We start from the raw sequence: 56057 nt of genomic DNA on the forward strand, positions 1-56057 counted from the left end.
ACGAATGGCGTATAGCCCAGTTCACCTGTCAGGCCCGCCTTCTTCGCCAGGCGCCCCAGTGTGCCGATCGGCACGCCGTCCGGCAGGAGGTTGTCTTGGCCAGCGCCACGCATGCTGCTGAAACGCCCGATCCGGCGCGCGACGGTACTGCTACTGCTTCGGGCTCCGGATCATCACCGGATTCGTGCGGCTTCGCGAAACGACGGATCTGACACATGAGCATCGCGTAGGCGCCGATCAACACAAGGAGGGCCATACCGCGATGACCCGGCCAATCAGAGACGGCTCAGCGGCAGCAACGTTGCGCTCAGACTCGCCAAGCTCGCAGCCACCGTACGCCGGTTCCAGCGGTCGGGACGCACCTCACAACCCCAACGTTCCGGCAAGTCAGGGTCCGTTGGGATGTGGTTGGTGTCGACCCTCGGACACACACCGCACGCACATTGTGGCGGTTCCGGTTCGATCCGGGCCTCCACATATTGCTGTCCGGGGTAGTACGTGAGCTTCAAACCGAGCTGCGTGTAGAGCGCGGCCTTGTCCTCCGCGCCCGCCTCCCCAACGAGCCGCACCAGATCGCCGACTTCTTCGAGCATCGATCGGATTTCCTCGGCGCTGATGCGCTGCGCGGCCGGAACGGCCTTCAACTCCCCTTCCAGGCGGGCTCGTTCGCTCTTGGTCTCGTTGATCCACGAGCTGATCTCGCTCGGGTCGCCTCCGGCGTCGAGCGCCGAGCGGTACTGGCTGAGTTTCCGATCACACTGCGACAGTCGCTTCCACAGACCGATCAGGCCCGCCTCGTTCGGGTCGATCGCCTGCTCGGCCCGAGCACGGTCCCCAGCCAGCTGTCCACCTCATCCAGAATCTCCGCCTCCCGCAGATAGACGACCTTCGGATGGTCGAGCTCGTTGACCACGGCGTACTGAGCGGGGAAGCGGCACCGGTAGTAGGCCTGCCGGTTCTTCCAGTCGCCCTGCATCCGACGCTCGCAGTAACCACAGAACAGCATGCCCCGGAAGGCGTACGGGCGCTGGGTCGGTTGCGGACGCTGACTGTACTGGCCGTTCGCCCACCTGGAGAGGATCTCCTGGACCCGCTAGTACTCCTCAACGCTCACGATCGCGTCGTGAACCGGATACTCGGACCAGATCCACTGATTCTTGGCGTTCCACCGCTGCTTGGTCGTCGTCCCCAACGCGACGTTCTCGATATCCAGCAGGACCTCATCCTTGCGCTGCTTGTTCCACACCTGGTGACCGGTGTAGCGCGGATTGGTGAGGATCACCCGGACGGCGTACTTCGACCACGCCTGCTGATCCCGGTGCTTGTTCCGTTCAGGATCACTGGCCGACGGAGAGAGAATGCCTTGCAGCGTCAGATCTTCGGCGATGTCCAGATAGCCCCGACCCTACAGGAACTCGCTGAAGATCCACCGCACCACACGCGAGGCGACCGGATCGGCCACCAGCCTCCGCAATCTCCGGCCGTCGGCCGCCTTACTCGGGTTCGGGTGCGGCCCCGCGTCCTGGAGCAGGTACCCATACGGCGGACGGCCGCCGAAGAACCTGCCCTCGGTCGCGGTGATGGCCGCCATCGCGGCCCGTACCCGGATCTTGATGCGGTTCCGCTCGCCCTTCGACAACCCGCCGAAGACACCCATGATCATGTCGTGGGCCTCATTCACCGGATCGATCGGCCCACCGACCTCGGGCATCCCACAGTGGCACCCCGAAGTGCTCTAAGAATGGGAATGTGAGGCTGTACTGGTTGCCGTAGAAGGCCCGCTGCGGCTCCCCGATCACCACCGCGTCGAAGCCCCGCCGCAGATCCTTCAACTCCTCGATCAACGCCGCCGCTTACGGCCGGAGCTGCCAGGGGATCGAGCGGGACTTGTCGACGTCGAAGAACTCCGCGACGATCTCGCCGCCCCGTGACTCGATCAGCGCCCGCGCCCGATGCAACTGCCAAGCCCTCGATGCTTCTGGGTCTTGGTTGCCCTCGATCGACACCTGGCCGTCGAAGCCGAACCTTATGGTCATTTCTGCTGCCCCTCTTCCGCGGTCTGCGGCTGCTTCACGCGGGCGACGGCCTTGAGCAGGCTCCGGAGCAGCACGCCGGCCGCGCCGGGGGTGAGCTTCAACTCCTCCCCCGGCACCACCAACCGCAGCCCGCCCCCTGCCCCGTTCACGACTCGCCCCGGCTCGGAACGAGTCCCCGCATCCCACCGGCGACCGGACCGGGCCCTACCGGCCCGCCCACCCCGGCGGACCCACATGACCGCTCGACTCGATGGCCGATGTCAATCACCACCTGGACGCGACCACTCGGCCCGTCCAGCCGCTGACGGCCGCACACAGCCTGTGGACAGAGAAGGCTAGCGCCCTCGTGCTTGGCCCCGCGGCCGGAGTAGGGGCGGCCCTCATCCCTGGGCCCCTCGCTTGCTCAGGATGAGGAGATCCTCATGCGCTGCCGCGTACACGGGCCGCCCCTTCTCCTGGCCCCTCCACGCCTCCAGCATCTGGAAGAACGACGCCCGATTCACCAGCTCACCGTCCCGCAGGCCGTACAACAACGCCGCCAGGCGGTGAGTGGGCACCAGGCCAGCCGCCTCCGCGGTCTCGATGACCTGACCGGGAAGATCCACGAGCCGCCCATTGACCCGAATCGGCCGAACCGTGATCGCGACCACTCCTCCGGGCCGCAGCAGCTCCTCGCAACCGGCGAGAATCTGCGAAGGCCTCCATCAGCTGCAGCAGCGGCCGCTGGGCAAGATTGCCCTTGTCGATGGAGTACCGGTGATTCGACTTCTTGACTGGTCCGCCGCCCTCCCGGCTTCCACAGCGGACATGCCCATGTGTCCGGACGCCGTACGGCGGCGAGGCCATGCCCCGTAGATCCGCGAGCACGGCCGCGATGTTCCGTGCGTCCCCACAGGTCACCCTGGCTTATCCATCAGCACCCTGAGAGCGGGCGTGCTGGACGTTCGCAGCGCTGAGGCCGGCGAAGTCCTCCTCGTAGTCCATCCCCGCCGCGTGCCGCCCCAGATGCACCGCCTCCACCAACGTGGTCCCGATCCCACACATCGGATCCACCACCAGATCCCACGGCTCGGTGAAGGCGGAGATCACCTGGGAGGCGATCGACGGGAGCATCTTGCCCGGATGCCTCATCGACTCCGCGATATACCGGCCGCGCCGCTGGACCCGCGACTGCAGCTGGCCCGTGGCCAGCACCGACGGCAGAACATTCTCGTTCATCGGAACGCCTCAGCCTGTCCGAGTGAACAGGAGAACGTCCGCGTGTACCGACGCAACCGGCGGCAACTCCGCAGACTGAACACGGCGCAGCTGCGCCAACTCCGCAGGCTCCGGCTGAACAACGAGCGCGTCCCCCTCGACCGGAACACGAACCGCGATGACGTGCTGGACATAGGCCAGCCCGGCCGCATCTGCGCGCCGGATAATCCCCGGCGCGAGGTCCACCAGCCGACCCCGCTCATGCCGCGCCGTCGTAATCACCGCCACGTGACCACCCGGCGCGAGAACATGCCGCGCATCCTCCAGAAACCGCCCCAGTTGCGGCGCACTGAGCGTCGGTCGCTCCGACCTGCACAACGGGCACGGGACCAACGCCGAATCGCCCGGCCATCCGATTCCGGATAAGGCGGAAGCGCCGCGATTAGCAACTCGACCCGACCCGCGAACCCGAGTAGAGCCTCGCGCAGTTCCTGCGGCCCGTACGGACGCACCCTCACCACCGCCCGCTGCTCCGCTGAGAGGACCTGCCGCAGCCGACCGACGAGATGCTGCGCGACCGGGAAACGCGGAACGCACCCGACCCCCAGCCGCCCCATCTCCGCCGCCGCCACGAGCACCGTCTCGCTCATCGTGAAGACATCCGTGACGACCCCACCCGGACGAGAACAGGCATCGATCAGATGCCGCGCCAACTCCCGCCCTACAGCCTGGTGATGCCGACCGCATACTGCTTCGGTAGTGCGCGGGCTGTCCCTCGGTCTTCGGCGTTCCGACCGTGGTGTCAGAACACAGCCACACCGAGAGCGGCACCAACCGCCTCTCAGCAGCACGCGAGCCTTTAGACCACGGTCCTTGGTTCTTGCTCATTTACGGTGACCCGTGACGGCCACCCGTTCCCATGCACTGAAATACCACTTGATCAGTGCCGATTGGAACCAAACTTCGTCACCATGGGCCAAGAGGCGCCACACGGGTCAGTGGGACTCCGCCCGACACTTGATCACGCCTTGGGAGTCGAGCGTTCTCTGAGGGCCAACACCGATGTCCGTGCCAAGGTACCGGTGCGTTTCCACCAGGGAGACGTGATCGCAGCCACGTGCTGCTCAACACTAGCAATGAACTTCTCCTCCGATGGCCCCAGGTCCGTGAGGTCGACGCGATCGGGGCCAATGTTCATGCCTTCGTCATTCTCAAGCCCGGGGACCTTCCATGCCTCGTGCATCGCACCGCCGGCAATCTTGCGCACTGCGGCAATCAACTCGCTATAGGCGGCGCCGGTCTCTGGTGACTCGGCACGGGTCCATGCCTGGTAGTAGGAGATCCGGGACTGCACCTTGCGGAGTTCCTCTGACAACCTGATTCGCTCAGCTTCCTTCTGGTCCGTACGACGGCGGCGGATAGCGTAGGGAAACTCCTTGTAGTCGGCGTATGCCTGGTATGCCTCCGCCAGGGTGCTGCGGACCCGTGCCCGTTCCTCGAGACGGGTGCTACGCCGGGCGAGAACTGAATTGATCATGGCGGTCACCACAGCGGCGACAACCGCGCCGGACAGCACTGCGGCGAGGAGGCCGTCACCCACGGCAGGGGCCACAGCGATGTTTACGGTTGACGGCTGAACAGTTGGCATCCCTGTGGTGGACATCGCAGGTGCAACAGCGTTGGACAGGTCGAGGGTAGGGCCGGTCATATTCTTAGTCTTGGCCTAGCCTGCGTGCCACGCGAGGGGTGATTGTGGACTGTGGGGCACCTCCTCTCCCACCCACTCCCCGGTCTGGTGCCACCAGGCCTCACGGATCAAGTGAGCACAGATGTGCCCGGCGAGGGCAACGCCACCGTCGTACCAGCGCCAGCGCTGAGAGAGCGGGTCGCCTGGATACCAGATGCAGAGGCTTCCGTCGTCGTAGCGGTGAGGCGAGCTGGGGCCGGGCACGTAGATCTGCGGGGTGTCTGGGCTGTTGACGGCGAACGCAACGGTCACCCGTTGTGCATCGAGGCCAGTGGGTGTGAGGGTGACTCGGACGGCGAACCCCTTTCGCCGTCCGGCCACCGATCTCGCCTTAACGGTCCTCACCACAGCGACGTCATCCCCCACAGCATGCAAGTCGGCGATGAGCCTCAGGCGATTCACCGGACGCTCGAACCAGGCGGGGTGCCGATAGGAATGAACTCGTCTCACGACGCCCTGCGCCCGCCGTATGCCCGAGTCGGCGGAATTACAACCGCCGGAGCGGAGAGCCCTAGCGCGACCGTGGTAATCGGCGTACGGGGCCGCATCTCCGCAACGACCGCCGCCAACTGATCGCTCGCCGGTGCCTCGACATAGTTTCGGAACACCTTGTGCAGGGCGGACTGTACAGCGGTCTCATCGTCGTCATGGGCCAAAGCGTCGGCTATTGCGTCGGCCGCGGCACGCAGTCGCTGAACCACGGCCTCGCGGGTAACGCCCTTCATCAGCTTCAGAGGATTGGAGACCCCAGCGGGGTCCGGGGTGTTGCAACCGGTGGCGAGGAAGGTCGCTCCCTCATCAAAAACGGCGTGCAGCCCGGTGGCGACGCTCATGCCCGGTGTGACATGTTCAAGAGCCAGCGCCGAAAGGTGGAACGAGGAAAGCCCCGGTAGGGTCCACTGCTTGTTCCATGCCTTCGCCAGCCGGATGACCCGGCGGCGGGTGCGGCGCAGCGCCACCGTGCCACCGTTGAGGAGCTCGACGTGCTTCTCCGGATCGGAGGCCTCCCAGCGATCCATGTGCAGATTGGGGATCCACAGCCCACTGCCCTCGCGGCGCGTGAGCGCGAGGACCAGGTCGACGGAAGGGTCTTGGCCGTTAACAGGCTCGCCGAAAGTGATCTTCGGCCCGCGCTTCGAGGTTCCGCATCGGGCATTCGGGTAGGTGTTCCGAATCTCGGGCCCAAGCAGAGCACACAGATCGGCGGCAACGCTGTTGGGCGCCTCCCCACCACCGTCCGGGCCGAGCTGAGGGTAGTAGCTCCGGTTCAGCACAACGCCTCCATCGCCGTCAGTAACCGGGTCGTTGATGGTGTGATGTGCCAGAGACCCAGAAGCGTACGTACGGTGCGCTCCCCGGAAGCCAATCGCGATCTTGCGGACAAGCGCGAGCCGTCCCCGGGTCTCGGTCAATGCGGCGTCGTCGGCAGCGATGTCGCTGCCGACGGATGTCAGATAGTCGTTGGTGTAACCCACGGTGAGGGTCCCTTCAGGTGTTAGAGGGGCCCGTTCGCCCCTGTCACACCTACTGACGCCGAACCTCACTGGTCCGTCCGGCTACTCCGCGCACTCCTTACACATCCGCGCCGTGGGGCTGGCGAACTGATTCGGATTCAGGGTGAGAAAACACCGCTCGCACTGGCGGTCGGCTGCGTAAGTGCAGGCACAATGCCCAGCCGGGCAGCGCGAGGTGCGGCACTTCGAGCAGTTCTCCGCCGGGAAGAACTGTTCCTCGCAGACCTCGCAGAGCTCCTGCCGAGAGACAAAGCCGCTGGAGCCGGTGCGCGGCAGAGCGAAGGACTTCCAGCCTGGCCGATCCAGGACGGCAACGGTGATCAGATAGTCGCCCGACCATGCGGCGTCACCGTAGAGCCGAACGCTGGTCGATCCGGATCTGTATTGCACGTAGGTGTCGTCGACCTGCACGTTGGTGTGGCGGTGCAGGGCCGCCCGGACCAACGGCGTGTCTGCCTGACTCCAGCCTCGGGCCGGAGGGTAGACCTCGCCATGGGTGGCGGCAAACGATACGGTCCCCGCGCTATCCAGTACCGCGACAATGCCGTCGGTGCCCAACTGTTCAGCGATCCGAACAGAGCAGGCGGCACGGGACGCCTGCGTCCGCTCAAACAACGAGACGACGTCGCCGGCGGATGGCGACCGGCCATCAAGACGGGGCTGAAGCGTGTCGTCCGGGATGAGCACCAGCGAGGCGAACACGTCACATGCAGCGTCCTCAAACGCTTCAGGGGCCGCCGACTGCCGGCGAACCGCAAGGGCCAGCCTGGCGTCCGTCTTTTGCAGGTGGTGCCCGAGTTCGTGGAGGGCAGTGAACTGTCGACGCCGGAGGCTCAGCGACTCGGTGACGGTGAGAGTAGGTGGGGTAGTGGAGTGTACGTACCCGCCCGCGACAGAGCATCGCGTCCCGATCATCTCGTCAGGGACCCTGCGGACTTGCACGTCGGGCCAAGCGTCGAGTTCATTGAGGGCGTCGGTATTCAGCCGCCCAGCTGCGCCCGGCCACCTCTTCTCGAGAAGTTGCAGCATGCGGTGCGCTTGTGCAACAGCCTCAACACGAAGAACGTTCATTCTGCGGCGTCCGGATCGAGCTGATGCGCTTCCGCCCATCGGCGAATCCGATCGGGCCAAGCAGGTTCTTGATCACCGGTCTGCCGCGCCGCCATCGCACTGACCTCATAGGCCATGGCGAGACGGGCCTCACTGTCGGTGAGCTCTTCCCGACGCCTACGCTGCCGGGCCAGACCTCGCCACCTAGGCTGGTTGAGCTCCCTGACGAGACCCAGCGGAGGCGGAGCAGCTGTAGGCGCGGCGCCGAGTATCTCACGCATGATGGCGGCCTCTTGACCCGTCGTCGCCCGCTTGCCGTCAATCAGGTCGAGAACGACTGGGAGCGGGACATTCAGCCGTGCAGCGACCTCATCAAGCACCTCTGGCTCGAGAGCGTCGATGTTGATACCGCTTGTGGTCTCCGTTTCGGTTGTTTCGGCCTCAGTCGCGGTCACCTCAGCCATCGCTGCCAGATCGTCTTCCAACGCGGCCTTGGCCTCGGACAACGCCGGATCGACCGACCATGAGCTGGCGGCCCCAGGTACCTCTCCTGGTCGCGTTACCCGGTCGACGATCCGTCCTAAGAGATCGGCGCCCACCATGTCGACGGGCCTGTCCAGCGTGCTGGACGGTAGCTGCCGGCGCAGCCCTGGCCATACGGTTACTGCACCTTGGAGAGAAGTGACCTCATCCTCGATCAGCATGGCTTCGGAATTGTCTGCGATGAGCTCGATCGTCACAGGAACGGCGGTCACCGAGTTGGTGTCTACGGCAAGGAGCAGTACCAACACACCGATGTCGTCACGGAGAGCACGCCAGATCTGCCCGCGCGCCGGCACCCAGGTTGAGCGGGGTCCGAATCGGCGTACGAGGGCCGCCTCCGTTAATTGGGGAGCGGCTGCTTTTTGCGCCAGAGCAACCAGACGCTCTGGCACTCGGCCGGTCTCACTGGATGTCACGACGGTCACCCTTCCATCGAGCGGGTTGACGGCCTACACCATGGCTGACGCCGAAACGGCCCCATTCGTCCGGGCTCCCTTACGGATTGACCAAACACAGCCGTAGTACCTCCAGCATCACGTTCTCGCGCAGGTCATCATCGGGCACCAGCTCACTCAATACAGCCTTGAGCTTCTTGGCCGCTTCGTATGCTTGGGTCCGGCCGACGCCTAAGACCTGCATCTGGTCACCCGCCGACTTGTTCAGATGCGGCAGCAGAGCCCGCTGCGACGGGGACAACTGGGCAAACACCTCCTGAGCTCGCTCTCCAACCTCGACGAGAACATCAGGTCGATCCTCGAACGGCGCGACAGCCAAGTCGAACGCCGTCTGATCAAGAGTTGCGTCGGCATACTCCGCGGCGGCTGCGAAACGCTGCAGAAAGATCCATGTGAGCGCTGCAACCTCAAGTGAGCCGGTGGCCGCCGAAAACACCGCTTCCAAGATGGCGACCAACGAATCGTCACTGGCCAGCGGCGCACGCCGCTCACCAGACCAACGGACGGCGTGTACTCCAGGTACCGAGTACGCCGCAGCGACTAATGGCCGTAACTCTCCCGCGTAAGGGGCGAACTGCGCCCCGACCAACTGCCAGCGACCGGCACCGGGAGTACCGGACGGCACCTGTTCGAACTTCGACGTCGCGGCCAGCAAATCCTCGATCTTGCGTCGCACCGACCCCACCGGGGTCTTGCGTGCCTCGCTCACAAGGAAGTTCCGTATCGACCTGCGCAGGTAGCGCTCCATCGAAGGAAGGTCCGCTGTCTGTGCCAAGACCGCAGCCGTAACCTGGAGCCCCTTCGCGACGAAAAACCTCTGCACCAAATCCCACACTGAGTCCTCGGTCCACCCCGAGCCGGGCTCCAGCACCGGAAACCGGCGTACCTCTTCCCGCATCAATTTGAAAAGCAGCTTCAACCCGAGTTGATCGAAGTGACCGAACTGTTGCAGCTCGCGGTACGCGTCCATGACGACTCCCGTATGCACAGGTCTGTCGGGCTTCACCTAACCCCTCGGCAATCAAGGAAGATCAGGCACGAGCCACATGTCTCGTCTCATCGCTCTGCGGCCGCAGGTGTTACAACCTCAACCGGTGAGGCATGCGCCACGAACCGCATCCACCGTCGTCAGGCGCAGCGCGACGGCTTGACGAGAACTTGGACGGCCCGCTCAGCCGAGCACATACCAGCAGGTCAGATGCGGGCTGGCGGCCTTGGGGCGCTACATGAGCGTCACTCCAAGATCTATTTATCGCCGCAGGTCAGCTAGCAGATGGGAGCGGCTTCGGCAGTTTCTTCGTCTCCGCGCTTCTCCCATCGACGCTCTGAGTCCCTCCCATCCGGTGGTCGAGACCTTGACGGACCGATCCGGCCCGACCTCACGAGGGAGACACCATGGCTATCGACCTGCAGGACAGCACTGCCTCGACGAAGTTCAGCCAGAACGCCTTGAGCACGGCGAACAGGGCGTTCCAGCTGCTGATCGCTGGCCCGAACCAGCTCTCGGTAGACGGCCGCTCCATCGCGCATGGAGTACCTTCGCGTCCGATCAATCTCGGTGAACTGAAGGATCTGATGCTCACGCCGCAGGCCAGCGACGAGCTGAAGGACGCCATCTGGGCGCACCTGGTGCCTGGGTGAGCTGACGCGCGCCGGTGTCGTCACCGTCCTCCAGGGATCACTGAAACTTGGGGAAGGAAGCCAGGTCCCCGTCCTCATGCCAAAGGATCTCCTGCTCAACCGGGTGCCCACCGGCCGAACCAGCGACTCCCCCGGCCTGGTCCTTATCGAGAAGGGCGACGTGATCGCCTCGACGCTTACGGCCAGCGGCTCAGTGCCGCGGGTGATGACTCAGGCGGGAGCCGTACTCGGGCCGCAGTTGCTGCTTTTCGGACAGACCCCGAGCGCCTCGATCCCTATTTCCTCGCCGGTTGCCTGCGTGCCGAGAGCCGGTCCGGCTCCACCGTACGGCTGGACCCGCGGCGGGCCTCACTGCCCAGGCTGGCGATCGAGGAGCAGCGCCGGTACGGCAAGACATTCGCTCAGTTTCTTACGCTTGAGGACACCACGAGATCACTGCGAGAGATCAGCGATAGCCTTGTCCCCGCTGGGATTAGCGGGCTCCCCGACGGGAGCCTGACACCCGAGTAACCCCTTTTGGAGCCAGCCGTGCACGACTTCCTCGGCCGCTATCGCCTTGATGCACTCCGCCTTGGCCGTGGTGGGATGGGTGAGGTGTGGGGTGCCGAGGACACCATGCTGTGCCGCCGCGTCGCGATCAAGTTCGTCCTGCTCCCGACCCCTGAACTCGTCGAGAGGTTCGGTAGGGAGGCCAAGGCGCTGTCCAGGCTGCTCATCCCGGTGTCCCCGCGCTCTACGACTTCGGTTCAGACAACGGCCGCCACTACATGATCATGCAGTTCATCGAGGGCAACGGTCTGCATGATGTCATCGCCGAGCACGCCCCACTCTCGATCGGCTGGGTCGCCTCCGTTCTGGACGCGGCCCATTCTCAGGGCATTCTGCACCGGGACCTGAAGCCCTCCAATCTCATGCTCTGCCGCGACGGCTCAATACGGGTCCTCGACTTCGGCCTGGCGTTCCTGCACGACGCGACCCTGACCACGCTGACCATGTCTGGTCAGCAGCTCGGGACCGCCGCCTACATGTCGCCTGAGCAGATCGAGGCCCAACCCGCCTCTGGGCGTACCGACGTCTACTCCCTCGGATGCGTCCTCTACGAAGCTGCCACCAGCCGCCCTCTGTTCACCGGCGCCAACGACCACAACATCAAGACACAGCACGTCACGTCACCGGCCGAACCGGCTGGCCAGTATCGGGCCGACATTCCGCGAGGACTCGACGAGCTGTTGCTGGCCATGGTGGAGAAGGACCCGGCCAACCGGCCCAAGGACATGCGCGAGGTCTACGAGCGGCTCATGCCGTACCTCTCGGGACCCGGTCCACTCGGTGACATGACGGCGGAGTCCCCGAGCCCGCTGATGCTCTACTCCCGCGCTCTGAGCCGCACGACCGTCGTGGGACAACCGGCGCCTAAGGTAAGCGCCCCGGCGACGCTACGCGATGACTTCAGCGAAGGTGACATCAGACGGGCACGGCGCGATGCGAGGTCTCTGATCAGAGACTCGCGCTACGGTGAAGCCGTCTCGCTGCTCAAAGAAGCCCTAACCCACGCCCCCAGCGTGCAGGGCCTGCGCGAGCAGCTCGCCGAGGCTTACCTGGCCGCTGAGGATTACGAGCAGGCCGCCTTCGAATACCGGCAGCTCGCGAAGTCCAGCGAGCCGAGTCAAGCGTTCCACCACCGGCTCCAAGAGGCTATCTGCCAGGCCCACCTCGGTGACCTCGACCTGGCCTTGCACCTCATGACCGCGCTCCTGGCCGACACCTCGGGCGAAGACGATCCGCGAGCTCTTGAGCTCAGGCGGCAGATCGGCGAACTGGAGCGCGACGCCGGTCGCCTTGACCAGGCAAGACTGACGCTGTCCAAGTTGCTCTCCGACCTTCGTCGTGTCTATGGCGAGGAGCACGCCGCGACAGAGCGGGTGCGACAACTTCTCGGGGCGATCTGACGCGCCGATTCACAAGGCGCCATCAGTACAAATTTCTACTCTTCCTCATGCGAGTCGTCGATCTGTTCCAGCTCCTCAATGCTGTCAGCAGCCGCCCACCTCAATAGTTCTTGCTCGTCCTGAACAGCCTCTTGCTCGGCGCGCAACCTCTCCAATGCCCGACGTTGATCGTCGAAGGTCAGATACCGCTCGTGCGTGATCCGCTCGGCTTCCTCGTGCGACACCCTGCCCACGCTGGTCAGCACGCGCATCTCGTTCACCTCGATGAACCGGTCCGTCGCCACCAGCCAGTCGGTCAGCGAAATCTGCTGCCTGCGGCGAGTACGCAACTCAGCGAAGTCCAGGAACTGCGTAGTCAGCATGTTCAGGTCGGTGACCTCGTCCTGGGTCAGGTAGTTCTTCGCCGTACCGACGTCGCCCTTGCGTACCCGCGACCCCTGCCAGGAGGTCAGTCCCATGTTCGGCAGCGCTGGGTCAGCGCGCTTGACGATCAGCTCATCCTCTATCGGACCGAGGACGGGCGTGCGGAGATCCAGTTCCGAGCGGTCGACGGGACTGTCTGGCTGACGCAGGCCCAGATAGCCGAGCTGTTCGATCGAACCGTGCAGAACATCAACCTGCACATCCTCGCGATCTTGAGGGACGGCGAGGTCTCGGAGGCAACTATCAAGCAGGACTTGATAGTTCGGACCGAGGGCTCTCGTGAGGTTCGTCGGCAGGTGCAGGTCTACAGCCTGGATATGATCCTGGCGGTCGGCTACCGGGTCCGGTCGGCGCGAGGCATTCAGTTCCGCACGTGGGCGACCACGGTGCTGCGGGAATACCTGGTCAAGGGGTTCGTCCTCAATGACGAGCGGCTCAAGAACCCTGGCGGGTTCGACTACTTCGATGAGCTGCTTGAGCGGATCCGTGAGATCCGTGCCTCGGAGAAGCGTTTCTACCAAAAGCTTCGGGATCTGTTCGCGGCCGCGGGTGATTACGACCCCACCGCGCAGCGGTCCAGGACGTTCTTCGCGACCGTGCAGAACAAACTGATCTATGCCGTGACCGGGTATACGGCCGCTGAGCTCTCCACCCCGCTCTGCCGCCCCGTCCATGGTCATACGCCGAGCGTATGCCTCACGCCTGCTACGAATGGGCGAATTCACTTCATCAACCCAGCTCACCGGCCAGGCCTGCCTACCTGACGAAGCGACCCCAGCCAGCTGAGCGCTCGAAGGCCTCCGCAATGGCCTCACCACTGGGCAGGTCTCCATCCGGATGGAGGTTCTCTTGCGCCCAGCGCCATGCGGGCTGCTGAAGTGTCCGGTCAGGAGCCCGCCGCCGTGAGCCCTGCCCCGGGGCCTCGAGCCGCGACGTTTCTCCCGATCCAGGATGGCTCAGCGATCGCCACGTTGGCGCCCAGGCTCGCCAGGCAGCGATGATGAGCAGGGTCTACGGGAGCAGCCCACCGCGTGAGCCGTACCGGGTGGCGGGAAGCAGGGACATCGAGGCGGCGACGATCGTGCCACCCACGGTGGCCGGGAGGAGGGCAGCGGCCAGCGGATCCTCGCCGTGCAGCAGAGCGAGCTCGTGCATGTGACGGAATGAGACGACGGCGGCGATCAGTGCGACCAGCAAAGACGCTCGCGGTCGTCGTGAGCCGGATCCAGCGGTCGGAGCGCATCTCACACCCCCACCGTTCCGGCGAGGAACTCGGTGCTCCGCGTCCATTGGGGATTGTTGGTGTCGACCCTCCGACATGCGTTGCACGCGCCGGGGCTGACCGCCCAGCGTCGTAGAACCCTCTGCGAATGATGGCCCGCGCGAACACCAACAACTAAACGAACACAGGCCGATCCCACTCGTGCGTCAGGCCCGGCTCAAAGATCTGAACCCTCGACCGGGTATCGGACTCGGGTTCGTCGAAGTCCATCGGCTCCCACCGCGAACACAAAGGGTTCAGTTACCCTCTGCGCCATGTGGATGATCTTTGCTTCATTGGTGAGAAAGATACTGGCCATCTCCCTTCCGACAATGCCGGCGTTGGAGAGGGCAAAAATTCGAGCGCCACTCATATAGATCACCCGCGCTTCGACGAGGTTACGCGTGATAGCCAGGTCCTTGCACAGGAGGATGTCTCCGCGCAGCGTGGCTTCCTCAATCCACCGCACGTCCTCGATCTGCTGAGACTCATCCTTCCCGTACCGCTCGTCCATGGTCTCCAGGACCCACCCGGCGGCGCGAAGGGCGTTCGGCACAATCCGTGAGCCTAAGCCTCGATCGAGAAAGAAGGCCAGCCCAGACTCCCTCGCCTCGCACGCCATTCGTCTCCTAAGCGGCTCGGGGATGGAGCGCGTTGACCTCGTTCAGCCGCAGGTCATAATCCTCGGCGACCTCTCGGCTGTCCTCTCCGGCCTCCAGGCGGCTAAGTACGTCGGCAACGCGAATTCCGCGCCGCGCCAGAGTGGGCTGACCACCGTTGACCCAGGGGTCGACGGTCACATCGACCCGCTCGTACGCGGGGAGATGGATCACCCGCATCCATCCATCCTGATACGTGACACGACGCAGATAGTCTCGGACAACCGGCCGGAACACCCCCTGGCCACTGCGGATGACCACAAGCCCGTCAATCGCTTCCCGCTCGGCGGGATCATCCGTTTGCTCCCGGAAGTCCCACAGCACTTCGGCGCCGTCGGTCATCAGCCTCTCGCTCGCCAGTGCCTGCCCGAGGCCGATGTTCTCCTCCAGCCAGCGGATGGCCGGACGGATCCGCTGCATGGGCACCTTGGCGCTGCGGAACGCAGCGAGCATGTACGCCTCCGCCAGGCCAACGAAGGGGACGGTCGGCCCCTTCGCGCCCGCAGTCGTCACGAGCGGATCGGCCGCCACGACCAGACCGTCCACATGCTTGTAGGCATAACCCACCGCCCAGTTGCGGAACGACTGCCGAGGCACGCCGATGAGATCGGCTGCCTGCCCTTTCGTGTACAAGGGAGTGACGTAGCGGAAGTCATGGATAAGGCCATTGCGAACGACCATCGTTGCCACCTCCCTTCATGGCCACAGCCTAGAGAACGATGTGCGGGGACGCATGCGATCTCTACCCGATGATCTGGCTACTCATGTGAGTCCACGGCTCGCGCCGCCCGCCGACGACCCAGTCGCACCCTCCCCTGGCTACCGACTACGTGTCTGGACAGGGGCGCCTCTCGACAACCTCCGGTGACGCATGGTGGCCGCCCGTCGTCTTCAGGGCGATTCGATGTGGCACAGTCGGCCGGCTCCGGTGGAATCTGCGGTGCCCTACCACACGCGCAAGCTCGATCAAGGCGCCCGAGCGGAGCGAGGACCATTGTCCCGGGATGGGGTCCAGCTGGCTGACCACCCAAATGGGCAACGGGTGGGGCCAGGCAGGACGTCCGAGCGGAGCGAGGTCCTTTCGGTCGGGGTGGGGTCCAGCTGGCTGACCATCCAGATGGGCAACGGGTGGGGCAGACGAAGCGCCCGAGCGACAGCGAGGACCTTTAAGGGCGGACCAACCGGTACGGCTGGCGGGGGCGGCCCGCCTGGGAGCCCTTCACCGGTGGCATCGGCCAAGCCAGCCCCTCCTCCGCCAGACTCTGCAGAACCCGGCGAGCCGACCGAGGCGCCACCGCCAGCACGTCGGCCACGATCTCGGCATCCACCACCAGCGCCTCCGGCCCATCGCCCAGCCCCGCCACCAGGCGTTCCAGGAGCTTGGCCCCCTTGGTAGCGGTAACCGGCTCGCTTTCGGCCCGTCTACGCTGCCGTAGTGGCAGGGAAAGGACGGTCCCGTCTCCGCTGACCATGTAGGCCGCCGCCGCCCCGGCATTCCGGGCTTTCTCCACGGCGACCAGCGCGTTGGCGTCGGCGTCCCGCGCGGTGGTGCCGAGCCCGATCCCCACCTCGACCGGCACCCCCGCCTCCGACCGCACCCGGTCCATGAACGGGGCGACCCGGAACCCGTCGGTGGCCTGTGCGAGCGCACCGACCGTGGCGGTGACGACGTAGCTGTTCTCGTCGCGCGGCACCACGGTGGCCCCCATCACCCGGGCGTCGGCCAGAAGCGACTGGTGAAGGGAGAGCTTCAGTTCCTGCTGCCAATAGTTACCGGGCCCCGAATAGCTGGGCCGCGCGGATGCGGCCAGCTCGACCACGGCGATGGCGATCTGGCCCTCCTCCAGCCGGCTCCCCGTACCGAGCAGGGCGGCGGTGTTCAGCGCCAGCCGCAGCGTGTGGGAGGTCGGCAGCATCCGCAGCACCGGCACCCCGGCGGCGGTGAGCGCCTTGGCCACACTCCTTATCGTGGTCAGCGCGGCCGTGGTCACCCCCTGCCGATGAAGCTGCTCGTGAAAGCCGATGAACCCACGGGCGGACTCCGGCTGGTCGTACTCGGAAAGGTGCACTCCCGCGGTGCTGACCCCGATCTCCCCGTAAGCCTCTTCGACATCGGCCGCGGGCAGCGAGTCGATGCTGACCCTGGCCGGATCGATACCGTCGGCGAGCACTCCACGCAGCAGAGCGGCATAAAGGCTGGCCCCGCTCATGGGTACGAACGTGGCCGGCATGGGCAGTTCGCCGCCCTGCCGGGCGAGGTCGTACTGGAGCGGCCCGGTGAACAGAGCCACGTCGATACTGTCGGCGATCTTGGAGAACTTCTCGTAGGTCTCGTGCTCACCGGCCAGCGGCGCGCCCACCAGCCGCCAGTCGGCGGCGGCGGGCAGGTCGGCGCCGATCATCATGATCTGCTCGACCAGGTCAGGCGGCCCGACGACCCCGATGGCCACCCTCGACCGTGTCTCGGATCGCAACCGATCCATGATCGTTATCTCTCCAGTCCGGATCGCCACTGCAGGAGTCGCGTCATCGTCCCGCCGAGGACCGCCGCACGGTCCTCCTCGGCGAGGCCACTGAAGATTACCCGGCCGAGCGACATGCGAAGATCGATGAACGGGAAGTCGGAGCCGTAGACCACCCGGCCCGCTCCGACCTCCGACACCATTCTGACGATGTCGGGCCCGCTGTTGAAGGAGCCGCAGACCTCCAGGATGAGTCCGGGCTGTCGCTGCGCCGCCTCGATCGCGAGGTCGAAGCCGAGCGGCGTGGCACCGGCATGCCCGGCCAGGATGGTCGCCCCGGGATGCCGGGCGGCCACCTCCTCCACCTGCCCGAGATCGTTGTACGGCGAGCCGTCATAGCTGTGCGTCAGCACCGGGCACCCGGTCCGCTGCGCGAACTCCCACACCGGCGCGTACCGCCGCCCGGTGAGCGGATAGTCGTGCAGGTCAGGATGGAGCTTGATGCCCCCGAAGCACGGATCGTCCCCCCACCGCGCCAGTTCCCCCACGGGATCCTGCCAGGGATTGACGGTCAGGTACCCGGTGAACCGGTCGGGCGCGCCCCGGACGATCTCGGCGGTCTGCGCGTTGCCCTCGGTGGCGTCGAGCTGGATGGCGAGGTGGCTGGACAGGACCGCGTGCGCCACCCCGCACCGGTCCATGACCCGCACCATCGCCTCGGGCCCGGCCTCGGGGATGAAGAACAGGCTGTACGGCCCGGCGTGCGCGTGCGCGTCCACGATCCGTACCCCGGTCTGGGGTCGGCGGCTCCACACGGCGGTCTCGATGCTCACGCGGCCCTCGCTTCCTGACGCAGCAGGCCCAGCACATTGCCGGAGCCGATGGCGGCCACGCTCTCGTCGTCCAGTTCCGACCAGAGGAGCCGGGTGAGCGCCTCGGCCGGGTCTCTGGCGGGGGCGCCGGTGCCGAAGACGAGGCGGCGCGGGCCGTACCTCTCGACGAGCCATTCGAGGCCGCAGTGGGAGGAGAGGTTGGCCAGCCCGAGATGGACGTTGGGGGTGCGGGCGAGCACGCCCGCTGCCTGCCTGAGCAGGCGGTATCCGAGGCCGCCGACGACGACGGCGAGGCCGGGGCGGGCGGCGGCGACGGCCTCGACGGTGGGCCAGCCGACCTGCGGCGCGTCGAGCAGCAGCGGCAGCCCGGCCTCGGCGACGGCGTCGAGCAGGCGGGCGGTGTCCTTGCCCGCGAGGTCGTAGCCGTGGTCGGCGGGGTAGGCGCGGACGGCGGCGACGCCGTTGTCCAGGGCGGAGGTGACGAAGTTCGCGGTCTCGTCGCAGGTGTCGGGCAGCATCACCCAGCAGGGGCGCAGCCTGGGCTGTCCTTCCGTCAACTTGACGACCTTGAGATTGCCCTGGTGCGGGTCGTGCAGCCACGACCAGCTGTGGCTCACGAGCGCCTCGGCGATGCCGAAACGGTCCATTCTGGCCAGCGCCTGCGTGACCGTGCCCTGGCCGACGTCCCTGCGGGGGTGTCGGCCGAGCATCGCGTCAGCGTCGATCAGCATGAACCGTCCAACCGTCGGGGACCGTGGGGGGCTGGTCGCGGAAGGGGAAGAGGCCGACGGTGAACCGGCCGTCGGCGCGGCGCAGTCCGAGGGTGTGGATCTCGCCGTATTCGGCGGTCCTGGCCTCGGGGTCGGGGATGCGTGCGGGACCGTTCCCATGCAGGACCTCGTCGGGCTCCTCCAGGGGTACGGCCAGCAGCCCGGGACCCTTCTCCGTCACGAACCCGTCCCCGTGGCGGCGCCAGGGCGACAGGCCGTGGAGCTGCCAGATCGCCTCCGCGTCGATGCGGTCGGAGACCACCCAATAGCCGGGGTCGGGCACGAAGACGATCCGCCGGTCGTGGCGCTGCTCGTAGCCGCGATGATGTCCCTCGAAGACCTGTTTATCAGGAAAAATCCGGAACAGGTCGCATGAAGCCCTTCGATCCTCCACATACTCCTGCCCCGGCACCAGCAACGTGTTGTGCGCCCTGGTCGCCTGGTACCAGTCGTAGTAGCCCGGATCGTCATAAGACGGCGGCCCGCCGCCCTCCCACGCCAGCGGCACGCCCCATCCCTCGATGACGAAGTCGAGCGCCGCGTGGTGGCTGTGCGGCTCCAGCTCGTGCCCGACATAAGGCCCATAGTTGATCACCGTGTGGAAGCCGCCGCCCCGCAGCACCGCGTACCCGCTGGCCTCAAGGTTGACCGGACCGGACAGCGGCTCGATGTCCACCGGCCAGACCACACCGCTGTCCTGCAGGTGCGGCACCCAGCCGCCCGACGTGGTCAGCGCGGCCAGCCAGTCGTGCATGAGCGGGTAGCGGGGGTGGGCGGCCAGCGAAGGCTCGACAGCGGCGGCCCGCTTGAGCGCGTCCAGGCACATGCCGTGGTAGCCGGGCGAGCGCTCGTGGTGGCCGCCGTCGGCGCGTACGTCGCGCTCCAGGTGCTCGTGGATGCGGGCCAGCGCCACCTCCGCCCACGACCCGGCCTCCGGCAGGTCGGCGAAGACGCGGGCCAGGTGCAGGAGCTCACAGACGGTCGCGAACTGCCAGTTGCCGTGGCGGAACTCGTCGTGCTCCTCGGCCGACCAGCGCGCGCCGCCGATGACGGTCTTCAGCATCTCCCTCCGGCACCGCTCGCCCAGGGCCGTGCCGAAGACGTGCAGGGCGTGGGTGAGGTACATGCCGCGGGCGCACACGCCGAGCGAGTACCAGATCACGTCGAGGCCTGGCCAGTCGCCCTCCACCCGGTCGCGGTCGGCGTACCACTGCAGGAACAGGCGCTCCCAGGTGTCGGCGTAGCGCTGCTCGCCGGTCTCGGAGTAGGCGGCGATCAGCGGGGTCATCCAGCGCAGGTAGTGGAAACCGTACAGGCGGGAGCGGCCGTGGCCCTTGTCCAGGAAGTCGACCTCGATGCCGATCAGGTCGTCGGCGGCGTCCGCCGGCATGCCCGCGGGGACGGGCGCCCGCCACCTCCAGGTACGGCCCAGCTCCGGCAGATCCTCGTCGGGGATGTGGCGCATCCGGGTCGGGTGCACATGCGGCGGCTTCTCCACATAGGCGGTCATGCGAGCCTCACCGGAAGCCCGGTGCGGGCGGACTCGTGCGCGGCGGCCAGCACGGCGGTCACGTCGCGCGAGCTCTCGACGCTGATCAGCGGCTCGGTCCCGGTGCGCGCGCAGTCGACGAAGTGGTGGATGGCGTCGCGGTAGGCTCCGGCGGGCACGCCGTGCACGACGCGCTGGAGCATGTTGCGCGGGTAGGCGTAGGCCTTGGCGGTGGCCACCTGGATGTTCTCCTTCTGGCGGTCGAGCTGGATGACGCCGTCCTCGCCGACCACGGTGACGTAGCTGTCGACCATGGTCGGGAAGGTGTTCGGGTAGATCCAGGCCGACTCGAAGGTGGCGACGGCGCCCCGGCTGAAGCGGGCCTGGATCTGCATCGCGTCGGGGGTCTCGATGCCCATGCCGCGCAGCTTGCCGTGGCGGGCGGTGGCGAACACCTCCACCACGCGGTCGTCGTAGAGCCAGCTGAGCAGGTCGATGTCGTGGCTGGACAGGAACCAGGCGCAGCTCGTCTGGTCGGCCCAGCGGATCATCTCGGTGGGCACGTAGATGGTGTCGTCCTTGCGGGCGTACCCCACGACGGGCTCGCCGACCAGCTCCATCTGCTGCTTGGCCTGCGCGTACGCGGGCACCCAGCGGTGGTTGAACAGGCACATCGCGATCACGCCCGCCTCGCGGATGGCGGCGACCGCGCGGTCGGCGTCGGCGACCGTGGTGGTGAACGGCTTCTCGACCAGGATGTGCAGCCCGGCCCGCGCGGCGGCGACCATCATGTCGGCGTGCAGGTGGTCGGGCGTGGTGATCGAGACGGCGTCGACCGTCCCGGAGGCGATCAGGTCGCGGTAGTCGGAGTAGACGGCCGCCTCTCCCAGGGGACTGCGCGAGACCGCGGTGAGCTCGACGTCGGGGTGGGCGGTGAGCACCTCGGCGTGCCCGCGGCCCATGATCCCGGCGCCGATGATCCCTACTCTGAGCTTAGGCAAGTGCGTCATTCCATCGCTTCTCTGCAGTGTCGAGCGCTTCCTTCGCGCTCTTGGTACCCGTGAGGAAGGCCCGCACCTCTTCGGAGAGCAGCTCGCCCAGCTCCGCGTCCTTGTTGGTGCCGATCGGGGTGTACTTCAGCTGGGGCAGCCCCTTCACGATCACGCTTCTGGCCATGGCCATCGGGTCGTCGCCGGAGACGTCGGTGAAGAACGTGTCCTTGGTCGAGGAGACCGTCGAGGGGTAGATCGGCACGATCTTGCAGAAGGCCAGCTGGTTGGCGCCGTTGGTGAAGTACTTGATGAACTCCGCGGCGGCCTTCTTGTTCTTGGACGCCTTGGGGATGGAGAAGGCCTGCTGCGCCAGCAGCAGGTTGCCGCCGGTGCTCATCTGGACCGGCGCGGTGACGAGCAGGTCCTTGTAGACGTCGGGCGCGTTCTTCTGCACGTTGAGCAGCTCGGCGGCGTTCGCGTGCGCCTTGAAGGCGACCTGGCCGTTCTCCAGCGTCTGCGGGAGGTTGCGGATGTCCTTGGAGACGGCTCCGGGCGCGATGCCCTTGGCCGCGTAGCTCTTCTTGAACTTCTCCAGCACCTCGGTGGCCTGCGGCGTGTTGAACACGGCCTTCTTCTTGTCGGGGCTGAGCAGTTCGATGCCGTAGTAGCGCAGCGTGTTGTGGTCGGGGAGGGCGTTGAACCCGTTGACCTTGGTCTTGCCGAAGACCTTGTCGGCCAGCGCGAGCGCCTCGTCGTAGCTGACCGGAGGCTTGCTGGGGTCGAAGCCGACCTTGTCCATCACCGACTTGCGGTACATGGCGACGGGCGAGCCGCCGTTGTACCAGGGCACGGCGTAGAGCTTTCCGCCGGTACGCAGCGGCTCGACGAGGTTCGGCTGGAAGTCGGCGAGGTCGCCCTGGGTGAAGTAGGCGTCGAGCGGTTCGAGCGACGGCGTGAAACGGCCCAGCTCGATCGAGCTGACGTTGACCGCGTCGGGCACCTCGCCGCTGGCCACGGCGGCCAGCAGCTTCGTGGCGCTCTCCTGGCCGGGCACGTCGACCCACTTGACCGTGACCTGGGGGTGCTGCTTCTGGTAGTCGGCGATCAGGCCGTTGATGTAGTCGCTGTAGTTCTTCTTCAGGTTGATCGTCCAGAACTCGACCTCGCCCTCGAAGGGCTGGTCGTTACCGCCTTCCGCGGCTCCGGAGGTGCCGGCGACGCAGCCGGTCGCGAAGAGGGAGAACGCGAGAGCCGCTACTAAGAAGCTTCTGCTTGACATGTGGCCGTCCTTAATCGCTACTTTCGGCACAATGACAGGACGCGCTCTTGCCGTCAATCCCTGGGCTATGTACGCTGCAGAAAATTCTGGCCCGCCGTTATCCATCTTTAGGACTACCAATGCCCGGACAGCGGTGGTACACCCCCTACCTCTTCGCCCTCCCGGCCCTGGCCTTGTTCGGGGTCTTCTTCGTCTGGCCCGCCGTCACCGCGATCCAGCTGTCGTTCATGCGGTACGACGTGGTCTCGCCGCCCGCCTTCGTCGGGATGGACAACTTCGTGCGCCTCCTGGGCGACGAGAAGTTCTGGACCGCGACGCTCAACTCGGTGCTGTTCCTGATCGGGCTGTTCCCGCTGCTGGTCGTGCTGCCGTTGCTGCTGGCCGTACTCGTGAACCAGAAGCTGCCGGGGATCAGGACCTTCCGGATGCTCTACTACCTGCCGGTGGTCACCTCGATGGTCGCGGTGGCCGTGGCCTGGGAGTACGTCTTCAACCAGCAGGGCGTGCTCAACTGGATCCTCACCGGCGCCGGCCTGCTGGACCAGCCGATCCAGTACCTGCTCGACCCGTTCTGGGCGCTGCCCGCGCTCATCGTGGTCGAGGGCTGGAAGAGCATGGGCTTCTACATGATGATCTACCTCGCGGGGCTGCAGACCATCGACACCTCGCTCTACGAGGCGGCCCGCGTCGACGGCGCCACCGCCTGGGACCGGCTGCGGCGCATCACCGTGCCGCTCATGATCCCGTACATCGCCGTCGCGTTCACGATGGAGATGCTCGACGCGATGCAGGCCTTCACCTCGGTGTACGTCATGACCCGGGGCGGACCGCAGGACGCGACGCTGACCCTCGGCTACTACATCTGGTCGGCCGGCTTCGAGCACTACGAGATGGGCTACGCCAGCGCCATCGGCCTCGTGCTCTGGGTGGTCATGATCGCGCTGGCGATACTCAACCACCGCCTCACCAGGGGGAAGTCGTGAGAACACGCAACATCGGGATGTACGTCCTGCTCACGGCGATCGCCCTGGTCTTCGTGGGCCCCTTCCTCATCCTGCTGTCGTCGGGGCTGAAGCCGTCCGACCAGGCGGTCTTCGCCTTCCCGCCCGACATCATCCCCCGGCCGCCGGTCCTGGACTGGGTGAGGGAGGCGTGGACGGCGATCCCGTTCCCCCGCTATCTGCTCAACTCGGTCATCTACGTGGGCGCGATGGTTCCCGCGTACGTGCTGGTCTCGGCGCTGTGCGCGTACCCGCTGGCGCGGCTGCGCTTCCGCGGCCGGAACCTGATCTTCCTGGCGATCCTGTCCACGATGTTCCTGCCGGGCGAGGTCATGCTCATCCCGCGGTTCCTCGTGGTCTCGCAGCTCGGCCTGGCCGACACCTATGCCGGGGTGATCCTGCCCGGCCTGCTGTCGGCGTTCGGGATCTTCCTGCTGCGGCAGACGTTCGCCGGGGTGCCGCGCGAGATCGTGGACGCCGCGCGCACCGACGGCTGTCACGAGCTGCGCATCTTCTGGCACGTGATGCTGCCCGCCGCCCGGCCCACGCTGGCCATCCTCGCCATCTTCGGCTTCATCTCGGTCTGGAACAGCTTCATCTGGCCGCTGGTCGTGCTCAAGGACTCGGCCAAGTACCCGATCGCGCTCGGGATCGCCTATCTGGCCGGGATCACCGGCACCGACGTCAGGACCCTCGCCGCCGGGACGATCATCTCGATCATCCCGGTGGTCGTCGTTTTCATGCTCATGCAACGCCACGTCCTCGAAGGCATGCGAGGCGCAGTGAAAGGCTGACCGCGATGTTGACCCGCAGGCAGTTCGGTTTGGGCGCGATGGCTCTGGGGTTACCCCTCACCGCGCGCCCGGCAGGCTACGACTACACCACCCGGGAGACGTTCGACCTGTTCGACAAGGTCTTCCACGACAGCGGGCTGACCGGGCAGCCCACGCACACCAACGAACTGGGCGCCCTCGGGTGGGGCCAGTCGTACGTGTTGTGCGCGTTCATCCGGATGTACGAGGCCTACAAGGACACCCACTACCTCGACCGGCTCATCCACAACGCCGACCTGGTGCTGGCCGGGCGTGACTCGGTGCGCGGCGTGACGGACTACCGGGGGCTGTCGCTGCCGGGCTGGCGCAACACCAGCTACACCGCGGGCGGGGTCATCCTGCTCGACGCCGCCGGCACGCCGGTCCTGGAGGTCCGCAGCGCGCTCACCAACGTCAGCGACGCCGTCGTCACCGTGAAGGCGGGCAGTTCGGCCGAACGCTTCACGATCGTGGTGGACAACCCGAAAAAGAAGCGCGTCTCCACCTTCACCGACCTGACCGTGGACGACACCGTGGACAACGCCGTCGAGCGCGTCCTGGCCGCCTACCCGACCCCCAACATGGTCACCGCCAAACGGCTCGCCCCGGGCGCGCCCGCGCACGGCACGTTCCCGATGGCGGCGGCGCCCGTGCACTTCTCCGTGCACACCGGCATGATCACGTATCCCATGGCCGCCTTCGTCCGTCTGGTCCGTCAGAGCCCCAGGCTCCAACGCATCACGAAATATCGGGACAAGGCGCGTGAGTACCTCCAAGCCGTCCGCGAGGCTGCGGCCATCCACGACCGCGAGTGGCACGACGGCGGCTACTTCATCTGGCCCAAGCACATGCCGGTCCCCTACGACGGCACCGAGCAGCCCCACAACCAGTCGCTCGGCCTCGGCCAGACCTATGCCGAACTCGCCGCCGCCACCGGCGAGCACCGCTACCGCGAGCGCACCCGGGCCATGGCCCGCACGTTCGGCCGCGACCTGCGGACCAACGACAAGGACGCCTACGTCTGGCCCTACTGGCCGGCGTCCGGGGTGATGTACCGCGGCTACACCCAGGCCGACGACGTCTCGGAATGGACGCCGTCGTACGGCAGGCCGCCCGTGGGCGCGCAGCAGATGGAGGACCTCAGCCACGCCGGGATCGACGTCGAGTTCGCCGGCGCCGCCCACCGCGCCGGCCTCGGCTTCCGCGGCCACGACATGGTCCGCCTCGCCCGCACCTACACCCGCAACCTGGCCACCAGCGACAACGGCGTCGCCACCACGTTCCTCTACATCGACGGTGGCGGCGGCCTCGCCCCGGCCGGGCAGTACCTGCAGGCGCCCCGCTTCATGCCCGTCGCGCAGTGGGACCCCGGCCTGTTCACGCACGCCCGCAAGGTCTACGACGACCACGCCGTGGAGTCCCAGGCGGGTTCCACGCTCCTGAGCGTCGCCTATCTCAACTGGTTCGCCCGGAGGTCCTGATGCGTCTGTCCCGCCGCCAGTTCACGCTCGGCGCCCTCGCTCTCTCCGGCACGGCCGTTCTCCCTGGTTTTCCCGGTACGGCACGCGCCGCCTCCGCCCACGACTACACCGCCCGCGAGACCTTCGACCTGTTCGACCGGACCTTCCACGAGAGCGGCAGCGCCGGCCAGCCGTCCGGCACCAACGAGCACGGCGGCCTGGCCTGGGGCCAGTCGTACGTGCTGGCGGGCTTCGTCCGCATGTATGAGGCCTACCAGGACACCCACTACCTCGACCGGCTCATCCACAACATCGACCTGGTGCTGGCCGGGCGCGACTCGGTCCGCGGCGTCACCGACCACCGGGGCCGCTCGCTGCCCGGCTGGCGGGCCATGGCGCCCTACACGGTCGGCCTGGTGACGCTGAAGGACGCGGGCGGGCAGGCGCTGATCGAGATCCGCACCGCCCTGACCTACGCCGACAACGCGGTGGCGACCGTGCGGGCGGGCAGCTCCGCCGACCGGTTCACGCTGGAGGTGCGCAACAACCGGACGAACCTGGTGGCGACCTTCACCGACCTGTCGCTGGATCCGGCGGCGGCCGACTACGCGGTCCGGCGGATTCTCGACGCCTATCCGACGCCGACGCTGGTGACGGCGCGGGAGCTGCGGGCCGCGCCCGCGGGGAACGCCGTGCCCGCGCTCGGGGCCACGGCGTTCGTGTCGCAGCCGGTGATCTTCACGGTGCACACCGGGATGATCACTTATCCGATGGCGTCGTTCGCCAAGCTCGTGCTGCGGAGTCCGCGGCTGCGGGCCATACCGAAATATCGGCACAAGGCGGTGGAGTACCTGAAGGCGGCGCGGGACGCGGCGGCCGTCCACGACGACGAGTGGCGGCAGACCGAGGACGGCCGGGGGTATTTCGTGTGGAACAAGGGCACGCCGCTCGCCTACGACGGCACCGAGCAGCCCACGAACCAGAGTCTCGCGCTCGGCCAGACCTACGCCGAACTCGCCGCCGCCACCGGCGACCCCTTCTACGCCGACCGGGCGCGGCGCATGGCCAGGACCTTCCTGCGCGAGGTCGAGGCCGACGCCGACGACGCCTACGTGTGGTCGTACTGGCCGTCGTTCGGGCGGACCTACAACGGGTTCGGCAAGGCCGACGGCGTCTCGGAGTTCACGCCTTCCGGCGGACCCGCGCGGCAGATCGAGGACCTCAGCCATGGGGCGATCGACGTCGAGTTCGCCGCCGCGGTCTTCCGCAACCGGCTGTTCTACAAGGGCGCGGACATGGCGCGCTTCGCGCGTACCTACAGCAAGAACCTCGTGGCGCCGCCCGGCGCGGACGGCATCGCCACCGCCTACCAGCGCGTCGACGGCACCGGCAGCACGACCTCCGCCGGGCAGTATCTGCAGGCGCCGCGGTGGATGGCCGTGGCGCAGTGGGACGAGGCCGTGTTCACGCACTCGCGGGCCATCTATGACGGCCGCGCCGTACAGCCGCAGCTCGGTTCTTATCTGGGCTGTGTGGCCTACCTCAACTGGCACGCCCGAAGGGGGTCGTAGTGTTACTCAACCTGGTCGTGGCGGGGACGCTCGCGCTGAGCGGCGCGCACTCCGTGGAAAGCCCCTGGCTCACCAAGTACAGGGCGCTTGAGGCGCAGATCGGCGCCTCCGTCTACAACGACCGCAGCAGCGCGACCCTGGCCTGGGGCGAGAGCTACATCATGCGCAGCTACCTCGACGTCTACCGGGTCACCCAGGACACCGCCTGGCTGGACAAGCTGGTCACCCACGCCGACACGGTGATCGCCAACGCCGACGACGTGGACGGTGACGGGTTCCTCGGGTGGAGCACCGAGCGGTACTCGCCGGTCGAGATCGCCAACACGGGCTTCGAAAGCGGTGACGGTGCGCTTCCCACTTCGTGGACCCGCTTTCAGGACACCGGCAGCCATGTCTATCGCACGACCGACGCGGTCGCGGGCACCCAGTCGGTGCGGGTGGTCTCCGACCAGACCAAGTGGAAGAAGCTCTACCAGAACGTCAACAGCGCCTACGAGGGCGGATCCACCTACGTTCTGCGCGGATGGGGCAAGAAGGCCGGGTCGGTGACCGGGCGGATCGTGCTGCGCAACGGGTCGACGACGATCTGCGCGCTCGACTACACCTCGACGAGCTGGACGTTCAAGCAGGTCGAGTGCAAGCTGCCCACCGGTGGGCCGCAGCTTCGGGTGTGGCTGGAGCACGCCTCCTACACGGTGGCCGGATCGGCGTCCTTCGACGACGTGAAGCTGAGCGGCCGCTTCCCGTACATGGTGCACGATGCCATGATCGGCAGCCCCATGGCCGAGTTCTCCAGGCTCGTCGCCCAGACCCCCGCCTTATCCGGATATAGCGCGAAAGCGGCGGCGTATCGTGGCTTTCTGGAGACCGAGATCGTGCCCCGCTGGGAACAGAGCGCCTACCTCGGCAACACGTGGAACGGCACCACCTGGCGCCAGCCCCCGAACGTCGACACCCTCTCCCACACCGGCACCGGCAACGACCTGCCCTTCAACATGGCCCTCGGCTTCGCCAACCTGCTGACCGTCCTGCACAGCCTCAACGGCGACCCCGCCTACCTCCAGAAAGCCAACTCCACCGTCCAGTGGGCCAAGTCGAACCTGGTCAGCTCCGGCGGCGCGTACATCTGGAACTACGGCACCTACACCACCATGAAAGAGGACCTCTCCCACGCGAACGTGGACCTGTCGGCGTTCCTGGAGTCGTACCGGCGCGGGCAGGTGATGACCACCGCCGACATGATCGCCCTCAAGAACACCCTCAAACTCAAAATGTGGAACGGCTCCACCACGGCGCCGGTCTTCAGCCTGCGGGTGGACGGCACCGGAGCGGCCAACGGGACCGACTACTTCCTGCACTCGTGGATCGAGCTCACGGAGTGGGACACGCAGGTGAAGGCGCTGGTGGCAGCCAAATACACCAACTTCACCCCCACCAACTCCTCCCACCTGATCACGTTGTCCCGCCTGCTCGCCCACGACTAAGGGCGAGGTCCTCCCTGCGGTCGGGCGCCTTACCGACGGCCCACCCCTTACCCACCTAAGTGGTTGGGCCGTTGGAGCCCGCCCCGGTCAACGGACCTCGCTCCGCTCGGGCGCCTTGATGATGCGCGCCTGCGGCGCGGCTCGCGCGTACGGAGGCCAGCGTGCTCATTGATCCCGAGCACCAGGTGCGGGCTTGAGCGCTTCTCGCCGGGTGGCCGCGAACGCCGCACAAGCTCTTTCCTCGGGCGTCCTCAAAGGTCAAGGTCCTGGCATCTATGTGGTCGAGCGGACCTGCGTCAGCCGCACGTGCTGCCCGGCTGGAGAGATGAGCATCCGGTACGCGGACCTCTCTGGCCGGCCGGCGCGCAACCATTCCATGAAGGCCGTTTCCAGTTGCGTCCACAGCGGGCGGGCGCTGCTCTGCACAACTCTGGTGTCCTGCCCCGTTCGGGCCGTGACGACGGCCCAGCCGTCGCCGGTGAGGTCCTGAAGCCTCATGGCCCATGCATCCCCCTGTTCGTTCTCGGCGGAAGTGACGACGATATGGGGTGCGGTCGCGGCAAGCCCGAGCGCGAAGGAGCCGCCGAGCGCCGCGGACACCTCCCGCGGGTCGGTCCGTGTGGTGCTCTCCACGCCGTCGTCCGACGGCGCTGCCCACTCGCGGGCGGCTCGCTGCGAGCGGAGCATCATGAACCCGCAGTCGTCGCCGAAGGTCCCGACGGCGCTGCCGTCGTCGAGTACGTCGAGACGGAGCTGCAGGCCCCAACGGCCGGGCACAGGCATCCAGGGCAGGACAATTGAGCCGCCGGGTCGCGTCTGTTCCACCCACGCGTGTGGGACGTCGCGGACACCGCAGGTGACGTGGATCCGGTCGTAGGGGGCACCGCCCAGGTGCCCGAACGCGCCGTCTCCGACGACGAGGGTCGGCGCGTAGCCCGCGGCTTTGAGGTTCTGCTCGGCCGTGGCGGCGACGGCATCGTCGATCTCGACAGTGGTCACCTGGTTGTTGCCGAGCCGCCAAGCGAGCAGGGCCGCCGTCCAACCACTTCCCGTGCCGATCTCCAGCACCCGGTGATGCTTGTCCACGTTGAGCAGGTGCAGCATCTTGGCGACCACGTGGGGAGATGACAGCGATGACGTGGGGTACGCGGTCGTGTCGTCGAGTGCGGCCGCGCCGTCGTCGCGCTGCGTGATGATCGCAGTATGAGAGTAGACGGCGCGGCGCCAGACGTCAGGGTCGACGTCTCGGTCGATGATGTGGTCCGGCTCGTCGTACTGCGGCTGCACGAAGGCGCGTACGGGCACGAACAGGTGGCGCGGCACCTGTTCGATCGCGCGGAGCCAGATGCGCTGGCGAGGCTGGGCGGGGTCGAGAACGTCGGCGGTGACCAGGTGTGCTGCCATGCCGGTCGGGTCAGGTGCGCTGATCATGAAGCCGCCTTGAGTCGGTCGTCCGGCGGAGGCGGGGGAGGGTCACCGCCAGGGCCGGGGGGTTGGCAGCCGAGTGCTGGGTCACAGCCGGGCCGGCAGGACGGCTCACAGTTGCCGTCGCCATCTGGCTTGCACGGTGGCATGCGGTTCGGGAGGTGTAGGCCCGCCTTGGCGGCGAGCCGGCTGGTGTCAGCGTACAGCTCACTCAGATGGTCGTTGCGGACGTTGCCCGCGCTCATCCATCGGGCGAGCGGGCAGGGCGTCACGGTGCCGTCGGGCAGAATCGCGGCGATGCCGTCGCCGCACCGGCCGCACAGTTCGGAGGCGTCACACGCCTGCTGGGCCGGTCGCCCGAGGAGCCGCATTCGGTCAACGCCGATCTTGGTGACGCCGCGCTGCACGAGCTGGGCCCTGGCCTGGTCGACGTGCTGACCGTCATGGATGTCGATGATGCCGACACGGATGGGGATGCCTCTGGTGAGGGCTTGGGCGATATTGGTACGGGTGCGGTGCAGGGTCATGCGGCCGGTGATCTGCTGGTGCTGGTCAGGGTCGTCGGTGTAGTAGCTGGTGGCCAGCCGTACGCCGGGCTGGGCGAAGACCTCCCACGTCGCGGGGGTGACGTGGACGAGGTTGGTGTATACCTCGGCCTCCAGCCCTTCGCGCAGCGCGTGGCCGATGAGCGTTGGCAGGCCAGGGTGCAGTGTGGGCTCGCCTCCGATGAACTGAACGATGCGGGCGCCGAGCTGTGCGGCATGGCTGATCACGGCATTCCATTCGTGGATGGTCATGGTGCCGTGTGTTCCGGTCGGGCCGGAGTCGGCGTAGCAGTGGGCGCAAGCCAGCTGGCACTTGCCGGTGATCTCGGCCCAGAAGAAGTCCAGGGCGGGTGGTGCCGTGCTCATTGGTCCTCCTGAGACGGGCCGTCCGGCGATGGCGGACGATTGGATGGGTGGCTCTGGCCCTCGCGATCACCGCTGCCATGTGCGCGTCGGCGAGCCGGAACTCGTCGGTGACGCCGAGGCGTCCATGTCTTTGCGCATGTCATACAGCGTGCGGAAGAGCGAGGGACGCCGGAACCTCCCGAAGGACGTTTCGGGGACGTCCTGGAGCCGTATAAAGGCCCCATGCCTCTCCCCACGAATGAGCGTCTACTCACTGCAATGCTGCGATCGGGTGTGACCCGGGCCGCTCTCGCGGCTGCCGCGGGCGTGGATGTCAAGACGGTGGCCAGATGGATAGGCGGCCGCGTTCCTCATCGCGCCAACCGGCTCACCATTGCCGCGGCCGTCAGCGAGGACGAAGCCACTTTGTGGCCTGTGACCCGGCCGGACCAAGCCCCCGGCGGCATGGTAACGAGCGAAGTCGTTGGCGCCTACGCGCATCGCGTCGACGTTCCGGCTTCGCTCTGGGGGTCCCTTCTGGCCGGTGCTCGCGAGAACATCGACATCGTGGGCTACTGCTTTCTGTTCATCTGGGAGCAGCACATCGACCTCCCGAAGCTCATCGCCGCCAAATGCGCAGCTGGTGCCCGCGTCCGAATCGCTCTCGCCGATCCCGAGTGCGAGCACGTCAGGGAGCGGGACGAACTGGAACATCTCGGCGGCACCCTGCCCGGCCGCATCCGGAACGCCCTCAACCACCTGCGAGAGTTGCGCGAGGTCCCCGGCGTGCGCATCGGTCTCCACCAAGTGCACCTCTACTCGTCGATCTACCGGTTCGACGGCGAAATGGTCGTCACTCCGTATCTCTATCGGGCTCGCGGCTACCAGCACCCGGCCCTCCACCTCCGCGAGCTGTCGCCGCACGGCGTCTTCACCCGATATGCCGACCAGTTCGAGCAGATCTGGAGCACAACCACGCGACTGAGGGCTGTCGCGGCTGGGTAGGTCGGTCGGCATGGCGCGCGCGGACTACTACAACGACCCGAAGGCGCCGATCCCCAACTCGCTTGTGCCCGGTGGCTCGGCGGTCGTCGTCGACGATGAGGGCCGTGTGCTCCTGCATGAACGGCGCGACAGCGGGTTGTGGTCGCTACCAAGCGGCGTGATGAATGTCGGCGAGACGATTGCTGCCGCGGTGGTGCGCGAGGTCCTGGAGGAGACGGGGGTAGCCGTCGAGATCACGGGCCTCGTTGGCATCTACAGCGACCCCCGGCATGTGATCGCCTACAGCGACGGCGAGGTGCGTCAGCAGTTCAACGTGTGCTTCAGCGCCCGGCCCGTGGGCGGCACGGCGCAGGCCACCGACGAGGCACGGGAGGTCCGCTGGGTCACTCGTGGCGAAATCGACGAGCTGCCTCTTCACCCGACGCAGCAGCTACGGCTGAAGCACGCCTTCGATCCAGAACGGCGGGAACCCTACATCGGCTGACACAAGCCCGCCGCCCCGGCCAGCCAGAATCGGCGGCGTCCTCCGCTGCAGAGTGACAGCACGCACAGCACTGACGGCGGAGGACATGCCCGAGGTTCGGGGGCCTTCTCGCGGGACACATGGAGGCACCCCCAGGGAACCGTGTCCGGCACCAGCCCGACCCGGCATCCGTTCTTTCCCCGAGCACTACCGCGCGCGGGCATACTCCGGACATGGCCCTGGAGAAGACGTCACTCAGTGTGGATGCATGGATCCTCAGCACCGTACGCAAGCACGCCGAGGAACACGGGCTCAGCGTCTCTGCTGTCCTTGCTCGTGGCGCGCTGCGCGAGATCGCCGCCAGCCACACGACGGAAGGTCGCGCCGCGGTGTACGGGGCCGGCGCGATTACCGCTCAGGAGGCTGACGAGCGGGCCACGACCGAAGATGTCACGCGCAGCCGCGGACGAGCGCCGCTCGAGTGAGGACGTGTGAGCCATCGATTCGGCGAGCTGTGGACTATTCAATTCGGTGACTTGCGGCTATCAGCGGCTCCAGGTGATCACTGACGAATCTTGGCGGATGGCGGTGGCGCAGATCGCACCGGTCGCCGCCGCCACCGACCGCCAGGTGGCGACCAGGCTCCTGGCCGAGGTCAGGGAGATCACCAAGGCCGCCGACGAGTGACGCCTAGGTGTACTGACCACAGAGGCCAGGCACAGGGGAAGGGCTTCCGGGTTCGGTGTGGTGCCTCAACTCGATGGTGTACTGCTGGCCGCCTGAGCTGAGTGCGAGCTGCGGAGCCCGTCCAGCACGAGGGTGATGAGACTGTCGGCCTCGGCCCGCCAGCCGGGGCGGTCGTGGGCCGCACCGATACCGTGTAGTGCCATCATCACGGCACCGGCGTCCACGTCGTCACGGACGGCGCCGTCCCGTACGGCGGCGGCCACCAGGTCGGTGACGGCCTGCTCCAGCGACCGGCTGCCCTCGGCGAGGGCGCCCGAGCGATCGGCCATGAGCGTGGCCAATGTCCGGGCCAGGCCCTCGTGGGCGTCTATGTGGTCGACCATGCCGCGTAGGAAGGTCGCCAAAGCCTCCGCCGCGGGCAGCGTGGCCTGTAGCTCGCGGGCGCGGTCGCACAGCGCGGCGACTTCCCCGTGGTAGACCGCCTCGGCCAGCGCCTCCCGGGTGGGGAAGTGGCGGTACAGCGTGCCGGTGCCCACCCCGGCCAGCAGGGCGAAGTCGTCGAAGCGCAGGTCGAAGAAGTCCCCGGCGTCGAAGACCTCTCGTGCCTTGGCGATCAGGACATCACGGTTGCGTTGGGCGTCGGCCCGCAGTGGCTTGTCGGCGGTCATGCGCTACCTCGCGTTGACAAATGGAGATGATCTCCATATCTTGAAAAAGTGGAGATTGCCTCCAAATCGATCGTACCCCACGAGGTGCAGTGTGAAGATCCTGATGTTCGGCCGAGGCGTGATCGCCACCATCTACGGCTGGGTTCTGCAACAGGCGGGACATGACGTCGAGTTCTACGTACGGCCCGGCCGCGCGGCGACGTACGGGGACGCGGTGGACCTCGACCTGTTCGATATGCGGCGCCGGGTGTGGGGGCAGCGTGTCGCCGAGAAGTGGCCGGTGCTCTACCGCGAGGCGCTGGAGCCGGACCACGACTTCGACCTGATCGTGCTCAGCGTGCCGCACCACCGCCTCGCGGAGGCGACGGACTTCCTGGCCCCGCGTGTCGGCCAGGCCACGGTGCTGATCTTCGGCAACCTCTGGACCGAGCCGCTCGCCGCCATCGGCGCACTCCCCGCCGGCCAGATCGCCTGGGGCTTTCCCCAGGCCGGTGGCGGTTTCGGCGCGGACGGCGTACTCCACGGGGCACTGCTGCCGTCGGTCATCTTCGGCACACTCGACCGGCCCCCGACCAACCGGGAACGGGCCGTGCGCCAGGCGTTTCGCGAGGCCGGGCTCCGGATCAAGGAGCGGCCCGACTTCCGCGGCTGGCTGTGGGTCCATTTCGCGTCGGATGCCGGCATGTTCACGCAGGGCCTGCGGCTGGGTTCGCTGTCCAAGCTGGCCGGGGCAAGGGGCGACCTGCGCGAGGCGCTGCTGGCCGGCCGCGAACTGCTGCCGCTCCTCCAGGCGCGCGGCCTCGACCTGCGACGGCACCGGGGCGCTGTGCTGCCGTTCCGGGCGCCCACCTGGCTGACGGCACCCGTGCTCGCCTGGCTGACCGCTCATGTCGCGCCCGCGCGCGTGAGCCTCACGGCGCACTCCGACCCCGACGCCGAGGAGCCGCGCGAAGTCTGCCGGGACACCCTGGCCGAAGCACGACGGCTGGGCATCTCGGTACCGCGCTTGGAAGCGGCGGAACCGAACTTCGCCCGCGAGGGGACGGGTCGAGGCTGAATGTGCCGATCATCCCAGAGCCAACCCGGTCACACCCGGCCTTCGCTGTCCAGCCTCTATCGCCTGTCCGTGACGTCGTGGAAGGAAATGTCATGACCACCACCGAGAAGCATGAGTTCCCCATGGCCCGTACGTGCCCGTTCGCGCCGCCGCCGGCGTATGAGGAGATCCGCGAACAAGAACCGGTCTCGCGGGTTCGTCTGCCCGACGGCGGGTGGGCGTGGGTGGTCAGCCGCCACGAAGACATGCGAACCGTGCTGAACGACCGGAGGTTCAGCGCCGACCGGCAGCATCCGGACTTCCCAGCGCTGGTCGAGGGCGAGGCGGCGTCCCGGCGGCCGGACGAGGAGCGCTTCCTGATCGCGATGGACCCGCCCGAGCACGGGCCGGCGCGCAAGGCCGTACTCGGCGAGTTCACGGTACGCCGGTTGGAGGCCCTGCGGCCGCGGATCCAGGAGATCGTCGATGGGCGGATCGACGCGCTGCTGGCCGGGCCGCGGCCCGGTGACCTGGTGGACTCGCTGTCGCTGCCGGTTCCGTCACTGGTGATCTGCGAGATGCTCGGTGTGCCCTATGCCGACCATGAGTTCTTCCAGAAGCACACGGTGGCGGTGATCAAGCAGTCGACGCCGCCCGAGGAGCGGTGGGCGGCCATGAGCGCCATCCAGGGCTACATGGCCGACCTCGTCGCGGAGAAGGAGAAGAACCCACCGGACGACCTGCTCGGGCGCCAGATCGTCAAGCTGCGCGCGGACGGCACCTACCGGCGGACGGCACTGGCCGGCATGGGCTTGCTGCTGCTCGTGGCCGGCCACGAGACGACGGCGAACATGATCTCACTGTCGACCGTGGCGTTCCTGCGCAACCCGGAGCAGCTCGCGATGATCAAGGCCGACCCAGGCAAAACGCTCAACGCGGTCGAGGAGATGCTGCGGTACTTCACGATCATCGACGTGGCGACGGCCCGGCTGTGCGTCGAGGACATCGAGGTCGGCGGGCAGCTGATCCGCGCCGGAGAAGGAGTGCTGGCGCTCGGCCATTCGGCCAACCGGGACCCGCGAGCGTTCGAGAACCCGGACGAGCTCGACATCGAGCGCGGCGCGCGCCACCACGTCGCGTTCGGGTTCGGGCCGCACCAGTGCCTGGGCCAGAACTTGGCTCGGATGGAGCTACAGATCGTGTTCGACACGCTGTTCCGCCGCGTGCCCACGCTGGAGCTGGCGGTGGATGTCGACAAGCTGCCGTTCAAGGACGACGCGAACATCTATGGCCTGTACGAGCTCCCGGTGACCTGGTAGCACATCCCCACCTCAGGAGGAGAAGGCCATGAAAATCATCGCGGACACCGAAAGGTGCGTCGGCGCCGGCCAGTGCGTGCTCACCGAGCCCGCGCTGTTCGACCAGAGCGAGGACGACGCCACCATCATCGTGCTGAACGAGACACCGGACGGCGAGCTGGTCGAGAAGGCCCGCGAAGCGGTGCACGTGTGCCCCAGCCAGGCCCTCTCCCTGGAGGAGTAAGTCAATCCGTGGATGGCCTCACCGCCTGAAAGGATCACGCTGACGTCGTGGCCGGGGCGTTGATGGAGCTTGTCTTTCAGCTCCACCCCGGTTGGCGGGGTCGGCCTCGGCCGACTTGTGCCAACGCCAGGTCCCTGATCACACGAAATCGATGCTGAAGACGATGAACACGCACAGGAGTACCGCCAGGCCCAGGACAGCGAAAATCGCCAGCATGACGGCGGTGACCATCAATCTGTCCTTCCACGGCCTCAATGTCACCGCCACATGATTCCATGAGACGAGTTCGTCTGGACGATCACAGCACTTGGGAGCACGGTCGGCTTACATTAGCCCGCGGGTCTACCAGGATGGCGATGGCGTCCTGGTAGACCACACCGCGCAAGCCGCGCACGCAAAGTCAGGCAGCCCGAGCGAAGCGAGGACCGACAGGGGCCGGGGCCACGGCCCGGCTGGAAACACGCGCGGAGCGAAGCGGAGCACCTCGCGTTCCGGGCGGGCTCCAACCGGCCAACCACCTAGCTGGGCAACGGGTGGGCCGGAAGACGCGCGGAGCGCCTTGCCCTTGTCAGCGGAACGCCGCTGCCGCCTTGAGGAAGGTGTCGTTGGCCTCCGGGTCTCCGATGGACACCCGTGCCCCCTCCCCCGCGAACGGCCGGACGGCCACGCCCTCCATCCCGCAGGCCGAAGCGAACTCCAACGTCCGCTCCCCCAACCGCAGCCACACGAAGTTCGCCTCGGTGGGCGGCACCTCCCATCCCTGCGAGATGAGCGTCTCCCGTACCCGCGTACGTTCCTTGACCACCGCGTCCACCCTGGCCAGCAGTTCGTCCTCCGCCTCCAGCGAGGCGAGGGCGGCGATCTGGGCGAGGCTGTTGACGGCGAAGGGGATGGTGACCTTGCGTACGGCCGCGGCCACCGGCTCGTGCCCGATCAGGTAGCCGACGCGCAGCCCGGCCAGGCCGTACGCCTTGGAGAAGGTGCGCAGCACGCAGACGTTGGGCCGCTCGCGGTAGATGTCGAGCCCGTCGGGGACGTCCTCGTCGCGCACGTACTCGCGGTAGGCCTCGTCCAGCACCACGAGCACGTTCGAGGGCACCCGGTCCAGGAACGCCGTGAGCCGGGCCCGCCCGATGGGGACGCCGGTCGGGTTGTTCGGGGTGCAGACGAAGATCATCCGGGTCCGGTCGGTGATGGCGTCGGCCATCGCGTCCAGGTCGTGTTCCTCGTTCACCAGCGGCACCCGTACCGAGACCGCCCCGGCGAGGTCGGCCAGCAGCGGGTAGGCCTCGAACGAACGCCAGGCGTAGATCACCTCGGCCCCAGGTTCGCTCACGGTCTCGAACAGTTGCTGCGCCACCGTCACCGAGCCCGGCCCCAGGGCCACGTGCTCGGCGGGAACCCCGAAGCGCCCGGCGAGCGCCTCGGTCAGCCGTGCCGACGCCGGGTCGGGGTAGCGGTTGATCTGCCGCGCGCCTTCCGCGATCGCCTCGACGACCGAAGGCAGCGGGTCATAGGGGGATTCGTTCGAGGACAGCTTGTGGGACCGGCCGTCGGCGCTGACGACGGCCTTGCCCGCCTTGTACGCGGGCATGGTGTCCAAAATGGCGCGGAAACGAGGCATGGCCACACTGTAATCCCCGGTCCGCGCCTCTTGCGCTACGCCTGCCCGTCTCCTAAGTTATGGGCCATAACTAAGGTTAGCCTTACCTATAGGAGTGAGCGGTGCGGACTGGTGGGCGGACAGCCACGTTCAGCCACGAGGACGTGGTCGCCGCGGGCGTACGCATCGGGCTGCCCGAGCTGACGGTCCAGGCGGTCGCGGAGGCGCTCGGCGTCACCCCCACCGCCGTCTACCGGCACGTGCCGAGCCGGGCGGCGCTGGAGACCCTGGTCGGCGAGGCCATCCTGAACGAGCTCACGCTCCACGACGACCCGGACCGCCCCACCACCGCGCACCTCGTGGCGTTCGGCCGACAGTTGCGGCAGTTCACGCTCGCCCACCCGGGCACCGCCCAGTACCTGCAACGGCTGTTCCCACGCGGCCCGTCCGGCGTCCGGCTGCTCGAAACGCAGATCAGAGCCCTGGCCGGGCGCGGATACGCCCCCGCCGCCGCCACCATCCTCAGCTCCGCCGTGGCCACGGTCACCATCGGGATCGCCGCGGCCGAACAGGCCCAGGACGCCCACGCCCGGCTCGACCCTCCCGGCACCGAGGAGAGCACCCGCGAGGCCCTGGCCGCGATGGCCGGTTCGCCACTGGTGCGGGCGGCCACCCTGGGCATCCCCGCCCATACCGCCGACGACTACTTCGAGCTGGTCCTGACCTCGCTCGCCGAAGGGCTGGTGGCCAAGCTCCCACCCGGGCGCGACGTGGCCGACCTCGCCACCGCACTACGAGAGGAACACTGAGATGGCCCGCGGCTACGGCGGGGTGGTGATGAAGGCGTTCGGCGCCGACGAGCACACGCTCACCGTCGTGTCGTACACCGACATCACCCCGCACTTCCGGCGCATCACCTTCCACGCCCCGACGCTGTTCGACGGCCCGCCGATCGAGCCGGCGAGCTGGGTACGCATGTGGGCCCCCGACCCGGACCGCCAAGGCCGCGAGCACCAGCGCGGCTACACCCTGGTCGCCCCCGACACCGACACGTGCGAGGTCAGCCTGGAGTTCGTCCTGCACGAGCCGGCCGGCCCCGCCTGTATCTGGGCACGCCAGGTGAAGATCGGCGACACCGTCCAGGTGAGCCGGTGGTCCTCCGGCCAGTTCACCGCGCCCACGCCGGAGCCCGACGGCTACCTCCTGGTCGGCGACGCGGCAGCGCTGCCCGGGATCAACGCGATCCTGGCGGCGGTGCCCGAGACGACCCCGGTCGAGGTCATCCTGGAGCGCTTCCACGACGACGACCTGGACATCCCGCTCACCGCCCACCCCCGCGCCCGGGTCACGTGGGTGCAAGCGACCGGCGACGACTCCGTGCTCGCCCGCGCCGTGGAGGATCGCGACTGGTCCGACTGGTACGCGTGGGTGACCGCCGAGTCCGCCGCCACCAAGCGGGTACGCGAACGGCTGAAGGAGCTCGGCTTCCCGAAGGCCGAGGTGAAGTCGCGGGCGTACTGGATCAAAGGCAAGGCCATGGGCGTGGACCGCCCCACCGAAAGCGAGGAGCGGCCGCGGACGCCGCCCGCCCCCAAGCAGACCGGGCAGTGGCGCTCGCGGGCCGGCGCCCGGCTGCTGGCGCCGCTGAAGTCGCGGCTCATCCTGGCCGGTGCCTTCCAGGCCGTCGTCTCGCTGCTGCAGCTCGCGCCGTACCTCATCCTGGCCGAGCTGTGCCGCCGCCTGCTGGCCGGCGGCGCCGTGGCCGCGGGCGTGACGGAGCTCGGGCTGCTCGCACTGGTACTGCTCGGCGTGGGCACGACGCTGGCCGGGGTGCTGGTGCTGGCCATGCACGCGCTCGACGCCGGGTTCGGCCACCACGTCAGGGCGAGCGTGGTGCGCAAGCTCGCACGGGTGCCGCTCGGCTGGTTCACCGACCGCACCTCCGGCAAGATCAAGCAGGCCGTGCAGGACGACGCGGCCAGCGTGCACTACCTGGTCACGCACGCGGTGCTCGACATCGTGGCGGCGGTGGTCACGCCGCTGGCCGTGCTGGGCTACCTGTTCTCCGTCTCGGCGGGGCTGGCCGCGATCCTGCTGGTGCCGCTGGCCTTCTACGGCGTCCTGACCGGGCGCATGGTGGCGGCCTCCGGCGCGGCGCTGCCGAGGTTCTCGGTCTGGGAGACGCGGGTCGCCTCGGAGGCGGTCGCGTACGTGGACGGGCTGGCCGTCGTGCGCGCCTACGACGCCGGGCCCGCCGGCGGCTTCCGCGCCACGCTGGAGGAGCGTGCCCGCTTCCTCGACGCGTGGCAACGCCCGCTCGGCGGTCGCAAGACCGTGGTCGACCTGGTCACCCGGCCGCTGACCTCGCTGCTGCTGATCATCGTGACCGGCGGCCTGATGGTGGCCGGCGGGGTGCTGAGCGCCGCTGATCTGCTGCCGTTCCTGCTGCTGGGGGTCACGTTCGGGGCGCAGCTCCTCGCCGCGGGGTACGGGCTCGGCTCGGTCCGCGAGGGCTTCGACGCCGCCCAGCGGATCGGACTGCTCCTCGACGAGCCCGAACTCCCGGAACCCGACGCGCCCCGGCCACTCCCGGCCGGCGAAGGACGCCCGGTGCGCTTCTCAGGCGTCTCGTTCGGCTACACCCCGGAGCACGAGGTCCTGTCCGGCATCGACCTCGAACTGCGGCCGGGCACCGTCACCGCCCTCGTCGGCCCGAGCGGCGCCGGGAAGTCCACGCTCGCCGCGCTACTGGCCCGCTTCCACGACGTCACCGCCGGCCGTATCACCATCGACGGCGTGGACCTCCGCGAACTCCCCCTCACCGACCTGTACCGGACGGTCGGCTTCGTCTTCCAGGACGTCGCGCTGATCCGCGGCAGCGTCCACGACAACATCGCGCTCGCCCGCCCCGACGCCACCCGCGAGGAGGTGGAGCGAGTGGCCCGCGCCGCCCAGATCCACGAGCGGATCGCCCGGCTGCCCGGCGGGTACGACACCGTGCTCGGCGACGAGGCCCGGCTGTCCGGCGGCGAGGCGCAGCGCCTCACGATCGCGCGGGCGTTGCTGGCCGACCCGGGCGTGCTCGTGCTCGACGAGGCCACCGCCTACGCCGACCCGGAATCGGAGCACCAGGTTCAGGAGGCGCTGAGTCACCTGGTGGCCGGCCGTACCGTGCTGGTGATCGCGCACCGGCTGCACACCGTGGCCGGCGCCGACACCATCGTCGTGCTGGACGGCGGGCGGATCGTCCAGCAGGGCGCCCACGCGCGCCTCGTCACAGAACCCGGCCTCTACCGCGAGCTGTGGCAGGCCACCTCCATCATCGAGCAGCCGAAGGCCTCCGCATGATCCTCCAGACCCTCCGCCTGGCCGGAGACCGCGGCGCCGCCGTGCGCTACGCCTGCCTGCTCACGCTGAGCACCCTCCTGCGGGCCGGCGCCATGCTGAGCCTGGTGCCGCTGCTGTCCGCCCTCTTCTCCGCGAACCCCGCCGGCGCGCTCCCGTGGATCGCCGTACTGGCCGCGCTCGTCGCCGCCGGATGGGCCAGTGACTACGCCGTCACCGGGGCCGGTTTCACCATCGGCTTCGGCCTGCTCGGCAACCTGGAAACGCAGATCGTGGACCGGCTCCAGCGCATCCCGCTGGGCTGGTTCACCGGCGAGCGGCGCACCGGCGCGCAGCGCGCCCTCACCTCCTCGGGCCGCGAACTCTGCCAGGGCATCACGCACCTGCTCACGCCGACCGTCAACGCCCTCGCCCTGCCGGCGCTGATCGGGGCCGGACTGCTGTTCGTCGCGTGGCCGCTGGGCCTGGTCGCGCTGGCCGCCGTCCCGCTGCTGCTGGGAGCGCTGTGGCTGAGCGGGCGCTGGCTGCGCGCCGCCGACTCCTCCTATGACGCCGCCTCCGGTGAGCTCGCTCAGCGCATCATCGAGCTGGCGCAGTCACAACCGGCATTGCGTACGGCCGGCCGTACCGGCGTGGAAGGCACCGCGATCGGACGGGCACTCACCCGCCAGCGCAAGGCCGCACTACGGCTGATCGGACTGGGCATCCCCGGTCAGCTCGTCTTCGGATTCGCCACGCAGGCGGCGCTCCTGGGGCTGGCCGCCACCGCCGTCACCCTGGGCGTCTCCGGCGAGCTGAACGCGGCCGAGGTGGTCGCGGTGATCATCGTCATCGTCCGGTTCATCGAACCGTTCACGACGCTGGCCGATCTGTCCCCCGCGTTGCAGAACATGCGCGGCACCCTCACCCGCGTCCACGCCATCCTCGACGCCCCCGCCCTGGACCCGCTCCAGGGCGACGCCGAGATCCTGCCCCGCCACGACGCCGCCGCGCTGGAACTGCGCGACGTCCACTTCGGCTACGAGCCGGGCCACGACACGATCGCCGGAGTCTCCTTCGCCGTCGAACGCGGCACCACCACCGCGGTGGTCGGCCCCTCCGGCGCCGGCAAGAGCACCCTGCTGGCGCTGATCGCCCGCTTCCACGACGTGGGCGCCGGCGCCGTCCACGTCCGCGGCCACGACGTCCGCCACTACGACCCCGCCGTCCTGATGGGCCAGCTCGGCATCGTCTTCCAGGACGTGTACCTGTTCGACGCGAGCCTGTACGACAACGTCCGCCTCGGCAACCCCGCCGCCACCGAGGACGAGATCCGCGCCGCCGCCACGGCCGCCCAGCTCGACGAGGTCATCGCCCGCCTCCCGAACGGCTGGGAAACCCGCGTCGGCGAACGCGGCACCTCCCTGTCCGGCGGCGAACGCCAGCGCGTCAGCATCGCCCGCGCCCTCCTCAAGAACGCGCCCCTGCTCCTGCTCGACGAGGCCACCGCCGCACTGGACACCAACAACGAACGCGCCATCATCGGCGCCCTGGAATCCACCGGCCGGGACCGGGCGACGCTCATCATCGCCCACCGCCTCAGCACGATCGCCCGCGCCGACCAGATCGTGTTCCTGGAGGCCGGCCGCGTGGTGGAGTCGGGAACCCTGCCCGAACTCCTCGCCCTGGACGGCCGCTTCGCCGGCTACTGGCGGCAACGCGAGCAGGCGGCCGGCTGGACCCTCGTCCCCGCCCCCGCTAGAGCAGGCTGAGCATCCGCTGCGCCGGTGCTTCCGCGCGCGTGCGCAGCAACCAGAACAAGGCGAGCAGCCGACGACACTCGATGAGCCTGGCGGCCTCCCCGGCCGTCAGCTCCAACCGATCCAGCACGCCATCCATCCCGCCGACGCCGCCACGCCAGACCGAGACGTGCTCCAGCACCTCGGCCAGTTCGAAGGCGCGGTCACTACGACCCGCGTACTCGAAATCGACCAGGCGGATCCGGCTTCCGTCCCACAGGTAGTTCGCAAGATTCCCGTCACCGGTACCGAACACCGGGGTGCCCGGCCGCGCCAGCCGTTCCGCCAAGTCCGGCCGCCGCACCCACGCGTCCGCTCGCCGAAGCGCGTCCGCTCGGCGAAGCGCGTCCGCTCGCCGATGCGCCTCCGCGACCACCCCCACTTCCTCCCCCGCCGCCAACCACCCCCGAACCCGCGCAAGCAGAGCGACCGCATCACCAGCCCGAACAGGCACTTTCTCCAGTACGGCCGGCGGCACCGCCCGCTGCACCCTGTCCACAGCCTCGGCCAAAGCGTCTGCCAGGACGCCCTCGACAACTTCGTCCACAGCCGACCCGGCGACCCGGGACATCACCACACTCGGCGGTTCGCCGTCCAGATCGGCACTCACCGGCACGGGCGCCAGCCCGGGCGCGTACCGATCGAGCAACCCCAGCGCCCGCCACTCCCGCTCCGGCTGCCCATGCTCGACGGACCGGTAGCGCTTGACGACCACGCCAGGTCCCATCTCGATGGCGTGCGTACTCCTCACGCCAGCTTGGCCCGCACGATCTCCCCCAGCGGAACGTCCGCCACCTTCCGCCACTCCTTGGGCCGCCGCCGCCCGACACGCAACTCGACCTGCTCCTCCACGACCTCGTCCACGGCGCCGATGGCGGCCTCCAGGATCTGGTGGGCCCGGTGCCTGTTGGCCCGGTGGGGGGTGCGCTTGTTGCGGCGGATGTTCTTGCGAGAACTCTTGTCATTCTCGCCGTACGCGTTGCGGCGGTCCTTGGCGTAGCTCAGAAGCTTCTTCTCCTGCGGCGTCCTCTGCACGATCACGACGATACCCCAGCCACGTCATCCGTTTTAGTTCGCAGAGAGCTTTTGGCAGGTCAAGGGGCGCTCCCATGCGGAGCCCGACAGTCAAGCAGTCGCCACTTCTTATTCGATGGTCGTGTTCCGTGGGCGTTGCCAGGGTACTCCATCGTCGGACGAGCAACGAAAGGAATTCCATCATGACCTCGGTTAACCTGACACATCTCTCGTGCCTTCGCACGGAGGACAGCGAAGAAGACGAAGTCTACATCAAGGTAAACGGCTCGCGCGTATGGCCGAACTCCGATGCGGTCCCCATTTCACCGGGGCACACGGTTACGATCTCAAAGAGCTTCCATTTGGATCAGGACACCATGACCATTGAACTGTTCGACGAAGACACCGAGCCCATCGATCCCGACGACAGCCTCGGAACGCACACGGTCAGAGCATCCGAGCAAGGCCATGGACAGCTGGAGGCGAAATTCAACGGCTCTGGCTCGCAGTACTCGCTCTTCTATACAGTCACATAAACGCGACACACGTGATCGTCGGATCGCTGCGGTACTCGCCGTCGAGCGTGGACCTGAAAATGATCTCCGGACGGCGCAAGTCCCCCCACCTGCTCATCGAGAAACTCGGCAATCGGACACAGCCCCGCTGTTACCCGCGGATGTCGGCAGATGACACCTCAATCCTTGCCCTCCAGACTCCACAGGAACTTGTACATCCCAGAAGATGGATTGTTGTGCGGGAAGACTGTTCCGTTCAGATCATGCCGGACGTCAAGCCTCTCGGCATGACGCGCAGCCTTCTTCCGCATGGGCATGTACGCCTCGGCGTCGATGCTCTTACCGGGCCTCCCATCCAACCTGCGCGATGACCGTTCCGCCGACTCGGTGTCCATGAAGGCGCCGCAAGCCTGATGGTGCAGCATTAACCAGATCTCGAAACACGGATTGGATATCGCAAGCTTGATGTCGTTGGACTTCGCCAGATCGACCGCCTGCGCGAGGTTCGGATGATTCAGGGGCCATTCAACATCAAAGAGGCACCAGCATTCATCCACTTCCGGATCTTTCTTGTACCCCACTGCCTTGCGGACCAGCGTCAGCGGAACGCCATGATCGAGATGGATGTGGATGCTCAGCGCGGGTGTTCTCGGCTATGTGTGCAAGCCTTTTCAGGCCGTTGATATAGTCGGGCTCCGAATTCCGGCCTTCGCAGAAGACCACGATGGTGCGAAGCTCAGGGCGCTTTTCCGCTTGCCGCCGCAGTGGCCTGCCGCCCTTTGGCCGCCCCTTCGCGCCCATCAGCCGATCAGCCCAAGCGCGCGGAGCAGCGCGGACTGATCCACTTGGGGAAGCGCGCCAAACCTTCCGTGCAGATAGGCGTTCTCGAGGTTCTGCGACTTCCGTACTCGCTCGCCCGCGAAGTCGGCCAGCGCGCCGAGACGAGTTGAACCGTCCGGGCGTTTTTCCGTCAGCCAAACCTCGTCTCTGTTGAGAGAATTCAACAGGCTGGCATCGTGAGACGTGAAGACGAGCTGGGCGCCGCGCGGGTTGGTCACCGGGCTGTGGAAGATGCGGAGCAGCTCGGCAGACAAAGTCGGATGCAGGCTCGCATCAAGTTCGTCGAAGAGAACGGCAGTGCCCGTCCTGAGCGCGGTCAGAACCGGGCCGATGAGTGCGAACCACGTCCTGGTGCCTTCTGATTCGGCATGCCATTCGAACGGCATGGTTTCATTCAGTGTTCTGTGGAGCAGACGAAACCGGCGTCGAGCGCGTCCCCTGGGCTCGGAATAGCTCTCGTCCTGGTCCTCGATGATCACGTCCTCGATACCTAGATCGGCGAGCCGCAGCAGCGACAGCGCTTGTTCGCGACCTCCGATGATCCCGGCATCAAGCTCGCTCTCCCCGAACAGCGAGAGCTGATCGCCGGGCTGTTCGAACCATCGAAGCGTCGAGAGCGGAGCCCCACCGTACGGCAGGCCACGCATTCGGTGCCTGGCCGTTTGCCCAAGCACGTGCATTCTCATGAAGCTCGCGGCGAAGTCCGTGACGAGCGGCTCGTCGAACCTCCGCGCGACCGAGAGCGCCAGGGTGCGCTGCGTCATCAGTTCCCGCGTACCGGACAGGCCCCCGAGTCCTCGCTGGAGCTTCAGCTCCATTTCCTCCCGCTCGAAGATTCTCCGGCGCTTCTTCTCCGGGTAGTGGAAGAGCCCTTCGTAAACGACCCGCTCACGATCCAGTTCAAGCAAGTACTCGAATCGCACACCCTTGATCGCGATCTCGACACTGAAGCTGCTCGGGGTGACCGGGCCTTCTCCGAAGGCGAACGGCTCGATCGGGATCTCGTCTTCCCAGATGCGTAGAGAGTGCCGCACGGCATCGCGCAACCACACGAGCGCGTCGATCACGTTCGACTTGCCTGAGGCATTCGGCCCGTAGATCGCCGCTATCGGCAGAAGGCTCTCCCCGAGCAGCGAGACCGGACGCGCTTCTTCGCGATCACGATCGATCGCAACCATCGAGAGCTCGATGGGTTCACTGATCGAACGGTAGTTGGCAGCCGCGAACCTGATCAACACATTCACACCTTACCTTGCGTCATTGGCGTTGACACAGGGTCGGTATCGTAAAGATCGCACGAAAACAAGGCTCTGTCGGCAGGCAGACCGCAATCACTATGGCTCACCGCTTGATCCTTGCAAGACTTGAAGGGCGAGGTCCAGCCACCGCGCCTTGCACCGTTTCCCCCCGCCGGCCTGACTTCGTAGACGGGAAGTAGATCCACATGCGGGCCAGCGAGGGGACCAGCCCTCATCGCGCGGAAGCGATGTCAGTTGCCGCCTCGCCCGTCGCGCTTGGATCCGCACAAGCCCTTCGTCGACCACATGCTCCGCGTCGATCTGAACGCACCAGCAAAGCAGCGCCACCACACCCAGCCCGCTCTACCTAAGATCGCACCTTCTGTCCTCAGAGGTACGATCGCGCCATGGGGTTAGCTCACTGGGTCGGATGGTCAGTGTTCCTGCTGAGCCTCGTGAGCGTGGTGCTCATGGTGATGCTACGACGCCGCCGCCGATCGGCCCTTTCTCCAGGACGGGGACCGGATCAGTGGCCCTGGCAGCGGTTGGGACTTCCGATGCCGCTGCCGGAAGAGACTCGCGCTCGTGCGGCCGTCCTCCTCAACGAAGGTAAGAGCGCAGATGCGGCTCGAACCATCCATGAAGACACAGGGCTCGGGCTTGAGGAGGCGGAACGCCACGTCGCCAACATGCTCGCCGCCGCACACATCCGCGCGAACGACACCCTATGGCCTGACGATCAGCTTGCCGACCGTGTAGGTGAGCTGATCGCGGCAGGACGATCGGAGCAGGCAATTCTTCTCATCCGTGGCGAGACGGGAATGAGCCACGCGGACTCCGAAAGCTTGATGAATGAGCTGAAAGCCCGGTATATCGGCCAGGAAGCGGGGGGTCGCGATCCTGCGATGTAGACGTTGCGGTGGTGAACTTCGGAACCGCGCGAGCTCTTTGGACCGCTTGCCGGGATGATCCTGGCCGCTCAACAGCGGAGATCACATCCACCGGGCCAAGCCATCCCCTTCTACCTACCTGGGAAGACAGGATGGACCTGTCACAATGCCGAACTTCCACGACCCGGCTTCATGGGCTGGACCTCAACGAGTCATCCGCGTCGAACGCACGACGATCGCCGACTGGCAGATCCCCGAGAGCCGCTGGCTCTGGTAACCGCCCAGGCATTCGGACAGTTCTGATATCCGATGGTGCCGTTCCAGCGGCTGCGCCGCCCCGTCCGGGGCGGCGACCGGCCCGCTTCCAGGAAGAGAGCCCCTGACCACGTTCAGGTGACGCCAAACTGCACGGGTTCGGCCTCTTTCGAGGCACCATGAGAGGTGATCGGTCAGTGCCCCTCTGAGATCATGGGCGCGCTCTCTCTTTGCGGGCACCGCCCCTGCCGCAGTATCAGCACAAGTACCGGACTCATGTTGTTGACCTGGAGGATGGCATGGTGCTGACCGAGACTGCCCCGGAGGCGTTACCGAAACGTCGAAGCAGGTGGCCGTTGTTCGTGTGCCTTGCGCTCCTGGCCTTCGTCGTCGCCTCCGTCCTGATCTTCAAGATCCCCGAGGGGCGGAACGACGAGAGGCTGATCCGGCTGCAGGAGCGGGTGAGCAGGCTTTCGCTTCCACCTCAAACCGAGCCTGATCAGCGTGCCCAGGCGAGCATGGTGGGTCTTTTGTCGGGCAACAGCAATCATTGCGACTATCTGGTCCACCTGGCCCTGGTCACGAAGCTGCCCGACGCCGAGATCGCACGCTACTTCCAGTCCGTCACAGTCGAAGGCGTCGAAGGTCGCGAGATTTCCGGCACCGTGTATGTCAACCCGAGCGGATCATGGCGGGGAGATGGATACAAGGGCGTCATCGTGGAGTTCTTCGACGGAGGCCACGAGGCCGGGTTCGATCTGCGCTGCCACTGAGCTGCAATGTCTCATGCTCATATTTCGGGTACGCGGGGCGAGTCGACGTGATCAGCGAGATAGATCATGAGCCCTTCGGGGTGCATCCCGAATGCCGCGGCGACAAGCTCGGCATTCATGGCATTGACCAGGTCAATCAGCCGGGCGTTGAGACGACGGCCGGGTCCAGGACGTGGTTGACATAGGCGACGGAGGCTGGGCTCCTGCCCGCTTTGGTGATCAACAGATTCGGGTTGCTGGTGCGCTCGGTTTCGCGGTGAGCCACACGTCCCTGCACGGTGGCCCAAGTGACTGGGTCCAGGGGACACCGTGCAGGGACGTTGTCCGAGACGGAGGGTGCGATGTCGTCCAGGCGGCAGCTCGTGTCCAGCCCGGCCAAACCTGGGCTTGCCCCTTGAGGAAGCGCCTGAGCGAAGCGAAGTCCACCAGGGGTCGGGCCTCGGCCCGACTGGAGAAGCGCGGGAGCGAAGCGACCACCTTTGTGGCGGGGCGGGTGTCAGCCGGTCAACACCCCAGTTGGGCAACGGGTGGGCCGGGAAGGGCGTCTGAGCGGCAGCGAAGTCCTTGCCCTTAAGAGCGGAGCATAGGCGGGTGGAGGAGTTCGGCTGGGCCGCGTTTGTAGAGTTTGGCTGGGCGGCCGCCGTCCCGGGTGGTGGTGGATCCGGTTTCCACCAGGAAGCCTTCCGCCTTGGTGACCTTCCTGTGGAAGTTGCGGGGGTCCAGCAGTCTGCCCCACACGATCTCGTACACCCGCCGCAAATCCGCCACCGTGAACTCCGGTGGGCAGAAGGCCGCGCCCAGCGACGTGTACTCCAGCTTCGCCCGTGCCCGTTCGATGGCGTCCAGCATGATGCGTCTGTGGTCGAAGGCCATCACGGTCAGCTCGGCCGCCGGGATCCACGCCATGTGCGCCTTCTCCGACGCGGGCAGATCTGGCGCCAAACCCAGATAGGCCACGCTCAGCACCCGCTGCCTCGGGTCCCGGTCCGGGTAGCCGTACGTCTGCAGCTGTTCCAGGTGTACTGGCGCGCCCGGCAGGCCCGCGCGTTCGGCCAGGATCCGGCGGGCCGCGTCCGGCAGGTCCTCGTCCAGCTGGATGAAGCCGCCGGACAACGACCATCGCCGGAGAAAGGGCGGGTTGTCCCGGCGCCAGACCAGCGCGCTCAGTGCCTGGCAGCGCACCGTGAGCACGACCAGGTCCACGCTCACCGGGACGCTCGGCACCATGCTCCGCACGTTACACGCTGATCCGGACCCGGAGCGGTTCCGTCGCCGCCTGTCCGGAGGGGAGCTTCACCCCGATGCGGATCCATTCTCCGGGCGGCACCTGCGACCAGTCGAAGGGTACCCATGCGGTCTGCAGGCCCTCGGCGAGGCTGGGGTCCTGGGGGACCTTGTCCAGCCAGCCGACGCCGGCGATGTCGAGGTCCTTGGTGCCGCCGCTCCATTCGACGGTGACGCTGCCGCCTTCGAGGTTGTAGCCGCGTACCTCCATCCCGTCCTGGATGTCGCGGTTGCGGCGGATGGCGTCCACGACGATGGGGCGGGCGTAGTCCTTGATGATCTCCTTCTCCAGGGAAGGATCGCCGCAGGTCATGAAGTCGCTCCACATGTAGGAGACGACCTTCTGGACGTAGCGGCCGGCCATGGTCACGGCCTGGTCGAGGCGCTTCTTGTCGGTCTTGCCGCGGGTGCCCTGCGGGGTGCAGGGCTGGTCGCCGGAGGGTTCGAAGGCTTCGACGTTGGCCCAGAGGTCCACCTTGAAGCCCTCCGCGAGCATCTGCTCGCGGGCGATGGACATCTCGCGGTAGTAGTCGCGGCTGGAGCCGTGGTAGGTGTCGCCGTACGTGCTCTCGCCCACGAGCGGCCGCAGGCGGGGGTCGACCTCGTCGCCGCGCTGGTCGGGCCAGAAGAGGCCGACCTTGCCGGTGCCCCGGCTGTCCTGCGGGGCGATGATGCCGACGCCGGTCCTGGCCAGTGCCTTGAACGCCTCGGCCACCTGCAGCGGTGTCTGGCCGAACCCGACCCGCTTCCTGGCGTCCATGTAGGGGCTGATCAGGATGGGCTTGTCGGGAAGCTCCTGTTCGACGATCTCGTGCTGGTCGGCGTACACCTGGAGCGTGGGGTTGCCGGCCAGCGTGGCGCCCATCTGCACTTCGAAGGGCTGGTAGACGCCGCCGAGCGCGTCGCGGCCCTCGAAGCGGGCGCCGTAGTCCTGCAGGATGCGGCGGGTGAGCGTGGTCAGGGCGCCGATGTGTGCGGGGTTGGCCCTGGTCGGGGTCTTCTGGTCGCGGGGGGCCAGCGGCAGCGCGGGGAAGACGCGCACGCCGAACTGGTCGCCCAGCGTGAGGAGCTGGGTGAGGCTGTCCATCTTCGACGCGGCGATGAGGATGAGGTCGTACTTGCCGGCTTCCTCGAAGTTGCAGCTCGCGTCGTCGGAGCCGTCCATGGGCGCGATGAGGCGGAAGTAGACGCGCTTGCCGACCTCGATGGTCCGTTCCACGTCGGTGCAGCGGAAAATGCTCGTGCTGTACGACTCGTCGGTCCGGTAGACGAAGGTCCTGGCGATCCGGTTGCCCGGGTTGAACTTCTTGAGGTCGTCGTCCGCCGCCTGCCGGCAGGTCCTGCCGTTCTCGACGCAGCCGGCGTAGAGGTCGTCGACCTGGTTGTTGTCGCGGCGCAGGATGCGGCCCTGGTCGTCGATCGGCCGGTACTGCATGCCGTACCCGATCCTGATGACGGTGTCGCCGCCGACCCGGTGGATCTCCTGGAACTGGTGGCGCCAGGTGCACGGGTTCGACTTCGGCATGATCCAGTAGCCGGTGACGGCGTAGGTGTACTTCTCGTCGGTGTCGAAGGTGCCGCACGGGTCGCTGAACTCGGAGACCTGTGGCGTCGGCTGTTCCTTGGTGGGGCTCACGACCGGCTTGCCGCTGGTCTTGATCGGTTTCTCCGAGGAGGAGGGCAGCACGATGACCACAGCCGCTACCGCGGCGAGGACCGCTACGCCCAGGAGGACGAGGAGCCAGCGCACGTTCAGGAACCTACCGCCCTCGTGATGTGCCGGAAATAAACAGCCAGAGCTACTTCTTCACCCCGGCCCACGCCTCGAGCTGGGCCACGAACCGCTTGGCGGAGTTCGGCCAGTGGTGGTTGGCGCGGGCCGCCGCGTAGCCGCGGGCGCCCTGGCCCTGCCGTTCGCGCACGTCGTCGCGGAGCGTCAGCACCGCCTGGGCCACGGCCTTGGGGTCCTGCCACGGCACGACGACGCCGCTGTCGTATCGCTCCACCAGCTCCACCGCGCGCGGCGACGGGGTGGTGATCACGGGGATGCCGTGCGCCATGTACTCCACGATCTTCGTGGGCATGGAGTGGCGGTAGTTGGGCTCGTCGTGGAGCAGCGAGAGCCCGGCCAGCGCCCCGTCGAGCCGCTTGAGCGCCTCGTCGTTGGGCATGAAGTCGCGCCATTCGAGCACGCCTTCCGCCACGGCCTCGTTGAGCATGGGACGGCTCTGCGGGTCGGCGTAGCCGATCAGCTCGACCGCCACCTTGTACGGCTGAAGGATGCGGGCCACCTCGACCGCCTCGCGTACGCCGCGTGCCCACGACAGCCAGCCGAGGTAGACGACCCGGTCGCCGCCGGGGGCGGTGACGGTGTCGGGCACCCACGTCTCGTTGGGCACGATCAGGTGGGCGTGCTTGAACCGGCCCGCGTACGCGGTCTCGGCCAGCAGCAGGTGAAGGTGACGCTCCGCCGTACCCTCGAGGAGTCTGGCGAAGAAGCGGACCGGCGGGCGCAGGAACGACGGCAGCCAGTGCTTGAGCGAGAGCGTCGCCGGCGTGTCCTCGTGCACGTCCCAGACCACGGGCGGGCGTTTGCGCACGCCCCAGACCGCGAACAGCAGTTCGGGGTCGTGGATCAGCACCAGGTCGACCTTGGCCCGCATCCGCTTGAACAGCTTGCGGGCGGCGAGCACGGCGGAGATCCGCTTGCGCTCGGCGGCGCGCGGCAGGTCGACGCTGTTCACCCAGGAGCGGGGAACGACTCCGCGCGCCGTGTACGGCGCGGCGTACGTGACCTCATGACCGGCATCGACGAGCGCACGGATCTGCCGGTGCAGGATCCTGGCGTCCTCGGGGTGATGCACCACCGTCATGACGAGCACGTGCACTGCGCGCAGCCTCCGTCGCTACAGCCGCTCGACGCGTTCACCCTCGGTGAGCACACCGCGGGTGTCCAGCACGAGCCGGGCCTTCTCCTCGATCATCCCGAGGTCGAAAGCGGCGTGCTTCTGCAGCAGCAGGGTCACGTCCGCTTCCACTACGGCCTGGGCCAGATCCTCCTCACGCGGCACCGGAGTGCCGTCCACGAGCCATTCCTTGACGTGCGGGTCGACGTAGGAGAGGTCGGCGCCCAGTTCCAGCAGGGCCCTCGCCACCGGCAGGGCCGGCGTCTCCCGCTCGTCGGCGATGTCTTCCTTGTAGGTCACGCCAAGCATGACGACCTTGGCGCCGTTCACGGCCTTCTTATGCCGATTCAGCAGGCGTTGCGCGCGGGCCACCACGTAGGACGGCATCCGCTCGTTGATCTCCTGGGCCAGCTCGACGAACCGGAAGGGGTAGCCGAGCTTGCGTACCGTGTACGAAAGGTAGGACGGGTCGACGGGGATGCAGTGCCCGCCGACGCCCGGTCCGGGCAGGAACTTCTGGAACCCGAACGGCTTGGTGGCCGCGGCCTCGATGGCTTCCCAGAGGTTGATGCCGAGTTCGTCGCAGAAGATCGCCATCTCGTTGACGAGGGCGATGTTGACGTGCCGGTAGGTGTTCTCGAGCAGCTTGGCCATCTCGGCCTCGCGGGTGCCGCTGACGGGCACGACCTGCTCGATGAACTGCGCGTAGAACGCGGCGGCGCGGTCGCGGCACGGCGTGGTGTAGCCGCCGACGACCTTGGGGGTGTTCCGCAGGCCGAACTTGGGGTTGCCCGGGTCGATGCGCTCGGGCGAGAAGGCCAGGTGGAAGTCCTGACCGGCGATGAGACCCGAGGTTTCGAGCAGCGGGCGGGCGACGTTGTCGGTGGTGCCCGGGTAGGTCGTGGACTCGAGCACGACGAGCGTGCCCTTGGTGAGGTTGCGCGCGACCGTGCCGGTGGCGCCTTCGACCGCGGACAGGTCCGGGCGGTGGTCCTCGTCCAGCGGGGTGGGCACGCAGATGACGATGGTGTTGCTCTTGGCCAGCACGGACTCGTCGAGCGTGGCGCTGAAGCCGTTGTCCAGCATGTGCTCGAGATCGGCGTCCGTCAGGTCATCGATGTAGGACTGACCGGCGTTGAGCGCGTCGACCTTGCGGGGGTCGACGTCGACGCCGACGACCCGCAGTCCAGCCGCCACGGCCTCCTTGGCCAGTGGCATGCCGACGTATCCCAGGCCGATGACAGCCAAGTCGATTTCTGTCACAGCTGTACCTTGGCGAGCCGGAAACAACACTTCATGGTCGCAAAGGTTATCTCAAGTCCACTCAGCTCACGCCTAATGCGAGCGAACCCGTCACAACCGGCAGGCAAATCCCGGGTCATCGTTCGTCTAGGGATCGGTAGAGCGTTCGATAAGTCTCGGCAACGCGGCTCCAGGTCCGCTTGGCGGCCACTTCAGCCCGTCCGGCCTCACCCATCTCAGCACGTCTGGCGGGGTCCTCGCGGAGCGCGGCCAGCGCCTTCGCGAGCTCTTCCGGGTCTCCGGGCGGCACGAGCAGACCGGCGCCGTCCGAGCCGACAAGCTCCGACAAAGCGGGCAAATCACTGAGTACGACGGGCTTCCCGAGCGCCATCGCCTCGACGGGTTTCAATGGCGTAACGAGTCGGCAAACCCGCAGGTCCTCCCGCGGGCAGACGAAGATGTCGATCGCCGCCTGAGCTTTCAGCGCTTCTTCAGGATCGACCCGGCCGGGCAGGATCGCGGTGTCCAGGCGCAGCTCCTTGACCAGTTCGAGGAGGTTCTCCCGCTCGCTGCCGTCGCCGACGATCAGCGCGCGCACCGGAGTGCCCTGGTCGCGCAGGTACGCCGCCGCCCGCAGCAGAGTGGCGAAGCCCTCATAACCGACGATGCTGGAGACCGAGCCGACCACGATCTCGCCGTCGGCGATCCCCATGTCCCGGCGGAACGCGCCGCCGTCGTAGGAGACGCTCAGCAGCGAGTCGTCCACGGCGTTGGGCGCCAGGTAGATGTTCTCGCGCGGCACCCCGCGCTCGACGATCTCGGTGGCCATCGTCTCGGCGAGGGTGACGACCGCGTCGGCCTCGCGCATGAGGAACGCCTCGCGCTCGCGCTGCAGCACCGCGCGCTGGCTGCCGGTACGCACGTCGGGGTCACGCGAGACCCAGGTCTCCTCCAGGAACCCGCGTACCTCGTAGACGAAGGGTGTGCCCGTCCGCTGACGTACGGCGTGGGCCACCGAGCCGTTGCGATGGTCGGTCGCCGCGTGCAGAACCTGGGGCCGCAACTTTTCGACCAGCCGGGTCACCTCGTCGGCGCCCCGGATGATCCGCCCGGTGGTCTCGAACGGCATCTCGCCCCGCCCGTCCGGCAGAAGCCGGTAGTAGGGGATGCCGTCGACCTCCTCGAACGGCGTCGCGTCCGCGTGTCCCTGCAGCATCGGCCAGCCCCAGCTGGTCACGACGTGCGGGTCGAGCCCGGCGGCCTTCTGCGCGGTGACGATGCGGTGGGTCCGCACGGTGTATCCGGCCTGCGTGTACGGCAGGGCGTTGGTAACGCAGTGCAGCACCCGCCCGTCGACCCGCTCCCCGATCGCCACGGCCGGCTTCGGCGGGATCGGATCGGGGCTGATCGCGGCCAGCTCGCCCCGGTAGTAGGCGGCCCTGCGCTTGACGAAGGGGTATTTGACGTGGGGATCGAGCACCTGGGCCGCTTCGGTGATCCGGCCGGCGTCCCAGTGCGCCTTTGCCTCGTTCCACGGGGCCTGGACCGCGCGCATGCTGATCTTCCGCACCGCCCAGCGCACCTTGCGCGCGGCGGGCCAGGCGACCTTGCCCACGATGGGACGCAGCACCGGCGGAAGCGCGTCCGCCGCGGCCTGGGCCACCCGCACCGGATCCGACTTCACCTTCGTCACGACGACGCGGGAGACGATGATCGGGTGCTGGACGAAGCCTTTGAGTAGTCCGCCGACGCCCGCTCGGGCCGACTTGGCGGAAACCTTGCGTCTGGCGTCGGATACCACGCGGTGACCGTACCATAGGCAACGTTTTTCCCTGTTTCGCAATGAAAGGCGAGGTCAATGCGGGAGAACCCCCTGGTCCTTCACGTTCTGGGCGCCCGGCCCAACTTCGTGAAGGCCGCCCCGGTGGTCCGAGCACTCGGCGAACTCGGTGTGCGTCAGGGCATCATCCACACAGGTCAGCACTACGACGAGTTGATGTCTGACGTCTTCTTCCGCGACCTCGCGCTGC

61 protein-coding genes (2 of these 61 running past the window's edge) are annotated in these 56057 nt (G+C 67.3%); 23 read left to right on the plus strand and 38 right to left on the minus strand.

The window, feature by feature from the left end:
* The 15 genes from ACFWY5_RS11380 to ACFWY5_RS11450 all read right to left on the minus strand — a co-directional run.
* Positions 1–113 carry the start of a hypothetical protein gene (locus ACFWY5_RS11380; RefSeq protein ID WP_379631466.1) on the minus strand. It extends 361 nt beyond the left edge of the window, so the window shows 113 of its 474 coding nt (coding positions 1–113); the start codon lies at positions 111–113; the stop codon falls past the left edge of the window.
* A 162-nt stretch (positions 114–275) separates the two neighbouring features.
* Entirely contained in the window at positions 276–644 is a 369-nt protein-coding gene (locus tag ACFWY5_RS11385) for a hypothetical protein (protein ID WP_379631468.1), read from the minus strand.
* A 140-nt stretch (positions 645–784) separates the two neighbouring features.
* The gene (locus tag ACFWY5_RS11390; RefSeq protein WP_379631471.1) at positions 785–1006 is read right to left on the minus strand and encodes a zinc ribbon domain-containing protein; all 222 of its coding nucleotides are present in this window, start codon (positions 1004–1006) and stop codon (positions 785–787) included.
* A gap of 87 nt (positions 1007–1093) precedes the next feature.
* Positions 1094–1393, minus strand: a complete 300-nt coding sequence (locus ACFWY5_RS11395; protein ID WP_379631891.1) for a recombinase family protein — start codon at positions 1391–1393, stop codon at positions 1094–1096.
* A gap of 12 nt (positions 1394–1405) precedes the next feature.
* Complete coding sequence (locus ACFWY5_RS11400) at positions 1406–1663, minus strand: hypothetical protein (protein ID WP_379631473.1); 258 nt, start codon at positions 1661–1663, stop codon at positions 1406–1408.
* Positions 1664–1853: 190 nt separating this feature from the next.
* Positions 1854–2036: a hypothetical protein gene (locus ACFWY5_RS11405; protein WP_379631475.1), complete on the minus strand. Its 183-nt coding sequence runs from the start codon at positions 2034–2036 to the stop codon at positions 1854–1856.
* Complete coding sequence (locus ACFWY5_RS11410; RefSeq protein WP_379631477.1) at positions 2033–2185, minus strand: hypothetical protein; 153 nt, start codon at positions 2183–2185, stop codon at positions 2033–2035. Before ACFWY5_RS11410 ends, ACFWY5_RS11405 begins: the two co-directional genes overlap by 4 nt.
* Before the next feature lie 231 nt (positions 2186–2416).
* Entirely contained in the window at positions 2417–2641 is a 225-nt protein-coding gene (locus ACFWY5_RS11415) for a hypothetical protein (protein WP_379631479.1), read from the minus strand.
* A gap of 301 nt (positions 2642–2942) precedes the next feature.
* Complete coding sequence (locus ACFWY5_RS11420; protein WP_379631481.1) at positions 2943–3254, minus strand: DNA methyltransferase; 312 nt, start codon at positions 3252–3254, stop codon at positions 2943–2945.
* Positions 3255–3511: 257 nt separating this feature from the next.
* The gene (locus ACFWY5_RS11425; RefSeq protein ID WP_379631483.1) at positions 3512–4084 is read right to left on the minus strand and encodes a DNA methyltransferase; all 573 of its coding nucleotides are present in this window, start codon (positions 4082–4084) and stop codon (positions 3512–3514) included.
* 170 nt (positions 4085–4254) lie between these two features.
* Entirely contained in the window at positions 4255–4941 is a 687-nt protein-coding gene (locus tag ACFWY5_RS11430; RefSeq protein ID WP_379631485.1) for a hypothetical protein, read from the minus strand.
* Positions 4942–5426: 485 nt separating this feature from the next.
* Entirely contained in the window at positions 5427–6455 is a 1029-nt protein-coding gene (locus tag ACFWY5_RS11435) for a hypothetical protein (RefSeq protein ID WP_379631487.1), read from the minus strand.
* 81 nt (positions 6456–6536) lie between these two features.
* Positions 6537–7604, minus strand: a complete 1068-nt coding sequence (locus tag ACFWY5_RS11440; protein WP_379631489.1) for an ImmA/IrrE family metallo-endopeptidase — start codon at positions 7602–7604, stop codon at positions 6537–6539.
* The gene (locus tag ACFWY5_RS11445; protein ID WP_379631491.1) at positions 7562–8503 is read right to left on the minus strand and encodes a hypothetical protein; all 942 of its coding nucleotides are present in this window, start codon (positions 8501–8503) and stop codon (positions 7562–7564) included. The genes ACFWY5_RS11440 and ACFWY5_RS11445 overlap by 43 nt, the downstream gene beginning before the upstream one ends.
* 79 nt (positions 8504–8582) lie before the next feature.
* The gene (locus tag ACFWY5_RS11450; protein WP_379631493.1) at positions 8583–9512 is read right to left on the minus strand and encodes a hypothetical protein; all 930 of its coding nucleotides are present in this window, start codon (positions 9510–9512) and stop codon (positions 8583–8585) included.
* A gap of 425 nt (positions 9513–9937) precedes the next feature.
* Between ACFWY5_RS11450 and ACFWY5_RS11455 the strand changes: the two genes are divergently transcribed.
* The 3 genes from ACFWY5_RS11455 to ACFWY5_RS11465 all read left to right on the plus strand — a co-directional run bounded on the left by ACFWY5_RS11455 (position 9938) and on the right by ACFWY5_RS11465 (position 12132).
* Positions 9938–10183, plus strand: coding sequence for a hypothetical protein (locus tag ACFWY5_RS11455; protein ID WP_379631495.1), 246 nt, complete (start codon positions 9938–9940; stop codon positions 10181–10183).
* A gap of 528 nt (positions 10184–10711) precedes the next feature.
* Positions 10712–10954 carry a hypothetical protein gene (locus ACFWY5_RS11460; RefSeq protein ID WP_379631497.1) on the plus strand — a complete coding sequence of 81 codons (243 nt, stop codon included), beginning with the start codon at positions 10712–10714 and terminating at the stop codon, positions 10952–10954.
* Positions 10951–12132 carry a protein kinase gene (locus ACFWY5_RS11465; protein WP_379631499.1) on the plus strand — a complete coding sequence of 394 codons (1182 nt, stop codon included), beginning with the start codon at positions 10951–10953 and terminating at the stop codon, positions 12130–12132. The genes ACFWY5_RS11460 and ACFWY5_RS11465 overlap by 4 nt, the downstream gene beginning before the upstream one ends.
* Before the next feature lie 35 nt (positions 12133–12167).
* On the opposite strand, the gene rhuM (ACFWY5_RS11470) is transcribed toward ACFWY5_RS11465, so the two are convergent.
* Positions 12168–12755 (minus strand): RhuM family protein, encoded by a 588-nt coding sequence (gene rhuM, locus ACFWY5_RS11470; RefSeq protein WP_379631501.1) that lies wholly within the window; start codon positions 12753–12755, stop codon positions 12168–12170.
* Between rhuM (ACFWY5_RS11470) and rhuM (ACFWY5_RS11475) the strand changes: the two genes are divergently transcribed.
* A complete protein-coding gene (gene rhuM, locus ACFWY5_RS11475; RefSeq protein WP_379631504.1) occupies positions 12735–13319 on the plus strand; it encodes a RhuM family protein in 585 nt (194 codons plus the stop codon). The genes rhuM (ACFWY5_RS11470) and rhuM (ACFWY5_RS11475) overlap by 21 nt on opposite strands.
* A gap of 247 nt (positions 13320–13566) precedes the next feature.
* Here rhuM (ACFWY5_RS11475) and ACFWY5_RS11480 read toward each other — a convergent pair whose 3' ends face one another.
* The 9 genes from ACFWY5_RS11480 to ACFWY5_RS11520 form a co-directional block, all read right to left on the minus strand.
* Complete coding sequence (locus ACFWY5_RS11480; protein ID WP_379631506.1) at positions 13567–13875, minus strand: DUF2637 domain-containing protein; 309 nt, start codon at positions 13873–13875, stop codon at positions 13567–13569.
* Between the two features lie 119 nt (positions 13876–13994).
* Positions 13995–14438, minus strand: coding sequence for a hypothetical protein (locus ACFWY5_RS11485; RefSeq protein ID WP_379631508.1), 444 nt, complete (start codon positions 14436–14438; stop codon positions 13995–13997).
* 7 nt (positions 14439–14445) lie between these two features.
* Positions 14446–15156 carry a DUF433 domain-containing protein gene (locus ACFWY5_RS11490; RefSeq protein ID WP_379631510.1) on the minus strand — a complete coding sequence of 237 codons (711 nt, stop codon included), beginning with the start codon at positions 15154–15156 and terminating at the stop codon, positions 14446–14448.
* A 485-nt stretch (positions 15157–15641) separates the two neighbouring features.
* Positions 15642–16949, minus strand: coding sequence for a GTP cyclohydrolase IIa (locus ACFWY5_RS11495; protein WP_379611234.1), 1308 nt, complete (start codon positions 16947–16949; stop codon positions 15642–15644).
* 14 nt (positions 16950–16963) lie between these two features.
* A complete protein-coding gene (locus ACFWY5_RS11500; protein WP_379631512.1) occupies positions 16964–17770 on the minus strand; it encodes an amidohydrolase family protein in 807 nt (268 codons plus the stop codon).
* The gene (locus ACFWY5_RS11505) at positions 17767–18501 is read right to left on the minus strand and encodes an amidohydrolase family protein (protein ID WP_379631514.1); all 735 of its coding nucleotides are present in this window, start codon (positions 18499–18501) and stop codon (positions 17767–17769) included. Before ACFWY5_RS11505 ends, ACFWY5_RS11500 begins: the two co-directional genes overlap by 4 nt.
* Positions 18485–20050, minus strand: a complete 1566-nt coding sequence (locus ACFWY5_RS11510; protein ID WP_379631516.1) for a heparinase II/III family protein — start codon at positions 20048–20050, stop codon at positions 18485–18487. Before ACFWY5_RS11510 ends, ACFWY5_RS11505 begins: the two co-directional genes overlap by 17 nt.
* Complete coding sequence (locus tag ACFWY5_RS11515) at positions 20047–21039, minus strand: Gfo/Idh/MocA family protein (protein WP_379631518.1); 993 nt, start codon at positions 21037–21039, stop codon at positions 20047–20049. The genes ACFWY5_RS11510 and ACFWY5_RS11515 overlap by 4 nt, the downstream gene beginning before the upstream one ends.
* Positions 21023–22300: an ABC transporter substrate-binding protein gene (locus ACFWY5_RS11520; RefSeq protein ID WP_379611228.1), complete on the minus strand. Its 1278-nt coding sequence runs from the start codon at positions 22298–22300 to the stop codon at positions 21023–21025. The genes ACFWY5_RS11515 and ACFWY5_RS11520 overlap by 17 nt, the downstream gene beginning before the upstream one ends.
* A 119-nt stretch (positions 22301–22419) precedes the next feature.
* Here ACFWY5_RS11520 and ACFWY5_RS11525 point away from each other — a divergent pair, with 119 nt between their 5' ends.
* The 5 genes from ACFWY5_RS11525 to ACFWY5_RS11545 are packed head-to-tail and all read left to right on the plus strand — an operon-like array spanning position 22420 to position 28628.
* Positions 22420–23283, plus strand: coding sequence for a carbohydrate ABC transporter permease (locus ACFWY5_RS11525; protein WP_379611226.1), 864 nt, complete (start codon positions 22420–22422; stop codon positions 23281–23283).
* Positions 23280–24095, plus strand: a complete 816-nt coding sequence (locus ACFWY5_RS11530) for a carbohydrate ABC transporter permease (RefSeq protein ID WP_379611225.1) — start codon at positions 23280–23282, stop codon at positions 24093–24095. Before ACFWY5_RS11525 ends, ACFWY5_RS11530 begins: the two co-directional genes overlap by 4 nt.
* A gap of 5 nt (positions 24096–24100) precedes the next feature.
* On the plus strand, positions 24101–25594 hold the full coding sequence (locus tag ACFWY5_RS11535) for a hypothetical protein (RefSeq protein ID WP_379631520.1): 1494 nt from the start codon (positions 24101–24103) through the stop codon (positions 25592–25594).
* On the plus strand, positions 25594–27144 hold the full coding sequence (locus tag ACFWY5_RS11540; RefSeq protein WP_379631522.1) for a hypothetical protein: 1551 nt from the start codon (positions 25594–25596) through the stop codon (positions 27142–27144). The genes ACFWY5_RS11535 and ACFWY5_RS11540 overlap by 1 nt, the downstream gene beginning before the upstream one ends.
* Positions 27144–28628 carry a hypothetical protein gene (locus tag ACFWY5_RS11545; RefSeq protein ID WP_379631524.1) on the plus strand — a complete coding sequence of 495 codons (1485 nt, stop codon included), beginning with the start codon at positions 27144–27146 and terminating at the stop codon, positions 28626–28628. The genes ACFWY5_RS11540 and ACFWY5_RS11545 overlap by 1 nt, the downstream gene beginning before the upstream one ends.
* 273 nt (positions 28629–28901) lie before the next feature.
* Here ACFWY5_RS11545 and ACFWY5_RS11550 read toward each other — a convergent pair whose 3' ends face one another.
* A complete protein-coding gene (locus ACFWY5_RS11550; RefSeq protein WP_379631525.1) occupies positions 28902–30059 on the minus strand; it encodes a methyltransferase domain-containing protein in 1158 nt (385 codons plus the stop codon).
* Positions 30056–30964, minus strand: a complete 909-nt coding sequence (locus ACFWY5_RS11555) for a radical SAM/SPASM domain-containing protein (RefSeq protein WP_379631527.1) — start codon at positions 30962–30964, stop codon at positions 30056–30058. Before ACFWY5_RS11555 ends, ACFWY5_RS11550 begins: the two co-directional genes overlap by 4 nt.
* Before the next feature lie 306 nt (positions 30965–31270).
* Between ACFWY5_RS11555 and ACFWY5_RS11560 the strand changes: the two genes are divergently transcribed.
* The 4 genes from ACFWY5_RS11560 (at position 31271) to ACFWY5_RS11575 (ending at position 33098) form a co-directional block, all read left to right on the plus strand.
* Complete coding sequence (locus ACFWY5_RS11560; RefSeq protein WP_379631529.1) at positions 31271–31948, plus strand: DUF5919 domain-containing protein; 678 nt, start codon at positions 31271–31273, stop codon at positions 31946–31948.
* Between the two features lie 10 nt (positions 31949–31958).
* Positions 31959–32432: an NUDIX domain-containing protein gene (locus ACFWY5_RS11565; protein ID WP_379631531.1), complete on the plus strand. Its 474-nt coding sequence runs from the start codon at positions 31959–31961 to the stop codon at positions 32430–32432.
* 212 nt (positions 32433–32644) lie between these two features.
* A complete protein-coding gene (locus ACFWY5_RS11570; protein ID WP_379631533.1) occupies positions 32645–32896 on the plus strand; it encodes a hypothetical protein in 252 nt (83 codons plus the stop codon).
* A 73-nt stretch (positions 32897–32969) separates the two neighbouring features.
* Positions 32970–33098 (plus strand): hypothetical protein, encoded by a 129-nt coding sequence (locus ACFWY5_RS11575; protein WP_379631535.1) that lies wholly within the window; start codon positions 32970–32972, stop codon positions 33096–33098.
* A 65-nt stretch (positions 33099–33163) separates the two neighbouring features.
* Here the strand turns inward: ACFWY5_RS11575 and ACFWY5_RS11580 are convergent, their stop codons facing one another.
* Positions 33164–33766 carry a TetR/AcrR family transcriptional regulator gene (locus ACFWY5_RS11580; protein WP_379631537.1) on the minus strand — a complete coding sequence of 201 codons (603 nt, stop codon included), beginning with the start codon at positions 33764–33766 and terminating at the stop codon, positions 33164–33166.
* Positions 33767–33857: 91 nt separating this feature from the next.
* On the opposite strand from ACFWY5_RS11580, the gene ACFWY5_RS11585 reads away from it, so the two are divergent.
* From ACFWY5_RS11585 to ACFWY5_RS11595, 3 genes are all read left to right on the plus strand, one after another.
* Positions 33858–34823, plus strand: a complete 966-nt coding sequence (locus ACFWY5_RS11585) for a ketopantoate reductase family protein (RefSeq protein ID WP_379631539.1) — start codon at positions 33858–33860, stop codon at positions 34821–34823.
* A 92-nt stretch (positions 34824–34915) separates the two neighbouring features.
* Positions 34916–36121 carry a cytochrome P450 gene (locus ACFWY5_RS11590; protein WP_379631541.1) on the plus strand — a complete coding sequence of 402 codons (1206 nt, stop codon included), beginning with the start codon at positions 34916–34918 and terminating at the stop codon, positions 36119–36121.
* Between the two features lie 28 nt (positions 36122–36149).
* A complete protein-coding gene (locus tag ACFWY5_RS11595) occupies positions 36150–36344 on the plus strand; it encodes a ferredoxin (RefSeq protein ID WP_379631543.1) in 195 nt (64 codons plus the stop codon).
* A 568-nt stretch (positions 36345–36912) separates the two neighbouring features.
* Here the strand turns inward: ACFWY5_RS11595 and hisC are convergent.
* Positions 36913–37968, minus strand: coding sequence for a histidinol-phosphate transaminase (gene hisC / locus ACFWY5_RS11600; RefSeq protein ID WP_379611213.1), 1056 nt, complete (start codon positions 37966–37968; stop codon positions 36913–36915).
* Between the two features lie 101 nt (positions 37969–38069).
* Between hisC and ACFWY5_RS11605 the strand changes: the two genes are divergently transcribed.
* Genes ACFWY5_RS11605 through ACFWY5_RS11615 form a run of 3 tightly spaced genes read left to right on the plus strand, consistent with a single transcriptional unit; the run spans position 38070 to position 43043 of the window.
* Positions 38070–38756 (plus strand): TetR/AcrR family transcriptional regulator, encoded by a 687-nt coding sequence (locus tag ACFWY5_RS11605; RefSeq protein WP_379631545.1) that lies wholly within the window; start codon positions 38070–38072, stop codon positions 38754–38756.
* Between the two features lies 1 nt (position 38757).
* Positions 38758–41295 carry an ABC transporter ATP-binding protein/permease gene (locus tag ACFWY5_RS11610; protein WP_379631547.1) on the plus strand — a complete coding sequence of 846 codons (2538 nt, stop codon included), beginning with the start codon at positions 38758–38760 and terminating at the stop codon, positions 41293–41295.
* Complete coding sequence (locus ACFWY5_RS11615) at positions 41292–43043, plus strand: ABC transporter ATP-binding protein (protein ID WP_379631549.1); 1752 nt, start codon at positions 41292–41294, stop codon at positions 43041–43043. The genes ACFWY5_RS11610 and ACFWY5_RS11615 overlap by 4 nt, the downstream gene beginning before the upstream one ends.
* Here ACFWY5_RS11615 and ACFWY5_RS11620 read toward each other — a convergent pair.
* Positions 43030–43785, minus strand: a complete 756-nt coding sequence (locus tag ACFWY5_RS11620; RefSeq protein ID WP_379631551.1) for a phosphotransferase family protein — start codon at positions 43783–43785, stop codon at positions 43030–43032. The genes ACFWY5_RS11615 and ACFWY5_RS11620 overlap by 14 nt on opposite strands.
* A gap of 32 nt (positions 43786–43817) precedes the next feature.
* Positions 43818–44105 carry a hypothetical protein gene (locus tag ACFWY5_RS11625; protein ID WP_379611208.1) on the minus strand — a complete coding sequence of 96 codons (288 nt, stop codon included), beginning with the start codon at positions 44103–44105 and terminating at the stop codon, positions 43818–43820.
* Positions 44106–44287: 182 nt separating this feature from the next.
* On the opposite strand from ACFWY5_RS11625, the gene ACFWY5_RS11630 reads away from it, so the two are divergent.
* Positions 44288–44620 carry a hypothetical protein gene (locus ACFWY5_RS11630; RefSeq protein ID WP_379611207.1) on the plus strand — a complete coding sequence of 111 codons (333 nt, stop codon included), beginning with the start codon at positions 44288–44290 and terminating at the stop codon, positions 44618–44620.
* A gap of 158 nt (positions 44621–44778) precedes the next feature.
* On the opposite strand, the gene ACFWY5_RS11635 is transcribed toward ACFWY5_RS11630, so the two are convergent.
* Together ACFWY5_RS11635 and ACFWY5_RS11640 are read right to left on the minus strand one after the other, a co-directional pair.
* Positions 44779–45237: an RloB family protein gene (locus ACFWY5_RS11635; RefSeq protein WP_379631893.1), complete on the minus strand. Its 459-nt coding sequence runs from the start codon at positions 45235–45237 to the stop codon at positions 44779–44781.
* A gap of 162 nt (positions 45238–45399) precedes the next feature.
* Entirely contained in the window at positions 45400–46677 is a 1278-nt protein-coding gene (locus ACFWY5_RS11640; protein WP_379631553.1) for an ATP/GTP-binding protein, read from the minus strand.
* Positions 46678–47234: 557 nt separating this feature from the next.
* Here ACFWY5_RS11640 and ACFWY5_RS11645 point away from each other — a divergent pair.
* Together ACFWY5_RS11645 and ACFWY5_RS11650 are read left to right on the plus strand one after the other, a co-directional pair.
* Positions 47235–47588 carry a hypothetical protein gene (locus ACFWY5_RS11645; protein ID WP_379631555.1) on the plus strand — a complete coding sequence of 118 codons (354 nt, stop codon included), beginning with the start codon at positions 47235–47237 and terminating at the stop codon, positions 47586–47588.
* 533 nt (positions 47589–48121) lie between these two features.
* Entirely contained in the window at positions 48122–48595 is a 474-nt protein-coding gene (locus ACFWY5_RS11650; RefSeq protein WP_379631557.1) for a hypothetical protein, read from the plus strand.
* A gap of 570 nt (positions 48596–49165) precedes the next feature.
* On the opposite strand, the gene ACFWY5_RS11655 is transcribed toward ACFWY5_RS11650, so the two are convergent.
* The 5 genes from ACFWY5_RS11655 to ACFWY5_RS11675 all read right to left on the minus strand — a co-directional run bounded on the left by ACFWY5_RS11655 (position 49166) and on the right by ACFWY5_RS11675 (position 55828).
* Positions 49166–49822, minus strand: coding sequence for an NUDIX domain-containing protein (locus ACFWY5_RS11655; RefSeq protein ID WP_379611203.1), 657 nt, complete (start codon positions 49820–49822; stop codon positions 49166–49168).
* A gap of 10 nt (positions 49823–49832) precedes the next feature.
* Complete coding sequence (locus ACFWY5_RS11660; RefSeq protein WP_379631559.1) at positions 49833–51629, minus strand: DUF4434 domain-containing protein; 1797 nt, start codon at positions 51627–51629, stop codon at positions 49833–49835.
* A gap of 49 nt (positions 51630–51678) precedes the next feature.
* The gene (locus tag ACFWY5_RS11665) at positions 51679–52767 is read right to left on the minus strand and encodes a glycosyltransferase (protein WP_379631561.1); all 1089 of its coding nucleotides are present in this window, start codon (positions 52765–52767) and stop codon (positions 51679–51681) included.
* 18 nt (positions 52768–52785) lie between these two features.
* Entirely contained in the window at positions 52786–54048 is a 1263-nt protein-coding gene (locus ACFWY5_RS11670; protein ID WP_379611199.1) for a nucleotide sugar dehydrogenase, read from the minus strand.
* A 115-nt stretch (positions 54049–54163) separates the two neighbouring features.
* A complete protein-coding gene (locus ACFWY5_RS11675; protein WP_379631564.1) occupies positions 54164–55828 on the minus strand; it encodes a glycosyltransferase family 4 protein in 1665 nt (554 codons plus the stop codon).
* Positions 55829–55885: 57 nt separating this feature from the next.
* Between ACFWY5_RS11675 and wecB the strand changes: the two genes are divergently transcribed.
* A protein-coding gene (gene wecB / locus ACFWY5_RS11680; RefSeq protein WP_379631566.1) for a non-hydrolyzing UDP-N-acetylglucosamine 2-epimerase crosses the window boundary here: on the plus strand, positions 55886–56057 show its 5' end (the start). 959 nt of this gene lie beyond the right edge of the window; the window shows 172 of its 1131 coding nt (coding positions 1–172); the start codon lies at positions 55886–55888; its stop codon lies beyond the right edge, outside the window.

The organism is Nonomuraea sp. NPDC059007 (assembly GCF_042740555.1).
Taxonomy (GTDB): domain Bacteria; phylum Actinomycetota; class Actinomycetes; order Streptosporangiales; family Streptosporangiaceae; genus Nonomuraea.

Bases quoted from the DNA above. Each gene is read 5' to 3' on its own strand.
- ACFWY5_RS11450 (WP_379631493.1), bottom strand. From the start codon at position 9,512: ATGGACGCGTACCGCGAGCTGCAACAGTTCGGTCACTTCGATCAACTC.
- ACFWY5_RS11420 (WP_379631481.1), bottom strand. From the start codon at position 3,254: ATGAACGAGAATGTTCTGCCGTCGGTGCTGGCCACGGGCCAGCTGCAG.
- ACFWY5_RS11550 (WP_379631525.1), bottom strand. From the start codon at position 30,059: ATGATCAGCGCACCTGACCCGACCGGCATGGCAGCACACCTGGTCACC.
- ACFWY5_RS11565 (WP_379631531.1), top strand. From the start codon at position 31,959: ATGGCGCGCGCGGACTACTACAACGACCCGAAGGCGCCGATCCCCAAC.
- ACFWY5_RS11645 (WP_379631555.1), top strand. From the start codon at position 47,235: ATGCCGCTGCCGGAAGAGACTCGCGCTCGTGCGGCCGTCCTCCTCAAC.
- ACFWY5_RS11570 (WP_379631533.1), top strand. From the start codon at position 32,645: ATGGCCCTGGAGAAGACGTCACTCAGTGTGGATGCATGGATCCTCAGC.
- ACFWY5_RS11400 (WP_379631473.1), bottom strand. From the start codon at position 1,663: ATGATCATGGGTGTCTTCGGCGGGTTGTCGAAGGGCGAGCGGAACCGC.
- ACFWY5_RS11390 (WP_379631471.1), bottom strand. From the start codon at position 1,006: ATGCTGTTCTGTGGTTACTGCGAGCGTCGGATGCAGGGCGACTGGAAG.
- ACFWY5_RS11610 (WP_379631547.1), top strand. From the start codon at position 38,758: ATGGCCCGCGGCTACGGCGGGGTGGTGATGAAGGCGTTCGGCGCCGAC.
- ACFWY5_RS11505 (WP_379631514.1), bottom strand. From the start codon at position 18,501: ATGCTGATCGACGCTGACGCGATGCTCGGCCGACACCCCCGCAGGGAC.
- ACFWY5_RS11485 (WP_379631508.1), bottom strand. From the start codon at position 14,438: ATGGCGTGCGAGGCGAGGGAGTCTGGGCTGGCCTTCTTTCTCGATCGA.
- ACFWY5_RS11540 (WP_379631522.1), top strand. From the start codon at position 25,594: ATGCGTCTGTCCCGCCGCCAGTTCACGCTCGGCGCCCTCGCTCTCTCC.
- ACFWY5_RS11535 (WP_379631520.1), top strand. From the start codon at position 24,101: ATGTTGACCCGCAGGCAGTTCGGTTTGGGCGCGATGGCTCTGGGGTTA.
- ACFWY5_RS11590 (WP_379631541.1), top strand. From the start codon at position 34,916: ATGACCACCACCGAGAAGCATGAGTTCCCCATGGCCCGTACGTGCCCG.
- ACFWY5_RS11595 (WP_379631543.1), top strand. From the start codon at position 36,150: ATGAAAATCATCGCGGACACCGAAAGGTGCGTCGGCGCCGGCCAGTGC.
- ACFWY5_RS11515 (WP_379631518.1), bottom strand. From the start codon at position 21,039: ATGACGCACTTGCCTAAGCTCAGAGTAGGGATCATCGGCGCCGGGATC.
- ACFWY5_RS11510 (WP_379631516.1), bottom strand. From the start codon at position 20,050: ATGACCGCCTATGTGGAGAAGCCGCCGCATGTGCACCCGACCCGGATG.
- ACFWY5_RS11555 (WP_379631527.1), bottom strand. From the start codon at position 30,964: ATGAGCACGGCACCACCCGCCCTGGACTTCTTCTGGGCCGAGATCACC.
- ACFWY5_RS11490 (WP_379631510.1), bottom strand. From the start codon at position 15,156: ATGGTCGTTCGCAATGGCCTTATCCATGACTTCCGCTACGTCACTCCC.
- ACFWY5_RS11615 (WP_379631549.1), top strand. From the start codon at position 41,292: ATGATCCTCCAGACCCTCCGCCTGGCCGGAGACCGCGGCGCCGCCGTG.
- hisC (WP_379611213.1), bottom strand. From the start codon at position 37,968: ATGCCTCGTTTCCGCGCCATTTTGGACACCATGCCCGCGTACAAGGCG.
- ACFWY5_RS11650 (WP_379631557.1), top strand. From the start codon at position 48,122: ATGGTGCTGACCGAGACTGCCCCGGAGGCGTTACCGAAACGTCGAAGC.
- ACFWY5_RS11630 (WP_379611207.1), top strand. From the start codon at position 44,288: ATGACCTCGGTTAACCTGACACATCTCTCGTGCCTTCGCACGGAGGAC.
- ACFWY5_RS11455 (WP_379631495.1), top strand. From the start codon at position 9,938: ATGGCTATCGACCTGCAGGACAGCACTGCCTCGACGAAGTTCAGCCAG.
- ACFWY5_RS11580 (WP_379631537.1), bottom strand. From the start codon at position 33,766: ATGACCGCCGACAAGCCACTGCGGGCCGACGCCCAACGCAACCGTGAT.
- ACFWY5_RS11430 (WP_379631485.1), bottom strand. From the start codon at position 4,941: ATGACCGGCCCTACCCTCGACCTGTCCAACGCTGTTGCACCTGCGATG.
- ACFWY5_RS11440 (WP_379631489.1), bottom strand. From the start codon at position 7,604: ATGGGCGGAAGCGCATCAGCTCGATCCGGACGCCGCAGAATGAACGTT.
- ACFWY5_RS11525 (WP_379611226.1), top strand. From the start codon at position 22,420: ATGCCCGGACAGCGGTGGTACACCCCCTACCTCTTCGCCCTCCCGGCC.
- ACFWY5_RS11480 (WP_379631506.1), bottom strand. From the start codon at position 13,875: ATGTCGGAGGGTCGACACCAACAATCCCCAATGGACGCGGAGCACCGA.
- ACFWY5_RS11520 (WP_379611228.1), bottom strand. From the start codon at position 22,300: ATGTCAAGCAGAAGCTTCTTAGTAGCGGCTCTCGCGTTCTCCCTCTTC.
- ACFWY5_RS11405 (WP_379631475.1), bottom strand. From the start codon at position 2,036: ATGACCATAAGGTTCGGCTTCGACGGCCAGGTGTCGATCGAGGGCAAC.
- ACFWY5_RS11465 (WP_379631499.1), top strand. From the start codon at position 10,951: ATGATCATGCAGTTCATCGAGGGCAACGGTCTGCATGATGTCATCGCC.
- ACFWY5_RS11655 (WP_379611203.1), bottom strand. From the start codon at position 49,822: ATGGTGCCGAGCGTCCCGGTGAGCGTGGACCTGGTCGTGCTCACGGTG.